Origin of the sequence: Streptomyces soli (genome assembly GCF_003999195.1) — a bacterium.
GTDB classification, from domain to species: domain Bacteria; phylum Actinomycetota; class Actinomycetes; order Streptomycetales; family Streptomycetaceae; genus Actinacidiphila; species Actinacidiphila soli.
In genome coordinates this window covers 1-55538 of sequence record NZ_RJVR01000216.1, presented here as the reverse complement: position 1 = coordinate 55538, position 55538 = coordinate 1, and the positions used below count along the sequence as shown (strand labels likewise).

Sequence of the window (55538 nt, the reverse complement as noted above, 5' to 3'; positions counted from 1 at the left end):
CGGCACCGCCAACGACCAGGGCAAGACCTCCGGCGTACTGGCCTCCGGCACCGTCGCCCACCTCCTCGGCGTCGACGTCTCCGCGCTCGGCACGACCACCTTCCGGCCGCCGTACACCCCCGTCAGCTTCGCGACCCTCGCCGGCCGCGACCGGGGCGCCCTCCACGACCCGATCCGCACCACCGCCATCCATCCCTGGCATGTCGCCCACGGCGCGCTCTTCGAGAACGTCGGCCAGTGGAAGCGACCCTGGTACTACCCGCAGCCCGGCGAGGACATGGAAACCGCCGTCCTGCGCGAATGCACCGCCGCCCGTGAGGGCGTGGCCTTCATGGACGCCTCGACCCTCGGCAAGATCGACGTCCAGGGCCCGGACGCGGGCGTCTTCCTCGACCGCCTCTACACGAACATGATGAGCACCCTCAAAGTCGGCATGATCCGCTACGGCGTCATGGCCCGCCTCGACGGCATGATCTTCGACGACGGCACCGTCATCCGCCTCGCCGACGACCGCTTCATCGTCACCACCACCACCGGCAATGCCGCCACCGTCCTGGACTGGATGGAGGAATGGCTGCAGACCGAGTGGCCCGACCTGAGGGTCCGGTTCACCTCCGTCACCGAGCAGTGGGCCACCATCGCACTCGTCGGCCCCCGCTCCCGCGAGGTGCTCCGCGACCTGGCCCCCGATCTGGCCGTGGACAACGCCGACTTCCCCTTCATGGCCTGGCGCGACACGACCGTCGCGGGCATCGCGGCCCGCGTCTGCCGGATCAGCTTCTCCGGCGAACTGGCCTACGAGATCAACGTCTCGCCCTGGGACGCCCTCGCGCTCTGGGAGTCCGTCTACGCGGCCGGAGTCACCCCGTACGGCACCGAGACCATGCACGTCCTGCGCGCCGAGAAGGGCTACCCGATCATCGGCCAGGACACGGACGGCACGGTGACCCCGCAGGACCTGGGCATGAGCTGGGTCGTGTCGAAGAAGAAGAAGAAGGACTTCGTCGGCAAGCGCTCGTACGCCCGTGCCGACGCCGTCCGCCCCGACCGCAAGCACCTCGTCGGCCTGCTCCCCGAGGACCCGGCCGACTTCCTCCCCGAGGGCACCCACCTGGTCGCCACCGGCACCCTCCCCGAGCCGCCCGTCCCGATGCTCGGCCACGTCACTTCCAGCTACTGCAGCGCCGCCCTCGGCCGGACCTTCGCCCTCGCGCTCGTCAAGGGCGGCCGGGACCGTATCGGCGAGCGGCTGTACGCGCCCGTCGGCGACCGGCTGGTCCCGGTGACAGTCGCCGGCCCAGTCCTCTACGACCCCGAGGGAGCCCGCCGCGATGGCTGAGACCGCGATGGCTGAAACCGCAATGCCTGAAACCGCAATGGTTGGCAGCACAACCACGACCCACCGCCCCCAGAGCCCCCTGTCCGGCGCCGCCGCCCGCTTCGCCGCCGCCACCCGCACCTCCGGCGGCGCCCTGCGGCTGGCCGAGGTCCCCTTCCTCGCCCAGATCAACGTCCGGCTCGACCCCAAGGGGCCGGCCGCCGAGGCCGTCGGGCTCGCCCTCGGCCTCCAGTTGCCCCCCGAACCCGACACCGCCGTACAGGCCGGGGAGCTGACCGCCCTGTCGCTCGGTCCCGACGAATGGCTCGTCGTCGGGCCGCCCAGCACGCAGGCGGACCTCGAGGCCCGGATCCGTACGGCGGTGGGCGAGGAGCCGGCAGCGGTCACCGATGTCTCCGCCCAGCGCACGACGGTGCTGGTCGCCGGCCCCCGCGCCCGTGACCTGCTCGCCCATGGCTGCTCCCTCGACCTGCACCCCCGCGCGTTCGGCCCGGGCCGCTGCGCCCAGACGACGCTGGCCCGTGCGCAGGTCGTGCTCATCGGCCGGGAGAGGGGCTTCTGCGTCCTGGTCCGCTCCTCCTTCGCGGGTTATCTCGCGGACTGGTTGCTCGATGCCGCCTCGGAGTACGTCTGAGGACAACTGAATACACTGGAGTGGTGGTGACCACGGACTGGAAGAGCGACCTCAGGCAGCGCGGGTACCGGCTCACCCCGCAGCGCCAGTTTGTCCTGGAGGCCGTCGACGCCCTGGAGCACGCCTCGCCGGACGAGATCCTCACCGAGGTCCGCAAGACCGCCTCCGGTGTCAACATCTCCACCGTCTACCGGACCCTGGAGCTGCTCGAGGAGCTCGGCCTGGTCAGCCATGCCCACCTCGGGCACGGCGCGCCCACCTACCACCTCGCGGACCGGCACCACCACATGCACCTGGTGTGCCGGGACTGCGGCACCGTCATCGAGGCCGACGTGTCCGTGGCGAGCGCGCTCACCGACCGGCTCAAGGTCGCGTACGGCTTCGAGACCGACATGAAGCACTTCGCGATCTTCGGACGATGCGCCGACTGTTCACCAAAGGCCAAGGATCCAACACCGAGCCGTAGTCTTGACTCATGAAGAGCCCTTTGCTGTCGCTTCCCGGCGCCGTCCCCGCAGAAGGCCCTGACGAAAGCGTTGCCGCTCACTACGGAGACCTCTTCCGTGAGCAGCGCGCTCTCGCGGACGGCACCGGCTTCGTCGACCTCTCCCACCGCGGCGTCGTCACCGTCTCCGGTCAGGACCGCCTCCCCTGGCTCCACCTCCTGCTCACCCAACACGTCAGCGAGCTGCCGCCCGGGCAGGCCACCGAGGCCCTGGTCCTCTCCGCCCACGGCCACCTCGAGCACGCGCTGTACCTCGTCGACGACGGCGCGACGACCTGGATCCACGTCGAGCCCGGCACCCAGGACGCCCTCATCGCCTACCTGGAGAGCATGAAGTTCTTCTACCAGGTGGAGATCGCCGACGCGACGGACCGGTACGCCGTCGTCCACCTCCCGGCGGGCAGTATCTCGCCCGTGCCGGAGGGCTGGACCGTGCGCGAGACCGCGTACGGCCGCGAGGTCTTCGTCCCGCGCGACGAGCTCGAGACGTACGCGAAGACCGTCGGCAACCCCATCGGCATCCTGGCGCTGGAAGCCCTGCGCATCGAGGCCCACCGCCCCCGCCTCGGCCTCGAGACCGACCACCGCACCATCCCGCACGAGCTCGGCTGGCTCACCACCGCCGTCCACCTCGAAAAGGGCTGCTACCGCGGCCAGGAGACGGTGGCCCGCGTCCACAACCTCGGCCGTCCCCCGCGCCGCCTCGTCTTCCTCCACCTCGACGGCAGCGAGGTCAAGCTCCCCGGCCCCGGCACCGTCCTCCGCCTCGCCGAAGACGGCCCCGACGGGCGCCCCATCGGCGCCATCACATCCTCCGCGCGCCACTGGGAGCTCGGGCCGATCGCCCTGGCCGTGGTGAAGCGCAACACCCCCACCGACGCCATGCTCTCCGCCGAGGGCACGCCGGCGGCCCAGGAAGTGATCGTCGAGCCGTAAGCGGCTAAGCGGCCGCTGCGCCGGTCAGATCTCCACCAGCAACGTGAACGGGCCGTCGTTCGTCAAGGACACCTTCATGTCCGCCCCGAACCGGCCCGTCTCCACGTGCGCGCCCAGCGCCCGCAGCTGCGCGACCACCTCATCGACCAGCGGCTCCGCGACATCCCCCGGCGCGGCCGCGTTCCAGGTGGGGCGCCGCCCCTTACGGGCGTCACCGTAAAGCGTGAACTGGCTGATCACGAGCAGCGGCCCGCCCACGTCCGAGCAGGACTTCTCGCCGGGCAGAATCCGCAGGCTCCACAGCTTGCGCGCCAGCAGCGCCGCCTTCTCCGCCGTGTCCCCGTGCGTCACCCCCACCAGCACGCACAGGCCCGGCCCGACGATCTCCCCGACCGTCTCGCCGTCGACCACCACACTCGCTTCACTCACCCGCTGGGCCACCGCACGCATGGCCCCATTCTCCCTGCCCCGAGGGGGCGCGCGGCGCCGGGGCCGTACGCCCGGCTGGTGGTGCGTGCACCAGTACGCAGGGGCCGTTCGGGTGCAGTGTCGCTGCGCGGCACCCTCGCACAGTGGCACGATCGAATCCTGCCGGACGAGGGGACGAAAGGCATGACCACCAGCGGTAGTACGGGTAGTACGAATCAGACAGGCAGCCAGCGCATGCTCAAGGCACCGGGCCCCCGCCCCTACGGCCCGCTCCCGGACCCCGGGCCCGGTCCGGAGCTGTCCGCCCTCACCCTGGACGGGCTGCGCATCCTGCGCCGCGACGCCCAGCAGGAAGAGGCCGACCTCTCCTACCTGCGCCGGCTGCTCCAGGGCCGCATCGACATCCTGCGGGCCGAGACCGGCCGTCGTACGGCACCCGACTCACCCGACGGCATCGCCAGCCCCGACGTCCTCGACCGCCTCCCGGAAATCCTCACCGACAGCCCGTCCCGCCACCGCTCCTCCGCCCGCCACGTCACCCTCGGCACCCCGGTCAGCGAACGTAACCGCCGCCTCGCCGAGCAGATGCTCTCCGAGGTCGAGCTGTCCGACCTCACCGCCCGCACCGACGACGAACTCCACGACGCCATGGGCCGCTTGGTCCGCCACGAACAGCAGGTCTCCCGGCGCCGCCAGACTCTGCAGCGTACGGTTGACGGATGCAGCAGGGAGATCGCCCGGCGCTACCGGGAGGGCGAAGCGCGGGTCGACGACCTGCTCACCGGGGACTGATCTTTTTTGAGGCGAGTTCGCCTGGAGGAGTGCCCCCGTTTCGACAGCGGCCGCTCCACCTCGGCTCACTCGCCGACCGTCGACCGTCGGTGCGCATGAGCCGTCAGCCGTCAGCCCACCCCGTCCTCGCCGAGGTCGTCCGCTCGGGCTTCGTGGAGGGCCGGCACCGCGGCTCGCTGGTCCTGCTGGGTCGGCGAGGTGGCCGCGTTCTGACGGGACGCTCCAAAACCATGTGCGAGCGCGCATCCGCCCGAATAGCGTGCTGGACATGAGCCTTGACGTCCGCACCCTCACCGCCTCCGACCTGCCGCAATGGCTGCGTGCCCTCAACCGGGGCTTCCTGCACGCCCCCACCGTGTCGGACGAGGAGGTCGAGGTCCGCCGGGACGGCATGGATCTTGACCGGACCCAGGGCGCGTACGACGACGGCCGCTGCGTGGCCACCTTCCGCAGCATGCCCCGCGAACTCACCGTCCCCGGCGGTGCGCTGCTCGACGCGAGCGCCATCACCAACGTCTCCGTGAACGCCAGCCACCGCCGCCGCGGCCTCGCCAGCCGCATGATGGCCAACGAGCTCACCGCCTCCTGCGAACGCGGCGACGCCCTCGCCATCCTTATCGCCGCCGAGCACCCCATCTACGGCCGCTTCGGCTTCGGTCCCGCCACCACCATCACCGAGTGGGAAGTCGACGTCCCCCGCACCCAGCTCGGCCCCTTCGCCCTCCCCGACGGCGGCCGCATCGACTTCGCCGACCCCGCCGAGGTCCTCAAGCTCGGCCCCGAACTCCACGAACGCTTCCGCCGCCTCACCCCCGGCGCCATCAACCGCACCGACCGCTGGTGGGAGCTCTCGACCGGCGCCGTCCGCATCCCCTCCGCCGACTGGACGGAACCGCTCTTCGTCGTCTACCGGGACACCGCCTCCGACCGCGTCGACGGCCTCGCCACGTACAAGGTCGAGGAGAAGTGGCACGGCATGTACCCCGACTGCCCCCTGACCGTCAGCCACCTCATCGCCACCACCCCCGACGCCGAACGCGCCCTATGGCGCTACCTCCTCTCCGTCGACTGGCTCACCAAGCTCCGCACCGGCAACCGGCCCCCCGACGACCTCCTCCCCGACCTCCTCGGCGACCCCCGCTCCGCCCGTGTCGACCACTCCTCCGACTTCATGTGGCTCCGCGTTCTCGACGCCCCCCGCGCCCTTGCCGCCCGCACCTACGCCGCCCCCGGCACCCTGGTCCTCGACGTGGTGGACCCCGGTGGCTTCGCCTCCGGCCGCTTCCGCCTCGACGTCGCCCCCGACTCCACCGCCAGTTGCGCCCCCACCACCGCCTCCCACGACCTCACCCTCCCCGTCTCCTCCCTGGGCGCCCTCTACCTCGGCGACGCCTCCGCCGTCCGCCTCTCCGCCCTCGGCCACCTCACCGAACACCGCCCCGGCTCGGCCGCCCTCGCGGACACCCTCTTCCGCACCCCGCGGCGCCCGTGGTGCCCGGACATCTTCTGAGGTCAGACCCACCAGACAGAACGAATCGCGATCAACACCAGTACGCCGCCCACACAGAAGATCTTCAGCGACCGGGACTTCCACCCCACCGCCACCACGAACAACCCGACCGCCATCAACGGCCCGTATGCCCGTTCCAGTAACTGGCCCAGCAGCGCCAGCACGACTTGGTTCCACAGCATGAGCCCACCCCTTCCAGGCGGCTGACGGCGAGGGATCCCGTCGCCGGAACGTCGTCGGGCCGGCTGGGAGGAGCGTGAAAGCCAGTGATCCAGTTGATCTAGTGGGCGAGCAGCAGAGCGATCACCACAAGCCCCACACAGGTGAACGTGGTGTTCCGGGCCTTATGGCCCACCGTGAACATCCCGAAGGCGACCGCACCAGCGGCGCCGTAGCGGTACTGCACAAGCTGTTCGAAGGCGAAGGCACACAGAGCGAGAGCGGGCATCTCGGGCCCCTTCCTTGTGGCGCGTTCGGCATCGTTGAACGATGCGGACAGATGTGACAATCGGCGCGCCTAGCCGTAAGCGCTGCCCCTACCGGCACGTCATCGGGCCGGCCGGGACCGCGAACCCCGTTGCATCAACATGCTCAACTCCGCATGAAGTTGAGCTAGTTGACTGATTAGCTCTGTAGTTGTTGTCCCCGTTGACTGTCGATCCATAAACTTGTAGCAACCAACACGCTTCGCATGACCAGAAGTTGTACGCTGGGCAGCATGACCGGCGATCGTCCAGCGAGCGAGGCCAAGCACACGTACAAGCGTGTCGCTGAATCTCTGCGTGCCGAGATCGACAGCGGCGACCTCCCCGCCGGATCTCAACTCCCCACCCACTTCGAGCTGGTCGAACGCTTCAGGGTCTCCCGCGCCACCATCCAGCGCGCCCTCAAGGACCTCCAGAAGGCCGGCTACGTCAACTCCGAGCAGGGCCGCGGCGTTTTCGTCGCCGGGAACCCCGGCTCCGCGGTCACTTCTTCGGCCAACGGTGTCTCGCACCGGCAAGATTCCGCCACTGCCCGTTCCGGCGAGACCGTCGACTTCGTCGCAGCGATCGAGGAGGCGTTCGAGTCCGACGTGGTCACCATCGACGCCTTCTGTCTGACAGCCGAATCGCTCAACGGTGCGTTGCTCATGCAAATGCAGCGCATCATGTCCGGCCAGCCGGCCCCCCGGAGCATCCGCGTCCGCTTGGTCCTCCCCAGTCCGGCCACATCCCTCGCCGTCCCCCAGCGCGTCGACGAGCCCAAGGACGAGCGTCCCCTCGACCGCCTGCGCCGGTTGACCAACATGCACACGTACGGCCTAGTCAACTCACTCAAGGATCTACGTGAGCGTAACTACGTCGCCAGCGTCGAGCTCGTGGTCCGGTCGGTCCGGATCACCCCCGTCCACAAGCTCTACGTGCTCAACGGCAGCCGGGGCGTCTTCGGCTACTACCGCTTCATGGAGCGGGAGCTGGGCGTCGGGGGCGGCGACACGATCCAGATCTACGACGTGCATGGAGTCGACGCGAAGTTGTTCAACCTGGAGGGTGAATTCCTCGAGGAGTCCGAGAGGTGGTTTCAATCCCTGTGGGAAACCATTGCGCAGGACGAAGAGCAGCCGCTCTTTGAGTGAATCATCTGCGTTAACCCTGCATGCTCGCATAGCGAGACTCGGTTGCAGACGGTAGTTTACCCACTAGGCTGGCGCCCCAATCCAGAACGGCGACCGAACCCGTGTGGATTGAGGGGGCTGCCTGTCTGCTGGGCCTGCGCCCAGTGACGCCGTGACAAGCCAGGAGCAGCCTTGTGGGTACTGCCGTCCCTCTCGACCACCGGTCGCCACAGCCTCCAAGCTGTGTTGCCGAAGCCGGCAAGGTCAGCGGGGACGCCTACGACCGGTTCGTCAGCCACGCCATGAAATACGGCGAGCTCGCCGGTGGCCACCACAACCACAACTTTCTCATGCCGCTGCTTCCCCACCTCGCGCAGCAACTCGGACAACAGGCCCAGAGCCTTGTCAAAGTCCGCGTGCCACGGCCGGACGCGCTGGCGGTAGTCCCCCGTACCTGGAAGAGCGAGTCGCGGATCCTGCTGAAGCTCCGGGGTAAGATCCCGAACCTCCCGTCGCCGCTGGACCCCCGTCGTAAGCCCTCCGTCCATCTCTGGGTGGAGGGCACCGCCCTATCGGAGCGCTGCCCGGCTGGCAAGGCTGTGGACGCCTACTACATCGACGCCTTGGCAGGACTCTTCGGCGTCATGACTCGTCTGAACCGCAACGATGTGCCCCTGCTGCCCCCGAGCTGGCCGCGCAACGGTGACAGCACTGGCTATCTGCGTCGGCTCGCCCGTATGACGGAGACGCGGATCCGCCGACCGAACTGGAACCGGTTCGGAGACCTCTTCGAAGCGCTGGGCGTCGGTCCGTCCGCCATGCGGGATTTCGCCAAGGTCATCCCATCCATGCAGCGCCGCCCCTTCGGCCTACTGCACACCGATTTGCACCGTGACAACCTTATCGTCACGGACGATCCGGATCGGCCCCTGTATTTTCTCGACTGGGAATTGGCGTCCTTTGGCGATCCCATGCACGACTTGGCCACCCATTTGGTCCGGATGCAATACCCCGACGACCAAAGGGACCAGGTAATCGAGGCGTGGCGCAATGCCGTCCCTGTCGAATCGGCTGCCGGACTCGAGACCGACCTGCCCCATTACCTGGCCTTCGAACATGCCCAGTCCGTCTACCCCGACGTCATGCGTGCGGCGCGCGATCTACTGAACGCCGACGGTCCGGACGGCATGGAGTCGGCAGTCAGGGTCGTGCGTGATGCGCTGCTGAAGGCCGCGAACCCTCTTCGTCTGCGCTCCATTGCGGACGAGGAGACGACCCGGGAGGCACTCACCGCCTGGCACCGCAGCCAGCTGCAGGGGCGGCCTAAGCGTGGCCTGTCCGTCGGCTGGCAGCGGCTACAGGAACGGCTACTGGGCGAGCAGCAAAGCCAAGGCGACGAGCCCGGCGCAGTGGCAAGTGGCGTTGCGGGTCTTTCGGCCCACAGCGACCAGGCCCAGGGCCAGGGCGCCGACCGCGCCGTACTTCATGGTCACTAGTTGGTCAGCTGCATAAGCCGCGATCCACTCGGTCAAGCTGATGAGGACCATCGCCGTACCTCCTTTGGCCGTCGAGCGGTGACTGAGGTTGGCCGACTGCTCGACCTTTCATCAAAGTAGGCGTGAGCCTTGCTGCCCACCATTGGCCCACTGCAGCGCACTTGACCTGGCTTGATGTCCCAACAACCTGGGTAAGTGCTCCGCCTGTCCATGCCGGTTGTGCTCTCCATAGCTCGGGCTGTTGCCAGCGTCAAACGCTCTCAGCCAAGTCCCGCATTTGTTCGGTCAACCCGTCGCACTTGACTGACAGTTGTACGGTCTTGTCATGAGTGCGCAAAGTCCCGCGCAGGACGGGATCCCGCCGTACCTCCGCATCGCCGCGGAGTTGCGCGAGCAGATCGATGAGGGCCTGTTGCCCATAGGGCATCAGATTCCGACGCAGGAGAGGTTGTGCCGGCGATTCGCCGTCTCCCGGGCGACCGTCCAGCGTGCGCTGGAGGAACTCCGGCGGGACGGTTACATCGACTCCCAGCAGGGCCGCGGCTCGTACGTCTTGGACCGGTCCGCGACGCTACCGGTCTCTGAACGTGCGATGCCCGGCCAGGCCGGAGTCGTCCTGGCAAACCACCTCAACAGTGCGTTTGAAGCGAGACATGTCACGTTGGACACGTTCACCCTGACCACTGAGTCACTCGGGGCCGCAATCCAGGCCCCTTTAGGCCGAATCCGGGCGGGGGAACTGCAGCCGGAGTCGATCAGGCTCAGAGTTCTCCTGCCCAGCCTCACGTCCCCCCTTGCGGTGCCACGGCGGGTCGTGAACGCCTCAGACAGTCGGCCGTTGAACCGCCTGCGGGGGCTGGCTCAGACTCACGCAGCCAGCCTGCTCAGCTCCATTGCTTCGCTGGCAGACCAGAGACTCGTCTCAGACGTGGCTGTCGAGATGCGAACGGTGGAGATCACTCCGCTCTTCAAGGTCTACCTTTTCAACGGCACGGAGGCCCTGTCGGGCTACTATCACGTGGTACAACGCTCGGTGCCCATCGCTGGAGAGGACATGGAGATATACGACTTCCTGGGCTTCGCGGCGATGCTCTTCCATCATTCGGCCAAGGGCCCTGACCCGGATCCCTACGACCAGGCAAGCGTGCGCGAGATGCAGGGGTGGTTCGACTCTCTCTGGTCAACGATCGCCGAGCCGTTGACACTCCTCGAGTGACGTTGCCCTCCTCTGCCCCTACCGAGATACCCGTGCTGCGTGAACTCGTGGCCTCTACGAAGTGCGTGCTGTTCGACTTCGACGGACCTGTGGCCAGACTCTTCGCCGGCTATCCGGCGGCGGATGTCGCCGGCGCACTCAAGAGACAGCGCGCTGTGCGTCTTGACTTGAACGCCAAGGAGCTTTGCCGCGTCACGCCCGGGGGGATGATCGGCATATCTATCAACAAGTTGGCGAAGTCTGGGTAGCTTGTGCTTGTGACCCCAAAGCCCGGATCGGATGGCGACGTAACCGCGCCCTACCGCCGCATCGCAGCTGAGCTGCGAGCGGAGATCGAAGACGGCCGTCCCCGGGTCGGGCGGCAGCGGGGCCGGGGCGCGTACGTCCTGGACCGGCCGGTGGCCCAGCGGGTGGGCGTAAAGCGATCACGGCACGGTCAGGCAGAGCCTGAGCTCGCCGCCCACGTAGCTGCCGCGTTTGAGGTCGAACGCGTGACTCTCGATGTGTTCTCACTCACCACTGAGACTCTCAACAAGGCTGTTCAGGTACCGCTGCAGCGGATCCGGTCAGGTGACATCCAGCCTGGCACCATCACAGTAAGGCTGTTGCTGCCAACGCTTGAAGGTCCCCTCGCCGTACCGCGGAGGGTCGACGACGCGAGTGACGAGCAGCCGTTGAAACGGCTGAGAAGACTCACGCGGAACCAAGCCGAGGTCTTCCAGAACTCCCTTCAGGACGTGGCCGACCGTCGCCTCGTCTCCGAGGTGTCTCTGCAGATCAAGACGGTTCCCTACACGCCTACGCACAAGCTGTATCTACTCAATGGCCGCGAGGCACTCTTCGCCTACTACGAAGTCGTCGACCGCACGGTCTCCATCAAGCGAGAGGACATGATGATCTACGATTTCCTGGGGCTGGATGCCCAACTCTTCCACTACTCCACTGGAGGGAACGACCCGGATCCTCATGATGTGGAGTTTGTGCGCCGTTCCCAGAGGTGGTTCGACTCCCTCTGGTCAACGATCGCCGAGCCGTTGACACTCTTCGAGTGACGTTGCCCTCCCCCGCCCCTACCGAGATACCCGTGCTGCGTGAACTCGTGGCCTCTGCGAAGTGCGTGCTGTTCGACTTCGACGGACCTGTGGCCAGACTCTTCGCCGGCTATCCGGCGGCGGATGTCGCCGGCGTACTCAAGAGACAGCTCATCGATTGGGGCCTGAAGGCCCCCGACGCCCCTGATGTTGATGACCCGCTGCGGGTCTTGCGTGACTCGATGGGTCTCGGCAGGGACCGTGAGCTCGAAGAGCTGTTGACCAAGCACGAGTTGAAGGCCGTCAAATCGGCGATACCCACGGCATACGCGGACAAGCTGGTCCGTTTGCTCTCCGCCAAGGGCAGCAGCGTGGCAGTCACCACCAACAACTCGCCGTTGGTTGCTGAGCGTTATCTTGACGGCCGGGGACTCAGGGAGTGCTTCGGGTCGCACATCCACGGCCGCACCGGTGACCCGGGTTTGATGAAGCCGGATCCGTCGTGTCTGATCAGGGCGCTGAGGTCGACGGAGACAACGCCCGCCGAGTGCCTGATGATCGGCGACAGCGCCGACGACTTCATCGCCGCACACAAGGTCGGCGTCACCTTTTTGGGATACGGGCGAGACGCGGAGAAGATGGCGAATTTGTACGACGCGGGGGCCTCTCACGTGGTCTCTTCGCTGGAGGATGTGTGCAGAGCTGTTTCGGATGGATGAATTCCGGTGAGTCTCGACCCGGCCGCGGGCTTAGATGTGTGGCGAGCCCCCCACGCCGCTTATGGGTTGCGGTCGGGGCGTAGAGACACTAGGGAAGATAGGACTCGCAGTCGATGGGTGCTTTGACCGCCGCCGCCGTTGAGGACGTCGCGGCTGCGCTGAGGCGGGATTCCGAGGTGGAGGGTCCTCTCAAGGGCCATCACCGCGAATCCTATGCCGTGCGGATTCACCCCACTGGTCCACGACTGAAGGTGTCTGAGCCCAGATCGGACGTTTTCTGGTACGACTACCGTGGCTCCGAGGAAGAACTCATCAGGGAGTTGCGGCCGTACGTGCGCAGGATCCCGAGGGTGCTGCGCGTCGATGGTCAGGTCTGCGTTTCGATCTTCATCGAGGGCAGGACGCTCGGGGAGACCAGTGCCGTGGACACGGCCATCGACCCGCACTACCTCCAGCAGATCGCGCAGCTCTTTCGCAACCTCGCCCGGTTCGACACGCGGATTCTCGAGCGGCAGGGGATCTGCACTCGCCCTGGCGCCGTGGACAAGCGGGACTCGACGGCGTTCCTCAGGCGGATGGTCGACCACACCCGCGAGCACGTCTACGAGCGGAATCGCACTGAATACGGCCGGCTCTTCGAAGCACTCGGTATCCCGGAGCACGCCCTGGACAGGTTCGTAGAACGCGTCGAGAAGCAAGGCGGCCTGATCCGGCGTCCTTACCGTCTTCTCCACGCGGATCTGCACCGGGAGAACTTCATCGTCGATCCCGACCGCCGACTGTGGACCATCGACTGGGAACTCGCCCAGGTCGGCGATCCGCTCTATGACCTGGTCACACACCTGCATTTGATGCGGTACCCCCAGGAGCAGGCGGACGAGATGTTCGAGCGATGGCAGCGAGCAGTCGGGGAGGAAGTGTCCCGGGGGGCCGATGTGGATCTTCCGCGTTACCTCGACTACAAGCGGATGCAGGACGTCTACACGGACGTCATCCGGGGCGCGGTCTCTTTGGGCGCGTCGCCCGACCAGAGTCGGCTTCAGCATGCGACCGCTGCCGTGCGGCGCGCGCTTGAGGCAGCGAAGCAACCGCTGGGGATCGAGAAGACACCGACCCCCTCCGAGATCGAACTGGCTCTGTCCGACTGGCATCGCGGTCATGGGCGCGACGAGTCCGTCACCGCGTAGCGGTCAGTTCACGGTCAGCGCCATCCACCGCTCCGGGTCCGCCAGCGGTTCGAAGCCGACCTTGGCGTAGACGCTGTGGGCGTCGTGGGTGGCCAGGAGGATGCGACGGAGGCCGAAGGGCTTGAGGTGGTCGCGGACGGCGGTGGTCAGGGCGGTGGCGAGGCCGCGGCCGCGGGCGGTGGGGGATACGTAGACGTCGCAGAGCCAGGCGAAGGTGGCGTGGTCGGTGATGACGCGGGCGTAGGCGAGTTGGGCGCCGGTGGTGGTGTCGTAGGCGCCGAAGTTGAGGGAGACGGAGATGGCGGCGTCCTGCTTGGCGCGGGGGCGGCCGAGGGCCCAGTAGGCGTCGGTGGAGAGCCAGTGGTGGATGAGGTCGCGGTCGAGGCGGGCGGGGTCGGTGGAGATCTCGTACGGCGTTTGCATCGGCGTCATACGCGCGGATCGTAGTGTTGCTTACTGGTTCCGTGCACAACAATTAAATGGACCTTGATGGTCGGGGTGGCGCAGGCTCGGCGTATGGATGTGCAGGGAATTCACGTACCGCTGATCACGCCGTTCGGTGAGGACGGGCGGGTCGACGGCGCCGCGTTGGAGCGGCTGGCGCAGGGGCTGGTGGACGAGGGGGCCGCCGGGTTGGTGGCGCTGGGGACCACGGCGGAGGCGGCGGCGCTTGATGAGGGCGAGAAGGCTGCGGTCAGCGAGGTTGTGGGCCGGGTGTGCCGCGAGCGCGGGGCGCATTTCACGGTCGGGGCCGGGTCCAATGACACGCGGCGGACGGAGGCGGAGGTCGCGGGGCTGGAGGCGGATGCGGCGCTCGTGACGGTGCCGTATTTCACGCGGCCGTCGGAGGCGGGGGTGGTGGCGCACTTCGAGCGGGTGGCGGCTGCTTCGAGAGTTCCGTTGATTGTCTACAATGTCCCGTATCGGACCGGGCAGACCCTCAGCCGGGCGACGGTACGGGCGCTCGCCGCGATCCCCGGCGTCATCGGCTTCAAGCACGCGGTCGGCGGCATCGACGCCGACACCGTGGCGCTCGTCGGCGAGGTCCCGCTCTATGCCGGGGACGACGTCTTCGCGCCGGCCCTGTTCGCGATGGGGGCGCCGGGCGGGATCCTGGCATCGGCGCACCTTGGGACCGGGCGGTGGGTGGAGCTCTTCCGGGCGTACGAGCCGGGGCTCGGGCGTGAGCTCTCGGCGATGGCGGCCACGCTGTTCGCGGAGCCGAACCCGACCGTGATCAAGGCGGTACTGCACGCCCAGGGGCGGATCCCGACCCCGGACGTACGGCTGCCGCTGCTGGCCGCCGGGGGCCCAGCGCGTGAGACGGCCGTCCGGGCACTTGCCGCAGCAGGGGATACTCGGGACCGTACGTACGCACTGATCGGAGAGACGGGACAGACGCGATGAGGATCGGAATCGTCGGAGCAACCGGCCAGGTCGGCGGGGTCATGCGGAAGGTGCTGGCCGAGCGCGACTTCCCGGTGGAGCAGCTGCGGCTGTTCGCGTCGGCCCGCTCGGCCGGGCGGACGCTGCCGTGGAAGGACGGCGAGGTGGTCGTCGAGGACGCTGCGACCGCCGACTACAGCGGTCTGGACATCGTCATCTTCTCGGCGGGCGGGGCGACCTCCAAGGCGCTGGCGCCCAAGGTCGCGGCGGCCGGCGCGGTCGTGATCGACAACTCCTCCGCCTGGCGGCTGGACCCCGACGTCCCGCTGGTCGTCTCCGAGGTCAACCCGCACGCGATCGCGGACCGCCCCAAGGGCATCATCGCCAACCCCAACTGCACCACCATGGCCGCCATGCCGGTCCTCAAGCCGCTGCACGAGGAGGCGGGGCTGGCCGCGCTGGTCGCGACCACCTACCAGGCGGTGTCCGGCTCGGGGCTCGCCGGCGTCGCCGAGCTGCACCAGCAGGCGCTCAAGGTCGTGGAGACCGCCGACCAACTGGCCTTCGACGGCGAGGCGGTCGAGTTTCCCGAGCCCGGGGTTTACGCCCGCCCGATCGCCTTCAACGTGCTGCCGCTGGCCGGCAAGATCGTCGATGACGGCAGCTTCGAGACCGACGAGGAGCAGAAGCTCCGCAACGAATCGCGGAAGATCCTCGAGATCCCCGCGCTCAAGGTCTCCGGCACCTGCGTCCGCGTCCCGGTCTTCTCCGGTCACTCGCTCCAGGTCAACGCCCGCTTCGAGCGTCCGATCAGCGTCGAGCGCGCTTACGAGTTGCTGGCGCAGGCCCCCGGCGTCGAGCTTTCCGAGATTCCGACCCCGCTGCAGGCCGCCGGCAAGGACCCGTCGTACGTCGGCCGCATCCGGGTCGACGAGACCGTCGAGCACGGCCTCGCGCTCTTCCTCTCCAACGACAACCTCCGCAAGGGCGCGGCACTCAACGCCGTCCAGATCGCGGAGCTGGTCGCCGCGGAGCTCTCCGCCCGCTGAGCAACGCGGTACGCGGCTGCCGCCCCCCCGTGCGGGCGGCAGCCGCGTCCTCACCCCTCCACCGTCTTCGGGTCCATCCACAGGACCTCCCAGATGTGCCCGTCCGGGTCCTGGAAGCTCCGCCCGTACATGAAGCCCTGGTCGTTCGTCTCGTTCGCGGCCTGGCCGCCCGACGCCAGCGCCTTGTCGGCCAGCTCGTCCACCCGCTCCCGGCTCTCCACGCCGAGGGCGACGATCGCCTCGGTGGTCGTCGTGGCGTCGGCGATCTCCTTCTTCGTGAACCGCCGGAAGAACGGCTCCACGAGCAGCATCGCGAAGATGTCGTCGCTGATGACCAGACAGGCGGCGTTCTCGTCGGTGAACTGCGGATTGAAGGAGTAACCCAGCCCCTTGAAGAAGGCGACCGACTTGGCGAGGTCCTTCACAGGCAGGTTGACGAAGATCTTCGTGGACATGGTGTGCCCTCGTCTCTGATGAGTTCCGGTGAGCTTTGGTGGCTTACGAAGGGGTAGACGGCCCCTCGATGCGAAACTCATCGGCGCGAAGCCCATCGGGCGGGCGGCGCGGTCAGCGACGCAGCCCGGTCATCACCGTCCGGGGTGCTCGTCTCCAACGCCGCCCTTCACGAAGAGGTCCTGCGGGTGCTGGATGCCTGATTCCGACCGGCTGATCGCCTTCGACCGCGGCGCCGACGAGGCCGCCCCGCCGCGCGACGCGCCGCTGCCGCTCGCTCTGTTCGCCCTCTGGTGCGGTGACCGGGTCCTGCTGGTCTTCGACCGCCACCGCAAGGCCTGGGAACTGCCCGACGGCATGATCGAACCCCCGGAGAGCCCGCGCGAGGCCGCGGTGCGCGAACTCCGGGAGGAGACCGGGCAGGTGCCCGACGGGCCTGTCACCTTCGTTGGTTACGCACGCTTCGCGCTGGGCCCCGAGCAACGTCCCGAGTACGGTGCGCTGTTCGCGGGGCGGTGTGTGACGCCCCGCGAGTTCCGGCCGAACGAGGAGATTGCCGCAGTGCGTTGGTGGGACCCGCAGAACCGCGCGCCGAGCCGGGTGGAGGCGATCGACCTGGGCCTCGCTCGGCTCAGCGGACCGGCCCGGTAGCCGTGCCGTACAGCTTTCAGGGTCAGTGCCTTCCCTCCTGGGAGAGGGACTCGGCGACGAGTTCGAATGCGGTCCTGCCGTCGAGGGACTCGCGGACGATGTCGGCGTGGCCGGCGTGGCGGGCGAACTCTTCGATGAGGTGGAGGAGGATCCAGCGGGCGGAGACCTTCATGCCGGGCGGGTACCAGGGGGCTTCGGGGAGGGCGACGGTGATTTCGAGGTCGGGGAGGCTGTTGACGGCCTCCCCGGTGGCGCGGGCGACGGCGTCGTAGCGGGCGAGGACGGAGGCGAGGGTCTCGCCCTGGTCGGGGAGGAGCTGGAAGCCGCTGACGTAGTCCGCCTCGTTGCCGGCGAATTCGGGGCGGCCCATCAGGGTGCCCTGGACCCAGACCTCCTCGGTGCGGGCGACATGCTTGATGAGCCCGGCGAGGGTGAGGGAGCTCGCGCCGGCCTGGGTCGTGGCCTGTTCGTCGGTGAGGCCGAGGACGGCGCGCCGGAGGCCGCCGCGCTGGGCGTCCAGGAACTTGAGCAGGCCGTCGCGCTCGTCCGTCTCCGCGGGTACCAAGGTCGGCATGGCGTACACCTCTTGCTTTCGTCGTGCGTCTTTCCTTCCTTCGAAGGTACGAGACCTTGCGGTCAGTTTCAGTCCGCAATGCTCCGGAAGGTGGCAGCGTGTTGGCTACGGCTGGCCCTCCGACACCGGACGCGCTCCCGGAGGACGGCGGGCGCGGAGCTGCTGCTGATTCCCTCGGCGTTCACCAGGCCTGGCCCCCTCACCCGCGTGACGCTGCCGGAGCCTCCGCAACTCGCCTACCCGGCGTGCGGCGTGGGGTCGTTGTGGGAGCCCCGGCCCGTCGGCAGGACCGACGCCATCGCCGCCGTACTCGGCCGCTCACGGACCCTGCTCCTGACCGAACTGGAGACTCCCGCCTCCACCACCGAGCTGGCCCACCGCACCGGCATCTGCCCGCCCGGTGTGTCCCAGCACCTCGCCGCCCTGCGCGACGTGGGCCTGGTCACCACCCACCGAGCCGGCCGCTCAGTGCTCTACGCCCGCACGTCGGTCGCCGATCCGTCCTCGCCGCTGTCTCGCCATAGGCCTCTGCCCGTATGCAAAGCTGCGTCCCAGGGATAACGGCCGGGCCGTCCGTCTTCCAGGTGCCGCAGTCCTCCCACTCGGTGGCGGGATCGGGGAGCACGGCCTCGGCTGCTTCGGAGTCGGCGGCGAGCCAGCATTACGCCGAGGCTGTGACCAGCGGTGGGTCTCGGCCGGCCGGTGGAGGCCCCGACCGTGTCGGGGTCTCCCACCTGGTGATTCCCTTCCTTACCAGGGGAGGGGGCCCTCGGCGTCGAAGTAGGCTCCGGTGGGGCCGTCGCGGCTCACCTGCGCCATGCGGACGATGATCTCGGCGCCCTCTTCGACGGTCTGCGTGCCGGTGTTGCCGTTCAGGTCCGTCGCGGTGTAGCCGGGCTCCACCGCGTTGATCCGCATGCCCGGGAAGGCCTTCGCGTACTGCACGGTGATCATGTTGACCGCGGTCTTCGACGCCGGGTAGGAGACCCCCGGGTACGCATACGTCGGTGTGCTCGGGTCGGTGACCCGGGCCATCGAGGCCAGGCCGCTGCTGACGTTGACCACGACGGGGGCGGCGGAGCGCTGCAGCAGCGGCAGGAACGCGTGGGTGACGCGAACGACGCCGAAGACGTTCGTCTCGAACAGCGTCCGCATCATGTCGGCCGTCACCTCCGCGGCGCCGACCACACCTCCGTCCGCCGTCCGCATCTCGATGCCCGCGTTGTTGACCAGCACGTCCAGTCCGCCGTCGGCCTCGATGGTCTTCGCTGCGGCCGCGACGGAGGCGTCGTCGGTGACGTCGAGGAGGACGGGCCGCGAGCCCAACTGCTCGGCGGCCCGGCGCCCGCGGTCGGCGTCCCGGCTGCCCACGTAGACAGTGTGACCTGCCGCGATGAGCCGGCGGGCGGTCTCGAAGCCCAGGCCCTTGTTCGCTCCGGTGATGAGTGTTGTTGTCATGCCTTCCATGGTTGCGGTGCGGCGGCATGGTCAGCCAGTCGTCCCGTCATCCTGGGATGGCTGGTACCAGGCAAGTCCCCCGGTGGACGGTGTTCACTGGTGGCATGTCGGCGACGGAATTCGGGCAGGCGGTGCGGCGCCGGCGCGACCGGGTCTCGCCCGAGACGGCCGGTCTGCCCGTCGGCGGACACCGGCGCGCGCGGCCGGGCTGCGCCGAGAGGAGCTGGCCCTGCTGGCCGGGATCTCCGTCGACTACGTCACCCGCCTCGAACAGAGCCGGGCGACCAACCCGTCGGCGCAGGTCGTCGAGGCTCTGGCCCGCGCCCTGCGGCTGTCGGGAGACGAGCGCGCACACCTGTTTTGTCCCGGTTCGGCGACGCCACCCGGCAGGCCGAGCGCTACCGGGTCGGCCGGGTGCTGCTGGCCGGCGACGCGGCGCACATCCACCCGCCGACCGGCGGGCAGGGGCTCAACCTCGGCGTGCAGGACGCGTTCAACCTCGGCTGGAAGCTGGCCGCCGCGATCAACGGCTGGGCACCGGAGGGGCTGCTGGACAGCTACCACGCCGAACGGCACCCGGTGGGCGCCCGCGTGCTGGACAACACCCGCACGCAGATCACGCTGCTGGGGACCGATCCGGGTGCGACCGCGCTGCGGGAGCTGTTCTCGAAGCTGATGGACTTCGAGGAGGTGAACCGGTAGGTGACCGGGATCATCACCGCGGTCGGGGTCCGCTACGACTTCGGCGAGGGGCATGAACTGCTCGGCCGGCGGATGCGGGACGTGGGGCTGAAGCGGGGGCGTCTCTACGAGCTGATGCACGGCGGCCGCGGGCTGCTGCTCGACCAGACCGGCCGGCTCTCGGTGGCGGGCTGGGCAGATCGGGTCGACCACGTCGTCGACGTCAGCGAGGAACTGGACGCGCCCGCGTCGCTGCTGCGGCCGGACGGCCACGTGGCGTGGGTCGGTGAAGATCAGCAGGATCTGCTCAGCCAGCTGCCCAAGGGGTTCGGCGCTGCCGTCGGCTGAGCGCGCAGTTGTGGCCCGAAAGGGTGGGCCGTTGTGATCGCGTGAGACAGGACACGACAGGTGTTTTGCAAATACGACACCTATCGTGCTCAGGCTCACAGGACGCCTCGTCGCCACGTAAGCCATTTGCAAGCGATCCGCTTGCAATAGTTAGCACTACGGGGCAGTATCGAAGCATGGCTTCACTGAACGTCGGCAACCTCGGCGAGTACCTGCGCGAGCAGCGCCGTAACGCGCAGCTGTCGCTGCGCCAACTCGCCGACGCCGCAGGGGTGTCGAACCCCTACCTCAGTCAGATCGAGCGAGGGCTGCGCAAGCCCAGCGCGGACATCCTGCAGCAGCTCGCGAAGGCGCTGCGGATCTCGGCCGAGACCCTGTACGTGCAGGCGGGGATCTTGGACGAGCGGGACCAGGAGGGGCTGGAGCTGCGGGCCGCGATTCTGGCGGACACGGCGATCAACGAGAAGCAGAAGCAGGTGCTGCTGCAGATCTACGAGTCGTTCCGCAAGGAGAACGGCGCCGTGGACGAGGATCAGCCGAAGGCGCCGGTGCCGCCGCGCAAGCGGGCGGCGAAGAAGACGGCGAAGAAGGCTGTGGCCGTGCTGAAGCCGAGGACGACCGGTGGCAGTGGCGATGACGCCGCGGCCGCTGGATAGCAGATCGATAGCAGACCGGACAACGCCGAAAACCCTCACCACGGGAGAAACCCTCATGGCGATCACCGAAGACATCGTGAAGACGTTCAAGGACCCGACGCCGCTCTACGCGCTGGCCGGCACCGCCGACCTCGCCGCGGAGAAGCTGAAGGAGGTCCCGCCGCTGTTCGAGAAGCTGAAGGCGGAGGCGCCGCAGCAGATCGACAAGGTGCGCGGCACCGACCCCAAGGCTGTGCAGGAGAAGGTCACCGCGCAGGCCAAGGAGGCGCAGACCAAGGCGCAGGCCAAGGTCAGCGAGCTGCTGGGGACGATCGACGGCGACGTGAAGAAGCTGCGCGAGGCCGCGCAGGACTTCGCGCTGCAGCAGGTCGGCCGGGCGGCGGAGTACGCGGTCAAGGCCCGGGAGACGTACGACGGGCTGGCCGAGCGCGGCAAGGGTGCCGTGGCGACCTGGCGCGGCGAGGCCGCCGACCAGGTGGAAGAGGTCGCCATCGCGATCGAGCCGGACCCGGTGCGGCCGCCCGCGCCCGCGCCCGCGGCGCCGGCTCCCGCTGAGCCGGCGAAGCAGCAGCAGCCCACCGCGGCGAAGAAGGTCACGCCGAAGAAGACCCCGCCCAAGCCCGGCCAGTAATGGGTCAGTGGTGACGGTTGCGAGACCGTGACAGCGGGCCGGGCACGCCACGCGTGCCCGGCCCGTTCAACGGGTACGGTGGAGCCGACGACGGAGGTGGACGGCATGCTGGTGCAAGGGTTCAACAACCTGTTGGGCTGGGCCTCGATTGCCCTGGTGCTGTTCACGGTGTTCGCGTTCGTCGATGCCGCGATCCGTCGGCAGGACGCCTACCGTGCGGCGGACAAGCAGAAGAAGAGTTTCTGGCTGATCATCCTCGGCCTGGCCGTGGCGGTCAGTGTGTACGGGATCCTCTTCCTGCAGATCTTCGGCCTGATCGCCACAATCGTGTACATGGTCGACGTGCGTCCCGCGGTCAAGGAGATCACCGGCCCCCGTCGGCGCCGTGGTGGCAGCAGCAGTGACGGCCCGTACGGGCCCTTCAACCGCTAGGGCCTGTCCGGCGCCGGGGCGGTCTGGCCCCGGTCGAGCAGGACGAGCGCCACGTCGTCCGTCAGCTCTCCGCCGTTGAGATCGCGTACCTCGGTGACCGCCGCGTCGAGCAGTTCCTCGCCACGCAGCCCTGCCGCCAGGTGGGCGGCCATGAGCCGGACCATGCCGTCCTGGCCGAGGCGTTGCGTGCCCTCGCCGATGTGGCCCTCGATGAGGCCGTCCGTGTAGAGCATCAGGCTCCACGCCTCGCCCAGCTCGATCCGCTCCCCGTCCCAGTCGGCGTCCGCCAGCAGTCCGAGGGCGGGGCCCCCGTGCTCGTACGGCAGCAGGCGCGGCAGCTCGCCGGGGTGGGAGAGGAGCGGGGAGGGGTGACCGGCGAGGTAGAGGTCGGCGGTGCGGCCGTCGGGCGCGATGTCGAGGGCGCAGAGGGTCGCGAAGATCTCGTCGTCGGCGCGCTCGTGCTCCAGGACCTGCTGGAGCGTGGACAGCAGCACGGTGCCGCTCAGCCCGGCGAGCGTCAGCGCGCGCCAGGCGATGCGCAGCTCGACGCCGAGCGCGGCCTCGTCGGGGCCGTGGCCGCAGACGTCGCCGATCATGGCGTGAACGGTGCCGTCGGGGGTCCGTACGGTGTCGTAGAAGTCGCCGCCGAGCAGGGCGCGGCTGCGGCCCGGGCGGTAGTGGGAGGCGAAGGTCAGCCAGTCCTCGGCGCCGGCGAGCAGCGGAACGGGGAGCAGGCCGCGCTCCAGGCGGGCGTTCTCCTGGGCGAGGAGCCGGGTCTCGGCCAGTTGGCGCTGAGCGAGGTCGGCCCGCTTGCGCTCGACCGCGTAGCGGATGGCGCGGGTGAGGTGGGAGGGGTCGAGCTCGTCGCGGGTGAGGTAGTCCTGCGCGCCGATCCGGACCGCCTCGGCGGCGCGCTCGGCGTCGGTCTCGCCGCTGCTGGTAAGGACCAGGACGGCGGTACGGGGCGCGAGGCGCAGGACGTGCCGCAGGCTGTCGAGGTCCAGGCCGGTTTCACCGGCGAGGTCGAGGTCCAGCAGGATGCAGTTGACGTCGTCCTTCAGCAGCCGCTCGGCCTCGGTGAGGTTGCGGGCCCGGCGGATACGGACGCGGGTGCCGGAGACGTCGAGCATGTCGGGGACGGTGAAGGCGCCGGTTGGGTAGTCACCGATCGCCAGCAGCGTGAGGGCAGGCGAGGTCCGGCCGTCGGCCAGGGATCCCTGGCGCGGCCCTGGCACGGAGGCCTGGGGGACCTCTGTTGCGGACATCGGATGTTCCTTCCCTCCCCCCGAGGGTGCTGCGCTGACTGGCGACCATAGCGGCAGCAGGTGGTGCGGCGGGAGAGCTGACGGTAAACCGCCTGTGTCATATGCGCCTCTCAGCAGGGGATTTCATCTCTCAGGGGACGAACTGGACATGACCAACGTCACGTTTGGGGACTGTCTGCGCATGGCGCGGGTCACACGGTCGAACCGGGTCGTACGACGCCCAGGATCGGCATCGATCCGACCCCTGCCACGGTGACGGTCCTCCCAGGACGAGGGGCCTGAATGATCGCGCCGTCGCCGACGTAGATCGCGACGTGGCTGGCGTCGTCGTAGTAGACGACGAGGTCGCCCGGCCGCATCCGGGCCAGGGGCACGTACGGGAGTTGCCGCCATTGCTGCTCCGCCGTGCGCGGGATGGTGGTGCCGGCCGCCTTCCAGGCCTGCTCCGTCAGGCCCGAGCAGTCGAAGCCGCGGGGACCCTCGGCGCCCCATTCGTACGGTTTGCCGAGCTGGGCGGTTACGTAGGCGACGGCCTGTCTGCCCTGGGCGGTGGCGGTGGTGGCCTGCTGCGTCAGCTGGGTAGCGGTGTCGGGTTTGAGCCAGGTGATCTGCGACTGGTAGGCCGCCTCGTCCTCGAGGCGGTTGAGCCGGGCCTTCTGCTGGGCCTGGAGGGTGGCCAGCAGGGCGTGCGCCTGGGCGAGCCGGGTGGTGATCTGCTTCTTCGCGTCGGCGCGTCCTGCTGGGCCTTGGTGAGGTTCGCCAGCTCGGCGGTGGCGGCGGTCGCGTAAGTGTCCAGCTCGGACTTGGTCGTCGTCAGCTCGCTGATCGTCGTGTTCGCGGCATGGGCCGCCTTCTCGGTGAGCGCGGCGCCGTCCAGGGCGGTGCCGGCGTCCGTGTCGCCGCCGAGGAGCAGTTGCAGGTTCCGAGTCGAGGGTGCCGGTGCCGCCGCTGCGGTATTGGGCGGCGGCGAGGGCGCCGGCCTGGGCGGTGAGCGTCTTGAGCTTGCTCTGCGCCTTGTCGATGGCCCTGGCGAGGGTGAGATGTCCTTCTGCTGCTGGGTCACTCTCTCGTGGGCCGCGTTGTACGCGTCCGTGGCGACCTCGGCCTTGCGGTACAGCTCGCTGACCTGCGTACGGACCTCGGTGAGGGTGCGCTGGGCGCGGTCGGCGTGGGCGCTGGTGGTCGTTGTCCCGGCGAGCAGTGTCGCGGCGCAGGCTGCCGCGAGCCATGTGGTGGTCGTACGTCGTCGTCGCATGCGGGCACCCGTTTCTGACGGATCGTCACATCCATGCGGATGGTGCCACGCCGAACCGCGATTTGGAATCAGCTGCGCGGTGCTCGGGGTGCCAACGCCTGCCAGAGCAGCGTCACTTCGCCCTGCCGCCAGCGCGACGGGCCGTCCACCACCGGCCAGTGGTCCGCCTCGGCCAGCGTCCGTACGGCCCGGATCCAGCGCTGCCGCGCCCCCAGCGATACGTACGGCGCCGCCGCCGCCCACGCGCGGTCGAAGTCGCTGAGGAAGGCGTGCACCGGCTCGCCCGGCACATTGCGGTGGATCAACGCCTTCGGAAGGCGTTCCGCCAGGTCGGAGGGGCGGGCGAGCGAGCCGAGGCGGGTCGCGAAGGTCACCGTTCGGGGTCCTTCCGGTCCGAGCGCCACCCAGACATGGCGGCGGCCGATCTCGTCGCAGGTGCCCTCGACGATCACCCCGCCGGGTGCCAGGCGCGCCCTGAGCCGCGCCCATACGGCGGCCACCTCGTCCTCGTCGTACTGGCGGAGCACATTGGCCGCGCGGATGAGTGCGGGGCGCTCCCCGCCGGGCAGCGGGACCTCGAAGCCGCCGTGCGCGAAGGTCAGCCCGTCCCGTATGTACGGCTGGGCCGCCTCCACCCGCGCCGGGTCGATCTCGATGCCGACCACCCGGGCGTCCGGGCGTACGCCCGCGCGCAGCCGCGTCAGCAGCTCCACCGCCGTCCAGGGCGCTGCCCCGTAGCCGAGGTCCACCGCCACCGGATCCGTGGCCCGGCGCAGTGCGGTGCCGTAGGTCGCCGCGATCCACCGGTCCATCCGGCGCAGCCGGTTCGGGTTCGTGGTGCCGCGGGTGACGGCGCCGACAGGGCGGGCGGGGCGCATGGAGGGAGCGTATGCGAGCCGTCGCGGGGTGCCGGCACCCGGCCGGACGGGGCCGGCTGTCCGTGGCGTACCCGACAATGGGGTGGACGTAGCGGGGACACCGGAGGACGGTCGGCGATGGCGGTATGGGACGACCTGGTCGGGCAGGACCGGGTGACGGCGCAGCTGTCCGCCGCCGCGCGGGACGCGGACGCCTTTGTCACGGCCGTGGCGGCGGGGGAGTCGCACCCGGCGGCGTCGAAGATGACGCACGCCTGGCTGTTCACCGGCCCGCCCGGCTCCGGGCGCTCGACCGCGGCCCGGGCCTTCGCGGCGGCGCTGCAGTGCGTGAGCCCGGACCGGGCGCTGGGCGGGGCGCCGGGGTGCGGATTCTGTGACGGATGCCATACGACGCTGATCGGGACGCACGCCGATGTCGAGGTGGTCCGGACCGAGGGGCTCTCCATCGGCGTGAAGGACACCCGCGACCTGGTGCGCCGCGCCTCCCTCTCCCCGGCCGGCGGCCGCTGGCAGGTCATCGTCCTGGAGGACGCCGACCGCCTCACCGAGGGCGCCGGCAATGTGCTGCTCAAGGCCGTCGAGGAGCCCGCCCCGCGCACCGTGTGGCTGCTCTGCGCGCCCTCCGTCGAAGACGCGCTGCCGACCATCCGCTCCCGCTGCCGGCACCTCAGCCTGCGTACGCCGCCGGTGGAAGCGGTCGCCGAGGTGCTCGTACGGAGGGACGGGATCGAGCCCGCCGTCGCGGAGGCCGCCGCCCGCGCCACCCAGGGCCACATCGGGCGGGCGCGGCGGCTGGCGACCGATGCGCGGGCGCGGGAACGGCGGGCGGCGGTGCTCAGGCTGCCGCTGCGGGTGGCCGACGTCGGCGGCTGCCTCAAGGCGGCCCAGGAGTTGGTGGACGCGGCATCGGAGGACGCCAAGCAGGTCGCCGAAGCCGTCGACGGCAAGGAGACGGAGGAGCTGCGCGCCGCGATGGGCGCCTCGGCCGGCGCCGGGAGCCGGATGCCGCGCGGCACGGCCGGGGTGATGAAGGACCTCGCGGACCGCCAGAAGCGCCGCTCCACCCGGACCCAGCGCGACACCCTCGACCTGGCCCTCATCGACCTCGCCGGCTTCTACCGCGATGTGCTCGCCGTCCAGCTCGGCACCGGCGTCGCCATCGCCAACGTCGAGTCGCGCGAGGCCATCGACCGCATCGCCTCCGGCTCCCGCCCGGAGCACACGCTGCGGCGCATCGAGGCGGTCCTGGCCTGCCGGGAGGCCCTGGAGCGCAATGTGGCGCCGCTCCTGGCGGTCGAGGCGATGGCGCTGGCGCTGCGGGCGGGGTGAGGCCGCTTACGGCTCCGGGCGCGACTGGAGTCCCTCGTTCGGGTGATCATCGCACCGCCGACGGGCCCCACCCGCCGCGTCGGCGCCGGGCGGGCGGCGGGGTGTGACGCAGGCTGCTGACCAGCGCCCCCGTCCCCGAGGTGGTACGTCAACGTGGTCGAGCTCCTCCCGCTGCTCGCCGCTGTGCTCGGCGCCGTCGCCACTGCCGCCCTCGCCCGCTCGGCGCTGCGGCACTGGTGGGCGGAGCGGGCCGGCAGGCCGTACGAGCTTCCGGTGGCGTACGCCGGCACTGTGGTGCGCGCGGCTGGGGCGGCGGTGGCGGCGGCCGTGGTGGCGGTGGCGATCTGCTGGGGGTCGGGCTTGGGGGGCGGACCGGGGGGCGCACACCCGGCGCACATTGCTGCCGAGCCCGCTCCCGCGCGAGCCCCCACACCTCCCGTGCGCCCCAGGCGGAACCCCGCACCCGCCCCTGCCCGCGACCCCGGCCCGCCCCGCACCGTCGCGTACCCCGCCGGCGGCACCCTCCAGCGGTACGCCGACGGCACCCGGGTCTGGCTGCCGCCGCAGTACGGCTACCCCAGCGCCGCCGGCCTCGACTTCCCGTACGTCGTGGCGTACATGGCGCAGGACGACGATGCCCCCGCCCTGCTCGGCGCCTTCGACACCCACGTCCGCAGCGGTCTGGCCGACCCGTTCGTCGTCGTCCTGCCCGCCCGCTGCGGCGCCGAAGTCCCGGAGGCCGTCACCGACCGCTACCGCCTCGCCCCGGTCCGCAGCGCCCGCGCCCTGCTCGGCCTCGGCGACCAGGCGCCCTGCGCCGTACGCGAAGCCCTCGCGCACCCCGAGCACTACCAGGCGGCCGCCGGGATTTCGGGGACGTACGACGACATGGCGCTGCCCCGCCGCAGCACCACCGACTTCCTCCTCGCCACGCCGTCCGGCGAGGAGGAACACGCGGCCTCCGCCCTGCGCCTGCGCGACGAGATGCAGGATCTGACCGAGGTGCGCATCCTTGACGGCATCACCCCGCGTCGCCGCCTGCTCGGCCTCGTCGCGGGCTATTTCACCGAGAAGCTCGACGGACCTGAATCACCCATAAGAGCGTGGCGGAGGACGGTTCCGCCCCATCAGGGCGGATACGCTCCCAATCACCCGACGGGAGGAACCGAGGCACCTTGATGGACACCCCGCGCCTGCTCCGCACCTCCGGCACCGTCATCGCGGTTGCCGGGCTGCTGCTCACCGCCTGCACCACAGGGAGCGTGGGCCACAGCGCCGCCGCCTCCTCGCCCTCATCGCTGAGCGCGCTGCCCTCGTCCGACGGGTCGGACTCCGTCGCGCTCAAGCCCTACTACGAGCAAAAGCTGAAGTGGCGCGCCTGCGGCACGGCCGCCTTCCAGTGCTCGACCATGAAGGTCCCGCTGGACTACGCCGCTCCCTCCGCCGCCACCGACCTCAAGCTCTCCGTCGTCCGCAAAAAGGCCACCGGCCCCGGCTCCCGCCTCGGCTCCCTCCTGGTCAACCCCGGCGGCCCCGGCGGCTCCGCCATCGACTACCTGCAGTACGCGGCCCTCGGCTACCCGGCGCCCGTCACCTCCCGTTACGACATGACCGCCGTCGACCCGCGCGGCGTTGCCCGCAGCGCGCCCGTGAAGTGCCTGTCCGACAAGGAGATGGACGCCTTCACGGCGACCGACGTCACCCCGGACACCACCGCCGAGCAGAACGCCCTCGTCCAGGCCGACAAGCAGTTCGCCGCCGGCTGCCAGCAGCGCGCCGGCCAGCTCCTCAAGCACGTCAGCACCGTCGAGTCCGCCCGTGACATGGACATCCTCCGCGCCCTGCTCGGCGACAAGAAGCTCACGTACATCGGCAAGTCCTACGGCACCTTCCTCGGCGCCACCTACGCGGGCCTCTTCCCGTCCCGCGTCGGCCGCCTCGTCCTCGACGGCGCCGTCGACCCCTCCGTCTCCGCCCTGGAGAGCAGCCGCGTCCAGGCCGGCGGCTTCGAGACCGCCTTCACCGCCTTCGCCAAGGACTGCGTACGCAGGGTCGCCTGCCCCCTCGGCACCACCAGCGCCGACGACGCCGGCAAGCGCCTCGACGCCTTCTTCAAGGACCTCGACGCCAAGCCCCTCCCCACCGGCAGCAGCCGCAAGCTCACCGAGGCTCTCGGCAGCACCGGCGTCATCTCCGCCATGTACGACCAGGCCATGTGGCCCACCCTGCGCGACGCCCTCACCAAGGCCGAGAAGAAGGGTGACGGTAGCGGCCTCCTCGCCCTTTCCGACTCCTACTACGAGCGCACGTCCAACGGCAGCTACTCGAACCTCATGTACGCCAACGCCGCCGTGAACTGCCTCGACCTTCCCCCCGCCCTCTCCGGTCCCAGCGACGTGAAACGCGCCCTCGCCTCCTTCACCCGCAGCTCCCCGACCTTCGGCACCAACCTCGCCTGGTCCAGCCTCACCTGCGGCTACTGGCCAGTCGCTCCCAGCGGCACCGCACACCGCATCACCGCCGGCGGCGCCGCCCCCATCCTCGTCGTCGGCACGACCCGCGACCCGGCCACGCCCTACGCCTGGGCCCAGTCCCTCGCCAACCAGCTCGACTCCGGCACGCTCCTCACGTACGACGGCGACGGCCACACCGCGTACGCGCGCGGCAGCGACTGCATCGACACTGCCGTCAACCGCTACTTGCTGGAGGGCATCGTGCCGGCCGACGGCAAGAGGTGCTGACCGGCTTCCTCGACTGACGCCGGCGTCATGACTTCTTCCTGCGGCCGCCGGACGACCAGGTAGGCGGCCCCGCTCCCCAGCACCACCCCGGTGCCGAGGAGCGGGGCCCACACCTGGTACCAGGGCGCGCCGGGCGGCGCGACCAGGACGCGCGGCCAGCAGACGTTGACCAGCTCGAAGCCCGCCCACAGCACCGCCAGCACATTGAGGGCGGTGCCCTTGCGGCCGTTACGTCCCTGCTACTTGCCTCGCAGCCGGGCGATCAGCGCGGCCAGCGGCGTAAGGAAGAACGGCAGGAAGGTCGCCGCCGTACCGAAGGCGATGACCGCGCCGATCGCCGTCGCGTTCATCCCGAGCAGCAGCGCGCTCGCGCTCAGCAGCGTCGACGCGACCGGCCCGCCGATCGGCGCTTGCCTCCCGTTGACCTTCCTGACCTGCCGAGAGAAGGGGAACGCGCCGTCCCGGGCCAGCGAGTACAGTCCCCGGGCGGCGCCGCCCTGCGAGGCCATCGCGCAGGCCAGGAAGCCGACCAGCACCACGCACACGAACGGCTTTTCCGACCACGACCCGAGGCCGTCGTCACCGGATCGACGTCCTTGTCGGCCCCCACGTCCGCCGGGTGCGGAGGCGCCAGCGCCACCGCCATCGCGTTCAGGATCACCACGACCCCCACGCTCAGCAGCGCCCACCACATCGCCCTCGGCACCTGCCGCCCCGCGTCCTTCATCTCCTCCGCCGTTGACACGTACGCGTCGAACCCGATGAACGCCCACCCCGCCACGGTCACTCCTCCTCGACGCCCTCACCAGCCACCTCCCCGCCGCCCCGCCACCCCACTCCCCCTGGTCAGAGGCACCCTCCGGGACTGTGTAGACTTGGCCGCGCTGCTGACGCCACTCTGGCTGCGCAGCTTGCCGCCTTAGCTCAGTTGGCCAGAGCAACGCACTCGTAATGCGTAGGTCTCGGGTTCGAATCCCGAAGGCGGCTCCATGGTGAACCCCAGGTCGGGCCTGTGACCTGGGGTTTTTCCTTTTTATTGACCTTGGGAAGTGTGCGTGTAAGTGCTTTTCGACCTACGCATTCCGATGCGTAGGTTGATAGTTCACTCTATGGATTTGCTTGTGGCGCCGCTGGGCGTAAGTGCCCCTTGAGCTGGACTTTCTTCATGGCGGCTCGGCTGCCGGGGTGCGGCGGGTGGGCTGTCGGCAGGCCAGGGGAGCGCGAGGGGAGCGCATTGGTATTGACGCGCCATCAGTTATCGGTCTGGTGGTGCCCGGTAGTGGGTGGTTTTGGCTGCGTCGGCTGCAGTCTGCGTGGCGCGAACCAGCCCGGTACGTGCCAGTACAACGAGGGTGGTCGGTGTGTATTTGGGTTCGCCGTGCGTGCCCGGCTCAGTTGTCGACCTCAGCCAAGAGCCGTGATCCGTGCTGGCCCGTCACCGCTGCCAGGTACGGTCAGCTCTTGCCGGTGCTGTACAGGCAGTCCGGGGCATGGGACTGGACGAAGGCGTCGCTGAACGAGGCGGCGGGCGGCACGCTCGTCTTCGTCGAGGCGGGCCCGCGGCGACTAGGTCATCGGTCACCGCGTACTCTGCCCCGCCGATTCCAGGCACTCCGGGCACGTGGCACGGCGTCTGCCACGCAAGCTGGGCCTCATCGGCAGTCATCTCCTGGACCGGCCGCGGAGCGATGCCCTGGGCCTCGTTCCCGAGGACACCGCGGCGGAAGGCGGGGCAGTCGGGGCTGGCGTGATAGCGGTCGCTTGTGGCGGTGGTGACGTACGGGCTCATGGGCTCGATTCTTCTGCAGGATGGGGCTGTCGTGCCGGCCTTAGTGGGCGGGCAACTGGAATACGCCGGAAACGTGCCGTAGCCCTCTCACCGTCGATTCAACTCAGGAGGTGATCGAGGACGGTGAGACCAGCGGCGGCCGCGCGGTGATGGTAGGCGCGCTGACCGGGGGCGCCCGGGGGTGCGGGTTCGCGGGCGTTGCGGTGCCAGTGGCCGGTGAGTGCGGCGAGGAACGCCGCGGCGGTCTAGGGGTCCAGCCCAGGTGAGGCCGAAAGGCAGCCGCAGTACCCCCCGCGCTCATCGTAGGACGGGGCGAGGGGAACACCGCCGTCACCGTGCCCCGCCCCCGACAGGCCGCGGACGACGCGGCACGGATCACGCGATCCGCACCGTGAGAGTCAGAGGCGTGGGCTGCGATACGGGGCGGTCATCAGGGCCGTGGGCCCGGCCGCCGCAGCGGCGGGTACCTCACATATCTGTTCCTGAATTCTGGCCATCGTGAATTGCGGAAGGTGCGAACTCGCGACGTTGCGGTTCCGACTTCGGGCTGAGCCCGGAGGTTCCACGATTCAGGCAGGGTACGGCGCGGTGAACCGTTCGGCGGTCTCCCAGAGCTCGCCTTCGCGCTGCGGGTCGTAGGACTCCTCGGACGACCGGTCCACGCGCTTGCGGTCGACGTAGGCCCCGGTCGGCGCCTGGGTCGTGCCGAGGACGACGTCGGCGAGGTAGCGCCCGGCGGTGCTGCGGCTGGTTGCGAACGGGGTGAGGGTCATGACTGGCAGGATGCGGCGCATCGCGAACCGGGCGGCGGGGCTCGCGTTGCGGGCGAGGCCGGTTCCGGGGACGAAGCCCGGGTTGTAGGCGACGGCGTCGATCCCGGCCGGCAGCCGGCGCGCGTACTCGTGCACGAGGTAGATCGCGGCCAGCTTGCTCGTCGAGTACGCGGTGCGCCCGCCGGTGGTGGTGTCCGGCTTGGGGAAGGCACCTGTGCGGGCGAGGACGTCCGGGGACTTCCAGGCCGGGCCGGGCACCATGCCCATGTTGTGCTTGAAGTCGCCGAAGTGGGTGTCGCTGGCGGTGATCACGATCCGGGCGGGAGCGGTGAAGCGGTCCTGGAGCAGGCGGACGAACAGGTGGTTGGCGAGCACGTTGATGGCGAAGGTGGACTCGAACCCGTCGGGCCCCTCGGTCAGCGCGTTCGTGTACTGGATGCCCGCGTTGCCCACGAAGCCGCGCAGCGGCGGCAGATCACCGCGCTGCAGCCGGTCGCGGATCTCGGCGGCGGCCGAGCGGACGCTGTCCAGCGAGCCGAGGTCCGCCGAGAGGTGCGAGACCGTGTGCCCGCCCGTGGCGAGTTCCGCGGCCAGGCGTGCGCCGGAGGATCCGCGGGCGACGACGAGGAGGTGCACGTCGGGAGACTGGCGCAGGATGTGCTCCGCGGCGACGCGGCCGATCCCGCGGCTCGCGCCGGTCATGACGATGGTGTGCCGCATGGGAGGCTCCTTGACTGGTCAGCCGGTGTGCGCCCGGCTGGGCGCATCACCAACGTTCGTCGCTTGCGCCACCGTCAACCAGTGCCGTCCCCGTCACTAGGACCGGCAGTACCCAGGCTCGCCGGGCGCCGAGCGGTGAGAATGGAGCCATGGCCGCCTCCCGCTCCACCTTCGGTGTACTCCTGCGCGCCTGGCGCGACCGCCTCTCCCCGGCCGACGCCGGCCTCACCGCGACGGCCGGCCGTCGCGCCCCGGGCCTGCGCCGCGAGGAGCTCGCGCAGTTGGCCGGGCTCTCGGTCGACTACGTCCTGCGCCTGGAGCAGTCACGCGCGAAGAAACCCTCGGCCCAGGTCGTCGGCGCCCTCGCCCGAGCCCTTCAGCTCTCCCGGGCCGAGCGCGACCAGCTGTACCGCAGCGCCGGGCTCCTTCCGCCGCAGGACGGCACCGTCAGCACCCATGTGCCCCCGGGCATCCAGCGGCTCGCCGCGCGCCTGGGCGACGTCCCGATCGGGGTGTTCACCGCCGACTGGACCCTGGTGTGGTGGAACACCATGTGGAGCGCCCTGCACGGCGACCCCACCGTCCTCCCGACCGCCGAACGGAACCTCGCGCGCGCCCTTTTCGGCAACGGCGCCGCTCATGCCTCAATGCTTCCCGTCCAGTCCGAGCGCGGACAGGACACCTTCGAGGCGTCGATCGTCGCCGACCTCAAGGACGGCGCCTCCCGCTACCCCGCCGACGCCCAGCTCGATCGTCTCGTGCACGACCTCCGGGAAGAATCCGACGCCTTCGCTCATCACTGGGCCACGCAGACAGCAGCTGCCCAGCACACCACCGACCGCAAGACGATCCGGCATCCCGAGATCGGCGACATCCTGCTCGACTGCGACGTCCTGATCGTTCCGGGCGCGGACCTGCGCATGGTCACCTACACGGCAGCGGCCGGAAGCAGCGACGCGGGAAAGCTCGACCTTCTTCGCGTCACAGGCGGCCGTACCGCCACCGCACGCCCCTGACACCGGCCCCGGCTCCATCGTTGGCGGGACGCCGTACGTCATCGCCTGCGGTGCCCCGATCCGGGGGCTCCTCGCTGTCCTGTGACAACGAATCACAGAGGGCCCTCAGGGCGTCGCTTCGGGGCGTGGAAGGCTGGCAGCGCGGTCGCCAGGACAGGTGCCGGTAGCGTCTGCCCATGGACGCGAGCGCATGGCACGAGATAATCGCTATCCCGCCGGGGCAGGTAACGCTGTCGGACCGGCGGACCCAGCGCAGTTGGTCGGTCGAGCTCGTGCCCTACCAGCTCGCGGCGTTCCCGGTCACCCAGTCGCTGTACGCGCAGATCACCGACCAGCGGCCAAGCACCACCCGTGGGGACCAGTTGCCCGTCGAGGGCGTTTCCTGGTGGGACGCGGTCCGGTTCTGCAACGCCCTGTCCCAGCGCGACGGGTTCGCGCCCGCCTACCACTTCCATGCCAACGGCGAAGGCATCGAGTGGGACCCATCCGCCGACGGGTACCGGCTGCCGACCGAAGCCGAGTGGGAGCACGCCTGCCGCGCCGGTACGACCGGACCCCGTTACGGACCGCTAGAAGAGATCGCTTGGCACCGCGGCAACTCGCACGAGCGAATCCACGACGTGGGCGGCAAGCGGCCCAACCCGTGGGGCCTTTACGACATGCTCGGCAACGTCTGGGAGTGGTGCTGGGACATCTACGACGCCAAGGTCTACGGCACCTACCGGGTGCTACGCGGCGGTGGCTGGTTCGACGAGCACTGGAGCTGCCGGGCCCCCGTGCGGCGCCGCAGCCACCCGACCTTCCAGGTCGACGACGTGGGATTCCGCATCGCGCGTTCCAACGTGCGCTGATCCGCATGGTGCACGACCGCTTCTGTGCCGGGACCCGGCAGTTGTCACCGAGCAACGCCCGCGGCCTGGGCCTCAACGGCGCGCAGGACGCGCTTGTTGTCACCGCCGGGACAGGATTCTTGTCACCACCGGCGTCGTGGACAGGGCATCTGTCATCGGGCCCGTGACGCCGACCTGCGCCGATGGTCCGGCCGTACGTACGCCGCCGGTCGCGGTGACAGAAACCGTGTCCAGGTGACCTCTATCGTGTCCCGGCACAGCTTCCCACGCTTACGGGACATATCTGATCTGCGCGGTCAAACTTCGCTGTCACGAGACGGCCGGACGTCAAACTTCGGTGGCAATCGACCAAGATTCGTTGTCACATGACCTGTCGCAACGAAGTTAGGCGGCCGGATCGCGTTGGCCTGCGTGGACTGGATTGAGTGAGACGGCTGCAGGCCGCCGAGGTCGTGGTGAATACGGTGTCGGCTTCATGCTCATGGTCTCGCTGGCAGAATGGTCGTGTGGTCGTCTTTCACTGCGTGAACTGTCAGCAGCCTCTGACCGGCAAGGTTAAGCCGGGGGAACCGCTGAGAGGCCCCGAACGCCCGCCTGGCAACGAGATCGCTTCACCACGGATGGCTCAGGGAACCTTCAAGGTCAACTTCGACGGCAGCCTTCTGATCCTTCACCCCGACGACGTTCCGGGGACGGCACTCCACTCCGATGCTCGCCGCGTCAATGGTTGTTGCGGCCTCGCGGGCCAGGACGGCCCCAACCTCGTCTGTTCCGGCTGCGGTGTCGAAGTCGCGACGAAAGAGAGCGATTGCTGGACCGAGAATCTGGTGGCCTTGGTCGCCGCCGCGGTGAGTGAAGACCCCCAATCCAAGTAGGCCATCGCGCTGTTCCAAATGACGACCACCGGCCTGGTCAGCTGCCTGGGGCCGGCTCTGCTGCGTCGAGTTGATACCAGTCCTGTGTGACCATCCAGGACTGGTAGTCCAGGAAGATCCTTGCGAGGCCGTCCGGTCGCTCCCGGATCGTGAAGAAGTCGCGGAGGAGTCGGTGGAGCGTGATCACAGCTGCGGCGTCGGCCTGTTTGGTGAGCGGGTGAGTCCAACCCCCTGGAGCGAGGTGGCGGACGAGGAGGGGCCAGGTCAGATCGTGGCCTCGACCGAGACGGACCACGAGCCATTCCTGGAACCCGGTGAGCATGCTCCAGGAGCTTCCGGCATCCAGGCCGAGAAGAAAGGCGGTCATCGCGGAGAAGGAGCCGTCGAGGCCGTGCCGGGCGGGCTCGCGACGAACCGCGGTCAGTAGCGCCTGGTAGTGCTTGAGGACGTTCGTGTGGAAGGTCTGCTGGGTGGCGGCGAGGTAGTTTCCCGCACTTCGTTCGGGGCGCCTGGTCAATGTGTCCGGGTTCCTCAGCGGGTGGTTGGACATGTAGCGGTGAACGGTGCCGTAGGACACGCTGGCGTCGTGTTCGTCCAGCAACTTCTCCCAGACCAGCCCGATCGTGGGAAGTTGGCCGGCATGGGCGGCGGCGTGTTCGTCGAGGATGACGTCGATGACTGGTCCAACGCGCCTTTTGGCTCGGCCTTCGATGGCCGGGCTCTTCTTGCGTGGTGGAGGAGTCGGTGAGGCGAGTGCTTGGCGGACCATGTTCGGGCCGACGTGATGCCTGGCCGCCAGCTGACGGACGGACTTCTCTCCTTCCTGGGCGTCCCGACGGATCGCCGCGAAGAGCGCGGGTTTGTCCGCGCTGGTGGTGACACGTCGCTTGGGCTTGTCCGGGGCCGGCCTCGCACGCTTGTATCGCACCAGATCGGGCAGCACCCGTTCCAGGACGGCTTGCTGACGGCCGGTGACTGCGGCGAGTCGGTCAGCGCGTGGTCGTTTCCCGCGCCCGTAGTCGGGCGGTCCGACGAGGCATCCGCGCAGGTAGCTGGGCTTGAGGTGGTTGGCCTGGGCCAGTCGGCGGATGAATGAGTCGGTGCCCTCGCCGAGTCGCAGTGAGACGTGGACGGGGAGTCGGGCCAGTTGTTCGGGCAATGCCTCGGTCACCGGGTGGCCGCCTTCTTCGCCGGCTTCCTCAGCGTCTCCGCGGCGTGGTCCAGGGGGATCTCGTCGAGCCCTTCTTTGGTCACGCGCTCGGTCCCGCCCAGGATCGCGTCGATCGCGGCGCCCCGGATCGCGTGGGACAACGCTCCGATCATGCCGTCGGCCCGGTTGTGGAGGTAACGGTCCAGCTTGACCAGGCTGCCCAGCGGGTGATCGTGCAGGAGCAAGGTCTCCTCCATGGTCGCGACCAGGCCCTTCCACTCGTCGCCGTAGGGGAACGGGCGGGTGGGGACGAGGGTGAAGCGGCCCGCGATCTGGGCGCCCCTGGTGCCGGCCAGCAACTCGCTGGTCTCCAGGCCGATGCCCGCATAGACGAACGTCGCGGGGATGCGCTCGGAGAAGTACTTCAGGGTGTCGGAGACCTCGCCACCGGCCCGCGTGACCTGCGAGACGTTGTGGATTTCGTCCACGAGCACCAGCCCCGTGTAGGTGTCCGTGCAGACGCCGACCACGGCCTCGATGATATCCGTCATGTTCGACCGGGGACGGACAGGCAGCCCCAGGAAGCGGGCGAACTCGGCCGCGACCATGCGGGCGGTCGCGGCCGGCGGGACGGTGATGTAGACCACCGGGATGCGGTCGGCGACGTTCGGGTGGCGTGCCCGATCGAGGAGCTCGTGGGCGAGGCCGAGCTGGGTGATGGCACTGGTCTTGCCCGTGCCCGGCAGGCCGGAGACCATCAGGCCGCGGCGAGCGCTGATCGCGTGCCGGTTCAGCAGGACCAGTCGACGGCCGCAGACCACCGTCTTCTCGACGAACGAGGTGGCGACCACGAGCATCCGGGCGTGATGGTCGAGCCGGTCCTCGTCGTAGAGAGCCCGCTCTGCCGAGGACAGCCCTCGCAACGCGTCGGGAGAGAACAGGACCGGGGGCTCGGGCGGCCCGGCGGCAAAGGCCCGCCATCCGTCCAGGGTGGTGAGCTGCCGGTTGGCCGCGGCGTCGACCTCGTGCAGGGCGGAGTGCCGGCCTGCCGGTTCGGGGATGGTCACGGACGTCTCCATGGGTTGGCGAGCGGGTCGAACAGACCGAGCGGGATGACCTTGGCCAGCCCGGTGTCCGCCTCTTCCTCCGGCGCGGCCTCGGCAACAGGCGGGTCCGGGATCGGCCGGTCGGGGGTGGTGGCCCGGGTCCGGGCGGCGACTCGGCGGGAACGCTTGGCCGCAGGGCCCTTCTCCGTGGCGGGGCCGTCGTGGGCCCGCCGCAGCAGGGCCGCGGCAGCATCCGCGATCTGTTCCTCGGTGCCGCCGGGAACCTGCTCGCATGCGTGGTCCCAGGCCAGCTCTCCGAACGGGACGCCGACGCGACGCAGGTGCTTCCAGAACACGGTGATCCACCGATCGCCCCGGCGGTCGCGCACCCAGATCCGGGAGATGTCGTAGGGGTCGTAGTGGATCTCCCACAGACCCTTCTTCGCCGCCACCCCGGAATGCTGACGGCGCAGTGGGCCCAACTCGCCGTCGTCGTAGGTTCGGTGCTGGATCCTGATGCCGTAGGCGTTGATCGCCTGCCAGCGCTCGGGCAGAAGCTCGATGTAGTCCTCGCCGTTCAGCGGGACCGGAACGTAACCGCAGGACTCCACCAGCGTGGCGTACTTCTCGTTCGGCGAGAACGCCCGCTTCGGCGCCTCCGGGTCACGCAACCCGTCATGCGGCCTGGTCTGCCAGCGGTCTTTACCGACCGCGGGAGCTCGTGTTCTGGCTCTGACCTGCGGTGATTCATAGACTACATGTCCGTGAAGATGAGTTGGGGCCGTTGCTGTAGCTCGTCCGGGTGGTCTCGTGGGACGGCCCGTCCACCGGGACGGTGGACGGGCCGTGAGGTGGTCAGCGAGGCAGGACCACGTCGCTGATCCCGGTTCGGACGCGGGCTTCGAGGTCGGCAACGCGCCGGTCCTGGAAGCGGAGGTTGGAGCGGGCGGCTTTTGGCCTTGGTCGCCCTCGCCGAAATGCCGGGCTATTTGATGCGGTCGAGGAAGTCCAGCACTCGATGAGAGACCTGTGCGGCGGCCTGCTCGTCGTATGACGGCAGGCTGCTGTCGGTGAACAAGTGCCTGTCGCCGGGATAGAGGAACAGCTCGGCATCCGCAGCTGTCTCGACGAGCGCGCGGGCCGCGTCCACATCGCCCTCCCTGGCGAAGAACGGATCCGCGTCCATGCCGTGGACCTGGACCGGGACCTCGTGGGGCCAGGCGCCGCCGAACTCCGCGACCGGGACGCAAGCCTCCAGCAGCAACGCGCCCTTCGCGCCGGGGCGGGTCTGGGCCAGCTTCTGCGCCGGCAGGACGCCGAGCGAGAACCCGGCGTAGACGAGTTCCGCAGGCAGCCCCTCGGCGGCGGCGGTTCCGCGGGCGATGACCGTGCCGAACCCGGCGTCCTCGGCGTAACCCATGCCCTCCTCGAGGCTGTCGAATACCTGCCCCTCATACAGGTCCGGGACGTGGACGGTGTGTCCGGCCCGTCGCAGCTGCTCGGCGAACTCACGGACGCCGACGGTCAGCCCGTGCCCGTGGTGGAAAACCAGCACCTCAGCCATGTCGCTCCCCTCGTGCTGCGGTGCCCGGGCGGCGCCGCAGCACGAGTATGGCCCGCGCCACTGACATCCGCGGGTCGTAGCCGAACGGGATCAGATCGTTGAAGCCGGGTCGGTGAGGCGGGCTTCGAGGTCGGCAACGCGCCGGTCTTGGAAGCGGAGGTTGGAGCGGGCGGCCTTGAGCCGCTCGTCGAGGGCGCGGTTGTCGGCGGTGAGCTGGCGGACCCGCTGCTTGAGTGTGGTGTTCTCGGTGGTGATCCGCTGGATAGCTTCTTCTGTCCACTCAGCCTGCAAGTCCCGGATCTGGCCGAGGAGTTCACCAGTGCGGGCCCGCTGGGCGATGATCTCGCCGTGAGCCGCTTTGAGGGCATCTTCGGCGTTCAGGGCACGTTCGCGCCAGGTCGCCTCGTGCTCATCGTCCTGGTCGGCGAGCAACTGAGTCCGGCGGTCTCCGGTCTCGGCCATCGCGGTGGCGATGGCGGCTCGGGCCTCGGAGTTGTCATAGAGGAAGGTGCGCGAGACGTCCGCGCGACGGGCAACAGCGGCGACGCTGACCTGGGCCTTCTCGCGCCGGAGTCGGGTGATGGCTTCGCGGACCCGTTGGAGGGCGGTCTCGGTCTTGTGGCGGCGGGCGGCCAGGGCAGCGGCGGTGCGGGGGGCTGGAACGGCAGCGGTCTTCATGCGATGTCCTGTTCGGGGTCGTCGCCGTCGGCTGTGCACGTATCGCTGTACTTGCTCTGCTCGTCGTCGCCCGCGTCGGCGAGGTCAGCGGCGCGGAAGGCGGTGGACCACACGCGGTGGAAGTAGTCCTGGGGTTTGCGCAGGTCCAGGGCGAGGGCGTCGTCGAGGAGGCCGAGGCCGGCCAGGGCCTTCTCCAGGCCGTCGATGGCGCGGGCGGTGGGCTCGAAGTAGCGGTGAAGGTAGTCGGCGGTGGCGTCGTCCGGGGCGCCCTCGGCCAACAGCCGCCACTGTTCGCGCTTGCGCCGCCAGTAGAGGAGGTCGGCGCCGGACAGGACGAACTTGTCGCAGTTGTGGCAGTCGAGGTTCCAGGGGCATGCGCCGCCGTCGACGACGGGCTGGAAGGTGCAGAAGCCGCCTTCGGCGGGGGTGCTCCGGCGGGATAGATCGATGGCGAGGGCCTGGGCCTGCTCGCGGGTGAGCGGGGTGGTCGGCTCGGTGAGGACTTCACCGGGTCTGGGGCTGCCAGGGCCGGCGACCCAGACGTGCTGGAGGACGTCCTCCAGATCGGACTGGGTCAGGTGGATGTAGTGCTCGGCCATCCGCTCGGAGACGTGGCCGAGGTAGCGGCGGACGTGCGTCAAGCTTGCCCCGGCCCGCAGCAGGCTGGTCGCCAGACTGTGGCGAGCCTGATGAGGAACCCAGCGGCCGATGTCGAGATCGTCGATCCAGAGCTTGAAGCCCTTGTGGAACCACTTGTAGCTCAGCGGCCGATGGCCGTCGCGGTTGCGGATGTTGGTGGGGAACAACGCCATCTGGGCGCGTTCCTCGGCGGTGGGCGGCCGGTTGTTCCGGGTCTCGAACAGGGCCAGGGTCTTGCGCTGGCGGGCTTGAAGGAGTTGGTGGACTCGCTCAGGGATGCGCAGGGCCTGGTCGTAGTTGCCGACTTTGGTCTGGTCGTGCCAGAGCATGGGGAGTCCGCCGTAGCGGCCGAGGCAGTCCAGGCGGAGCTGGAGGACTTCTCCGCAGCGGCGGCCGGTGACGATGATCGTCTCCCAGGCGTCCCGCAGGCCGCGGTCGAACGGGTCGTAGGTTTCGGAGAGTCCGCGCAGGTTGGTCTCGTCGGCGAGCGCGCGGGCGACCCCGTCGGCGAACGGCGGCCGCGAACGGCGGACTGTCCGTCCTGGGGCAGGCATGGCGCCGATGAACGCGCGGTCCAGGCCGAGGCGTTCGGCCTCTCCCGATTCCATTGCCCCGCGCAGGAGGCGCCGGGTGCGGTGGAACACGCGCTGGCGGGTGTTGTCGGTCACGATCGACTGCTTGCCCGGGCGCCCTCTGGCCGCGAGCGAGACGAGCCCGTCCCTCTCGCGTTGCCGCTGGTCGGCGACGAACTGGTGCATATGGTCTGCCGTCAAGGCTCGCGGGTCGTGGCCGCCGGACGGCGCGTGGAGTTCCAGGAAGGTACTCAGCTCCAGACCGGCTCGGCGCATGTCGTCGAAAGTGCTTCCGCTGCGCGGGCAGCCGGGAGAACGCAGGATTGCGACGAGGTGGTCCCAGATGAGGTCGCGGAGCCATCGCTGGGAGACGCCCGTGAGGTCCATGTGGACCGAGCGGCCGGTGAGCTTCCGCCCGAAGTGCTCGGTGAGGATGTATCCGAGCTCGCGCGTCTCGGCCGGCGTCACGTAGAGAGGCTGCAGCCAGCCGGCCACGGCCCGGACGATGTGGACCGCCTCGCGGCTGGCCGCCTTCTGCAGCAGCCGTTCCTCCTCGGGGCCCGCATCCGTCAGCGACCGCAGACCGTGCTCGCGGGCGAAGTTCGCCAAGCCCTGCCAGGTGACCAGTTCCCATCGGCCGTGTGCCTTCTGGGTATAGGTGAACATGCCCCACTTGATCTCGGCCCGCAGCAGCGGATGCAGCCCCCGGAGATTGACCTGCGCAGGCCGGAGCACGGCCCCGGCGCTCCCGCACCAGCGCCGGAAGGCGAGCTCGTCCTCGTAGCTGACCGGCGTGACCAATCCCCGGCGCCCGAAGCGGGTGCCCCACTGCGACGGCAGCGTCGCTCCTCCCGGCCTGCCTTGCCTGCGGTAGCGGCGCTCGTGGCGGAAACACAGCCCGAGCGGGGAGTCTGCGAGTTCCGGGCAGACCTGGACCTGGCAATTGCCGAAGCCGGGATGCGATTGCTGATCGACGAGCCAGGCATCGAAGTCGAGGTCACCGCCGCGGCGGCCGCGCTGGTTATACCAACGAAACTCGTGGTAGTGGCAGAGCGCCAGCGTGTGGTGCCGAGCGGGCCGCCCGGGACAGATCCGGCAGGATCGCTGCTCGATCCCCTCCCCGGGGCCGACGGGCGGCGCGGTGCGGAGGAACTCGGCTCGTTCTCCACCCAGGTCGCGGTGCTCGCGCCAGAGCATCTCGTGAGAAGAGCACAGGTCGCCATGTCCCATCGTGGACCGCTCGCAGTCAGCGCAGAGGCAATTCCACCGGTAGACAGCATGGTTCGGCGGGATCTTGACGACATCGGGACGGAACAGCGGGTCGAACGACGGGGCGCTGATCAGCACGGTGAGGATTTCCAGCCGGTCCCGGCCAGCGCGGGGGTCCTGCTGCGGCAGCAGGGGCGTCGTCATGCTCACTTCGGCTCACCCCAGACCGTGCGCAGGGCGGCGTCGAAAGTGGGGTCGTGGACGTCGACATGTCCGTAGACCTCGTCGACCGTAGCCGTCGAGGCCCAGCCGCCGGCGTCTCGGGCGATCAGCAGGTTGCCGTCGGCAGCATCAAGAACCGCGGAGGTGAACGTGTGCCTGAAAGCATGGGGTTTCACAAGCCCCAGGCCAGCGCGTTTCCCGGCCCGGCCGAGCATCCGACGGGCGCCGACCGGAGCCCAGGGCTGCCCGGTGCCGGCGCCGTGGAGCTGAACCAGGAGCATGCCGTGTCCGGCCCCGCGCGGGTACTCGGTCGTCATGTACTCGAAGTAGGCGTGCACCATCGCCGGGCTGACGCGCTTGATCAACCCGCCTGTCACCGTGCCGTGTTCAACCTGCCAGGAGTGCTTGGTCTTGGCCTCGGCCCGGTTCGGATTGTTCGGACGATGGCAGACATGCAGGTGAGGGCTGCGGCACTCGTTGCAGGCCGCGTTCTCACGCAGATGCAGGTCAACCAGGTGCAGCCCACAGAGCTCACCGACCCGAAGGCCGCCGTCGGCGAGCCAGGTCACCACCAGCCGGTCCCGGGCCGAGTTCACTCTCTCCAGCAGCCTGTCCCTCGCCCCGTCCGGGAGCATCTTCGGATGCCGGCGGTGTGGGCCCTTCGGCGCGAGCGGGTTCGCGGGCATCGCGGACTTCACATGTCCGAGGAACGAGCGACGACGATCCACCCGCGACGGGAGCCGGGTGCCATCCAGCTTCTCGCCGAGGTCGACGTTGATGCCGAGGGAGGCTTGGTGCAGGTAAAAGCCCTTCAAACAGGACGCCGCGATCGACAGTGCGGACCGGTCATAGGGGCGCTTGCCGACCCGCCAGGGCTCGCCGAGCGGCATACGGACCTCGGCGCCGACGATGCCCATGTACCGTTCGAGGTCGCGTACTTGGACTGTGTCGAAGGCCAGGCATTCACGCTCCAGCCACCGCAGATGATCCACCAGGTAGTACGCGTACGTCTTCTGGGTGCCAGTGCCGTCATGGACGCGCAGGAACCGGTCTGCCTCCGTATGGATGGTGCCCTCGGGCCAGACGATCGTCCACGATCGCCGTCCGCCCTTCCGCTGGACCCTCAAGTCCCCGACCACGATGTGCCGTACCACTCGTCCTCCGTACCGACTCCGGAACATGGCAGACGTTCCGGTCCCGGTCGGTAAACGAGCCCATGACGTCCATGTCACAGGCCCAGGCGGACATCACGGGCAGCACAACTCACGGTCGGTAAAGACCGCGACGACCCACTCGTCGAGAAGGCTCTGCAACTCGGGCAACGACCACAGCGGCCCGTCCTCCAGCTTCCGGCCACGGCGGTCCGTGGTCGAGCCGGTATAGCCCGCGACGAACTGAGCGAACAGCGTGGCCACTGAGCCCAGAGTCTTCTCGATCGTGCCCTTGTCCGTCGGCGTCGCCTTGTGGGCAGGTTGCAGGTTGATGCCCAAATAGCGGCAGGACGCCCGGAAGTTGTTCGAGATGAACACCTTGCCGTGGTCGCAGACGATCGTCTCCGGAACGATCACCGGTCGTGCCGCCGCGTGCTCCAGGCGCTCGTCCAAGGTCAGCAGCCGTCGGTGCGGCAGCACCGAACGCGACATCAGCAGGGCCTGTGACCAGCCCGGCCGCATCGCCTCCGGGGTGACACTGCGGGCCAGCAGTGCGGAGGCGTCGGCCGCCTTCGTCGTCGGCCGCAGCACCGCCGCAGTGATCGACCGGGTCGCGATGTCGACCATCGCGGTCAGCTCGACCTTCTCCGCGATGCCGTCGTCCAGCCGCACCAGCACGTCCAGCGGGGTCGAGTCGATCTGCATGAGCTCGCCCGGCGCACTGGCCGGCACCTCTCCGAAGGGGCCGGGCGGCCGTGCGTTGACCGACCGGCGCGTGCGGGCCGAGCCCGTCGCATGCGTGCCGGCCGCCAGCTTGCCGTAGAGCCGGTAGAGGGTGGCCCGCGAAGGAACCTCGACGTCGGCGGCGTCCTCACGGCCAGCCAGGATTTCCTTGGCCCGCCAGGCGATGAACCCGATCGTCTTCGACGAGTCCTCGGCCGTCTCGCCGATCGCCTGCCGCATCGCCTCCACCACCGTCGCATCGACGTTGCCGAAGGCAGGCATCTGCTTGGCCGACCGGCCGTCGGCCAGCCCGACCAGTCCGTCACGCTGATAGCGCTGGCGCCGCTGCTTGATCCCGCTGGCTGTCACCTTGTGTCCAGCCGCCGTCAGTTCGGCTGCTTTCGCTCGCTCGCGCTCAGCCAGCGAGTGCCGTCTCGGATCGAACTCCGGCCGCGGGACCGCCCCCTCGGAAGCAGACGGCGGTAAGCCGTGCAGCACTTCGAGAATGTGTCTCTCCCACCAATGGGCCTGTTCAGCCGCCGTCTCGGGAAACTCCGCGATCCTGGCCGTGGGCGGAACCTTCCGCCCGCTCCCGCTCATTGGGCACCCTCGCCGTTCAGGCTCACGACCGTGCGCGGACCCATCAGCTCGACCGATGGATCCTTGAAGGTCAGCGCTTGGAGCCAGAGCAGATGAAACAGGGTGGGCAGGGTCGCGAGCCGGTCACCAGCAGCGTCGGCTCCAAGCAACAGCGGACCAGGCTCCGCGAAGACCTGCAGCAACCGGTCCGCGACCGGTCGCAGTAGGCACCGTGGGTGCCGGTAGCGTGAAAGCCACCGGACATTCGCCAGCAGCACCGCCCCCGGCGTCCCGACCCGCTCAAAGCCCCACCCCGCCTGAGCACAGGCCAACCGCGTCACCTCGAACGCCTGCGCGTCCTTCGGCTCGATCCGCTCATCCGCGCGGACGTCGACGACCACCGCCGAGCCATCCGCGCGGCGGACGAAGTAGTCCGGAGCGTGCCGACGCTCCCGTTCGCCGTCGTGCCAGTGCAGCCAGAACGGCTGCGAGGCGACCCCTGTCACCTGCGGGTCGAAGTCCATGAGCAGGAGCCGGTCCCGCTCCAACCAGGACTCGAAGCCGACGTGCTGCCCGGTCACCGCCACCCAATACCAGCCCGCGAAGTGACGCTCACCGCGAGCCCACCGAAAGGGCCGCACCGGCACCACGTCCTCGAAGCGGCCCGTCACGCAGTCCAGCAGCGGCCGCCGTTGTCGCTCGCGTACGGCGTCCACATACGACAACTCGATGTACGGCCCCGCAAGATCCACCCCAGTCGGTACAGCCACCCAGCACCCCCAGTGCGATCAGCCACACGACTAGGTTCACTGAGACGGAAGGCGAAACGACTGGGTTCGCTGAGTAAACGCCTCGATTGGATGAGAGCGGTCATCACAGGACACCTCGTGACAGCGTGACACCCTGTCCCGTCTCAGATGATCTGGTCCCTGGTGATGCCTGTGACCTGCAGCGACCAGAAGAACTGAGACGCTGTGACGCTGGAAATCTCAGTGGACCTGGTCCCGGACGTACGGTTGCCCGGTGCCGTCTCAGTTGATCTGGGAGGACACGTTCGCGGCCCCTCAGTCGATACAGAACTCGTTGCCCTCGATGTCCTGCATCGGGATGCACGAATCATTGCCGTCATACAGCGTTCGCACGTGTACCGCGCCGAGCGGGACCAGTCGTGCGCACTCGGCCTCAAGTGCGGCGAGGCGCTCTTCACCCACGAGTCCGGTGCCAACCCGCACGTCAAGATGCAGCCGGTTCTTGGCAGCCTTCCCTTCGGGGACGCGCTGGAAGTACAGTCGCGGGCCCACGCCTGAGGGATCACTGCAGGCAAACCATGCGTCCTGCTGCTCAGGTGGCAGCGAGCGCTTGAAATCGTCCCAAGTGGCAAACCCCTCCGGTGGCGGCGGTACGACGTACCCCAACACCTCGCACCAGAAACGAGCGAGGCGCTCAGGTTCTGCGCAGTCGAAGGTGACTTGGAACTTCTTGATCGACATCATCGGGCCACCGTATTGGCGCGTGCTGCTCAGCGAAACCCCCCAGGGTGTCATCGCCGCGCCCCTCCCTGCCAGGCCAAGGGCATCGAGCACGGCAATCCGATCTGCCAGCGCGTCCACGGCGTCGGTGTCGACGCCGCCGTCGGACAACTGCTGGTCAACGCCCTCACCCCGCTCGCACTGGAGGCAGCCCTCGCGGTCGCCGAGGAACTCGCCACCCGCGCGGATGAAGCCGACCAACTGCGAGCCGCCGCCGTCGAACGCGCCCGCTACCAAACCGACCTCGCCCGGCGCCGCTACCTCGCCGTGGACCCCGACAACCGCCTGGTCGCCACCAGCCTGGAAGCCGACTGGAACGCCGCCTTGCGCGAACTCGTCGAGGCCACCGACACCTACGAGAAGACGAAAGCCACCGGAACCGGCACCCTGGATGCTGCCCAACGCGCCCGGATCACCGCCCTGGCCAGCGACTTCCCGAGATTGTGGACCGACCCGGCCACCCCGGTGCGGGAACGAAAACGGCTGGCCCGCCTGCTGGTCACCGACGTCACCCTGGTCCGCGCCGAGCAGATCACCGCCCACGTCCGCCTGCGCGGCGGCCAGGAGCACACCCTGGTCATGCCCGTCCCACTCGCGTCCTGGCAGATCCGCCAGACCCCCGCGCACATCGTCGCCGCCATCGACGGCCTTCTTGATGACCACACCGACGGCCAGATCGCCGAGGTCCTCACCGCGCAAGGCCAGGTCAGCGGGATGAACCAGCCTATTCATGTCGGGATCGTCAAACACATCCGCCGGGCTTACCGCCTTCGCAGCCATCCCCAACGCCTCGCCGACCTCGGCATGGTCAGCCTCAACGAGATCGCCCGCCGCCTGGCACTCCACCCCAACACCGTCAAGAAGTGGCGCGACGCCGGACTGCTGACCGGCCGCCTGGCCAACGACAAGGGCGAGTACCCGTCCACGTACGACAACTCGACGTACGCCTCCGCAAGATCCACCCCAGCCGGTACGGCCACTCGGCATCCTCAGTCCCTCGCCCCGTACGACTAGGTTCACTGGCAAGGAAGCCGAAACGACTGGGTTCGCTGTCAAACGCCTCTTTTGGATGACAGAGGACAACATGTCTCACTGTCCCGTGCCATCGATCCTTGGCCGATTGCCACCGAAGACTGACCGACGACGGTTTGTGCCATCGAAGATGGGTGCAGATCCTTTGAGGGTGTCTTGCACGAGCGTGACCTGCGGGTTCGTGATCCAGCACGGCTACGCCGTGTCAGTTACGCCCGGCCGTAGGGCGCCGACGCGGAGCAACGGGTGCCGTGAGAGACGGACGGGGCAGGTCGGCCGTGATGGGCTCCGTGGCGACGATGGACTCGATCCGTACAAAACCGCAGGTGGGCCAGACCCTCAAAAGATCTGCACCCATCGAAGATTGACTGCGCAGGTTGGGAGGCCGCGGCCAGTCTGCTTCGATGACGTCCAGTGCGACTACGCCCGGCTGTCCCCTTGGACGCCGTTTTGCCGGACCGGCAACAGGAGTGGCCTGACCGGGACACGATCGGCGACGGTGGGCCCGTGACCGACAACATCGCAGCAGGATCGCCCACGTCCGACGCCCCCTTGCCTGCCGACGGATACGTCGGAGACCCCGCGGTGCGGGCGGAGTGGGACAACCGCTACACCGACCGACAACAGCTGTGGAGCGGCCAGCCCAACGGTGCGCTGGTGGCCGAGGTCGCTGGGCTCACACCCGGGCGGGTGCTCGACGTCGGCTGTGGCGAGGGCGCGGACGCCGTCTGGCTCGCGCGCGGCGGCTGGGACGTGACCGCGCTCGAGGTCTCGGGCGTGGCGCTGGAGCGGGCGGCCGGGCACGCGCGGGACGCTGGCCTCGCCGTTCGCTGGGTACACGCCGCACTGACGGAGGCGGGGCTCCCACCGGCTTACTTCGACCTGGTCTCCGCGCAGTACCCAGCCCTGCTGCGCACCCCCGACGCCGCAGCCGAGCGAGCGTTGCTCGCGGCCGTCGCGCCCGGAGGCGTGCTGCTCCTCGTACACCACGCGGGGATGGACACCCAGCAGGCGCACGAGAGCGGCTTCGACCCGGCTGACTACGTCTGGCCCTCGATGGTCGCCGCTCTGCTCGACGACGACTGGGAGGTGGAGGTGGACGAGCAGCGGCCACGCGTGGCACCCGACGGCGGCGCCGGCGCGCACCATACCGACGACCTGGTGCTGCGCGTGCGCCGGCTGCGCTGAGACCCCTCCGCTCGCAGCAGGCCCGGCAGCTGGGCAGACCCGATGACCGAGCCATAGATCAAGGGTGTTCTCGTTACTCCGAAACCGCACAGCCGTTCCGGCTCGCGTGTCGATGAGTTCGCCTCGGCGTCCTGCCCGGCTCCGAAGCCACCGACAATCGGGACGGTATCCAGCACGTTGACCTCGGTGGTCAATCTTCGATGGCACGAACTGAGCAGTGGTTAACCTTCCATGGCAAATGGTCAGGGTTCGCTGTCACAGGTCACTCGCCTGGGCCTCGGACCGGGCCCTCAAGTGTCGGTAAACGATCGTTTGCCGACACTGCTGTCAGGCTCGGGGCCTCGCAGCGACTGCTCGGCCCGACGCGGTGCCGTTATCGGATGCTGAAGCGGTGGGGTACGCCTGCGTGGCGGTCGGAGAAGCGAGGGAGCCGAGCGCACGGGCCGTCGCTGAGCCGGGCTCGGCGTGGTAGATCGCCAGCATCTGTCCGTCGGTGTCGCCGAGCGGCAGTTTTTCCCGGCGCAGTTCGAGCAGGCCGACCTGCGGGTGGTGCAGCCGCATCGAGCCTCCGGCCAGCGCGGTGACGTCATGCCGAGCCCACAGTCGCCGGAACGGCTCGCTGGCCAGCGACAGCTCGCCGACCAGCTGAGCGATCCGCGGATCCTCGACGTCGCCGCCCACAGATGCGCGGAACCCGGCGACCATGCCCCGGGCTGTCTGCTCCCAGTCCTGCCACAGGTCCCGCTCGGCGGGGTCGAGGAAGATCGCACGCAATCGGTTGACGCCCGGCCGGATGCTGGGTGACACGGCGGTGGCCAGGCGGTTCGCCGCGAGCACGTCGAACATCCGGCTCTCCACGAACGCCGGCAGGTTGATCGCGTCGAGCAGTTGTCGGACCCCGGCCGACACCACCTCGCGGCGTGGTCTCCGGCGGGCGGCCGGGCGGACAGCCACCAGGCTCAACAGGTGGTGTGTGGCGCTCGCGTCCAGCCGGAACACCCGCGCCAGGGCCTCCAGCACCTGCGGGGACGGGTTGCGGTCGCGCCCCTGCTCCAGGCGCAGGTAGTAGTCGGCGCTGATCCCGGCCAGGGTGGCGACCTCTTCCCGCCGCAGCCCAGGGGTACGGCGGACGCCCACGACCGGCAGCCCCGCGTCTGTTGGGTCGGTCAGCTCACGGCGTGCCCGCAGGTACTCCCCGAGCGCATTCGGCCTGCTCATGTCTTCGATGCTACGAGCTCGTCGGCCGCCGTGCCTGGCCCTGATACCCCCAGGATGACCAGGGCACAGGCTATGTCCACGAGGGCTTTGTAGCGTGGATCTGGCTCCCGGAGATGCCGGGGAGCAGGAAAGGAAACCATGACCGGCAACGAGCTTCCCGGCGGCACCTACCGCCTGGGTGACCTCACCCTCACCCGGTTCGGCTACGGCGCTATGCAGCTGGCCGGGCCGGGCGTCTTCGGCCCGCCCGAGGACCGAGACGCTGCGATCGCCGTGTTGCGCACAGCCGTCGAACTGGGCATCACGCACATCGACACGGCCGACTTCTACGGCCCGCACGTCACCAACGAGATCATCCGCGAGGCCCTCGCGCCGTACCCGGAGGGCCTGCACATCGTCACCAAGGTCGGCGCTCGCCGCGATGAGCAGGGCGGATGGCCGCACGCCCGTACCCCCGCCGAACTGGTACAGCAGGTCCACGACAACCTCCGACGCCTCCGCCTCGGTGTGCTCGACGTGGTCAATCTGCGGGTCGGCGGCTTCGACTCGCCTGAACCGGGCTCGATCGCCGAGCAGTTCGGCGCGCTCGCCGAACTCCGCGAGCAGGGGCTGATCCGACATCTCGGCTTGAGCACGGTCGACGCGGACCAACTCGCTGAGGCACAGTCGATCGCACCGGTGGCCTGTGTGCAGAACTTTTACAACATCGCCAACCGCCAAGACGACGAACTGGTCGAGAGCACGGCGCGGCAGGGCATCGCCTACGTGCCGTACTGGCCACTGGGCGGCATGTCGCCGCTGCAGTCGGACGCCCTGCACCGGGTCGCCAAGCAGCTGGAGACCACGCCGATGTCGGTGGCACTCGCCTGGCTGCTGCAGCGCTCACCGAACCTGCTGCTCATTCCAGGGACGTCCTCAGCAGAGCACCTGCGCGAGAACATCGCAGGCGCCGCCCTCGAACTGCCCGCCGACGCACTCGCCGAGCTGGATGCCATCGGCGGCGGAGAGTAGTCGGCGGTCCGCCGAGTGGTGGCTGACCGGGGCAGGGGTCGGGTTGCCCACCACGGGGCGGCGAGATGGTTGGTTCAAGGACCCTCCACGGGGGCGGCCAGCGTGGACGTTCCAACCGACTGAATGAGGGGGCCCTTCGGCACGCCCCGCCCGCTCCTGGTCCCGGCGCCAGCGTGGACGAGTTGCTCAGCGAGTCCGTCACTCCCGCAGCGCTGCGTACCCCGCCGCGCGCTGCCGAGGCATGGCTCCGCCGCCCTGCCAGGGGGCGGAGTACGGTCGGCAGCCTGCCGCATCCGGTGCCGGGCGATCCGGCAAGGTGGCCGCCATGCCCACGACGCCGGAGCATACCCAGCTGTTACTCGCCCAGCGGCTGGCCTGACACGTCCGCACCGCCTGGCCGCAACTGACGAACCTGCACATCCGTCACCGCGGGGCATTCGCCTACGTGGAAGGCGAACTGGCCGACGGCGAGGCCGTCAAGCTGATGCGCCTGCGCTACGGGGGTATCTCGAGCCGATGGGCTTCGCCCTCTACTACGCCGGCAGCGACCGCTACGAGGATTCCCTGCTACCCCCCGGCGCCTTCACCGGCACCCCGAAGACGCCCTCGACTGCGCCTGCCGGCTCCACCTCGCCGCCGCAGACCTCCTGCGGGCCGCGGTGAACGCGATGCTGGCGCGCGTGGACCTGCCGGAGGTGTTCTCCTGGACCGGGGTGCCGTCCACCGCAGTTGCGTCCCGTATTGCGGTGAGCGGCAATCGATCGGGCCGCATGAGGCCGTACGGGAACGCGGCGCATGGTGGTCTGAGAGCGGATCGCCGGCTGACGCGGGTTTCGGTCACCCGACGGTTGTGGCCGCCACCGAGTGGGCGACGTCGCGATGAGCCTCGTGCGCGGCGAGCCGGCCGGTGAGGGCAGCGCGGACGTCTTCGTAGGTGTCGGGGCCGAGCGGGATGCGGAGAGGAGTCGCGCCGGAGTCAACGAGGTCGATCATCGCGTCCGCGATCTTCTCCGCGCTGTTGGGCACCGGGAAGTGCCCGCCCAGGAACGCCTGCCGGGTCTGGGCCGCGGGGGTGTTCTCGTACTCGAGCAGGGGCGGTGTGGTGTCGAGCGAGCTGCCGAAGTTGGTGGGGGTCGCGCCCGGCTCGATGATGGTCAGGGCTATGCCGAACGGCGCGATCTCCCGGGCGACGGTCTCGCAGAACCCCTCGATGCCCCACTTGGAGGCGTGGTAGTAGCTGAGGCTCGGATAGGTCGTCTGACCGCCCGCGGTGGACACCTGCAGGATGCGGCCTCGGCCCTGGGCGCGCAGGTGCGGGAGGGCGGCGCGGATGACATGGATCGAGCCGAGCAGGTTGGTGTCGATGACGCGCCGGATCTGCTCGTCGGATGCCTCCTCGACGGAGGCGAGGAGGCCATAGCCGGCGTTGTTTACGACGACGTCGATCGTGCCGAGGGCCTCGAACGCCTCGTTGACGACATGACGCACTCGCTCGGTGTCGGTGACATCAAGCTGGGCGGTCCAGAGCCGGTCGCCGTGCTCGGCGTGGAGGTCGTCGAGAGCCTCGGGCCGACGGAGCGTGGCGGCGACACGGTCGCCACGGGCCAGGAGGTGTTCGGTGAGCAGGCGCCCGAAGCCTGAGGAGGTGCCGGTGATGAACCAGGTGGTGGTCATGGTGTTTCCTTCGCTGTGTCGTGCGCGTGGCTACGATTTCGAGTCGGCTTGAAGCCACGCGCGCAGTCCGAGCGGCTGGCCTTGGTATCGCTGATGCCGGCAGGGGGTCGTCGATGCGACGGCCTGGGCCTGGTCATGAGTCGGCCGAGCTGCTCGCGCTGCCGTGAGGCAACTCGGCCGGACTGTGAAGCGTGTCGTCGTTAGCGGGTGCCCGCCTCGGCGCGCGCGAAGAACGCGGCGAGCTCGTGGGGGTTCTTGGTGTAGACGTCGATCTTGCGCACCGTGCCGTCCTCGACCTGGTGGATCTCGACCATGGTCAGCGGGAACTCCTCACCGGTGGTGTGGGCCGTGAGCGTTCCGGTGAGCGTTCCGATGACGCCGGCCGGGCCCTCGAACACCTCGGCATCGGTGATAGCGACGTCGGCGTAGCCCATCATCGCGCCCAGGATCGACTGCACGAACACCTCGCGGCCCTGGTGCACGCCACCGTAGGGGAGCTGGTTCGGCTCGTCGACGATCACCTCGGGGGCGAGCTTGGCCAGGACACCCGGCACGTCGCCCTTGCTCAGCGCGTCGTACAGCCCTCGCACGACATCCGAGGGGCTCTGCGTCACCGTCTCGATCTGGTTGCTCATCTTGTGTGCCCCTTCAGTCTTGTTCAGGTACGCAAGCCCTCATGGGGAACTCGGTACTGGAAAGGTCGGCCGGCCGGGGCTCGTATGTCCTCGCACCGGTCGGGGCCCCGGGGGGATCGGGGCACGCACCATGCAACGGGAGACGGCCGTGACGGGGGAGTCTTTGCTGTGAGGGGTACTGGCAGGGCCCCCCGCCCATCGCGCGGCGTGCCTACCCTGTCCTCATGGACAACCGGGACGCAGTCAGCGCATTCCTCCGCTCCCGACGCGACAAGATCACCCCCGAGCAGGCGGGTCTGCCGGCGTACGGTCAGCGGCGGGTGCCCGGACTGCGCAGGGGTGAGGTCGCCACGCTCGCCGGGGTGAGCGTCGAGTACTACACGCGCCTGGAGCGCGGCAACCTCAGAGGTGTCTCCGACAGCGTGCTGGACGCCCTCGCCCAGGCCCTGCGGCTCGACGACACCGAGCGCATGTACCTGTACGACCTCGCCCGCGTCGCCGGCGTCGGCGAGGCGCGGGCCCGGCAGCGGGCGGTTCGGCCGACGGTGCGGCCGAGCGTGGCGCGGATCGTCGAGGGGATGCCGGAGCTGCCGGCGTACGTGATGAACAACCGCCTCGACACGCTGGCCGCCAATGCGCTGGGCCGGGCGCTGTACTCGCAGATGTATGCCGACCCGACCTGCGGGGCGAACGTCGCCCGGTTCGCGTTCTTCAACCCCGCGGCCAGGCGGTTCTACGCCGACTGGGAGCGTATGGCCCGCTTCGCCGTGGGCGCGCTGCGCATCGAGGCGGGGAAAAACCCCTACGACCGGGAACTGACGAACCTGATCGGTGAACTGTCCACCCGCAGCGACGCCTTCCGCGTGCTGTGGGGATCCCACGACGTGCATGTCTTCCGCGAGAGCACCAAACGCCTCAACCATCCGCTCGTCGGCGACCTGGAACTTGATCAGGAGACCATGAGCCTGCCGGACGAAAGCGGCCTGAGCGTGGTCGTCTACAGCGCGCCACCCGAAACCGCAGCCGAGGACGGCCTGAAGCTGCTCGCCAGCTGGTCCGCCACGACCGGACAGGAGCAGGACACGGAATCCACGAGCAAACCGTCGACCCGGCAGCCCTGACGGGCGACACCGGCCCACCGAAGGTGCTGACCACCGAGGCGGTACAGGCGTCCGACGTGGTGATCACGATGGGCTGCGGAGATGCCTGCCCCGTCTTCCCCGGCGAGCAGTATCGGGACTGGAAGCTGGATGACCCGGCTGGGCAGGGGGTGGACGTGGTCCGCCTGATCCGGGACCGGCTGCGCCTGCGCGCGCAGGTCGTCCTGCACGCGGCACGGGGGCGCTCCAACGCGCGTATCGCCCGCGAGACGGGCCTGCACCTGGACACGGTTCGTGAGTGGCGGGGCCGGTTCGCCGTCGGGGGCTGATGGCCCTGGCCGACCGCAAGTGCTCAGGGCGCCCGGCCCGGGCGTCCCCTGAAGGAGTTGCTCCGCCATCCCGGCGCTCTCCTAGGGCGCCCCTCGACCATGTGACCCGTCACTTGCCGGTCGGCACAAAGCGGGCCGACCGGCAGGGCGGTCGCCACCGGTCACGTGGATCGCAGCCTCGGCCTCAGCGTCTGGCGCGACCAGGAACTGAAGTGGCTCACCCTCGCGGGTAGCCGAGGTCGCGACAACCCGCTGGCGCTGCAGACCGGTGAGCACCCTCGGAGCTATCACCCGGCCACGGCAAGCGACACGCCGCCAGCGGCCTCGATCAGGTGATCAGTCGTTGTACTCATCAGGTGACTCCCACGGGGGAATACGCGCTCACGACACTCCGCTTCTGCGGTCATTTGGTACGGGGAGGGGGCCTCGGTGACCCTCGGAGGGGTCACAGACGTCGGGTCGTGGCCGTTAACACCACGCGCGCTGCCGTCTGTGGGATCCGCACATGATGTTTTTGCCGACGCGGGGATTGGACTCCTGCTGCCAGAAGGGCCGGTCGCCTGCGCGCGTGCCTTCAGGTGTCAACGGCCATGAACCGTCCGCGAATCTCGTAGAAGCCATCCGAGCGTCGTGTCGTGAGGGCGTACCGGTGCCCTCGGGGAGCGCAAGGGGAGCGCGGACGCCTTTGGATCAGCCAGCATGAGGTGATACGTGCTGGACCGGTGTGCGCACTCTGATCAGGGGAAACGGCATAGGCCATCACGGGCGGGCAGCATCCGGCATGATCGCTTTCGTACTCGTAATGCGTAGGTCTCGGGTTCGAATCCCGAAGGCGGCTCCATGGTGAACCCCAGGTCAGGCCTCTGACCTGGGGTTTCTTGCTTTGGATGACCTTGGAATCTCGGCAAATCGGGCACCGACGATCTGTGCATCGTAATGCGTAGGTCCGAGGTCGGCACTGAGTGGCTGATCTCGCGCCCCATGCCTCTTGTCGACGATCTTTGAACGGTGACCCTCTTTCGGTCGATGAAAAGTGACCCCTTCCGTGATCGAGTGATCAGTCTGGCTCCATGGGAGTCAGGTGGAA

General features: G+C 69.2%; 57 protein-coding genes, 1 tRNA gene and 4 pseudogenes (1 of these 62 running past the window's edge). 35 read left to right on the top strand and 27 right to left on the bottom strand.

Annotated elements, in window-relative coordinates; translation table 11 throughout:
* The 4 genes in view from EFK10_RS52185 to ygfZ are tightly spaced (at most 37 nt apart) and all read left to right on the top strand, a layout consistent with a single transcriptional unit that may run on beyond the window.
* On the top strand, window positions 1-1339 hold the final stretch of the coding sequence (locus EFK10_RS52185; RefSeq protein ID WP_127357167.1) for a sarcosine oxidase subunit delta. Its footprint begins 1754 nt before the window's first position; only the last 1339 of its 3093 coding nucleotides appear in the window; the start codon falls outside the window, past its left edge; the stop codon is at window positions 1337-1339.
* Between the two features lie 37 nt (window positions 1340-1376).
* Window positions 1377-1973 (top strand): sarcosine oxidase subunit gamma, encoded by a 597-nt coding sequence (locus tag EFK10_RS20795; RefSeq protein ID WP_240677358.1) that lies wholly within the window; start codon window positions 1377-1379, stop codon window positions 1971-1973.
* A 23-nt stretch (window positions 1974-1996) separates the two neighbouring features.
* Window positions 1997-2452: a Fur family transcriptional regulator gene (locus EFK10_RS20790; RefSeq protein WP_127357166.1), complete on the top strand. Its 456-nt coding sequence runs from the start codon at window positions 1997-1999 to the stop codon at window positions 2450-2452.
* Entirely contained in the window at window positions 2449-3414 is a 966-nt protein-coding gene (gene ygfZ, locus EFK10_RS20785; RefSeq protein ID WP_127357165.1) for a CAF17-like 4Fe-4S cluster assembly/insertion protein YgfZ, read from the top strand. Before EFK10_RS20790 ends, ygfZ begins: the two co-directional genes overlap by 4 nt.
* 24 nt (window positions 3415-3438) lie before the next feature.
* On the opposite strand, the gene dtd is transcribed toward ygfZ, so the two are convergent.
* A complete protein-coding gene (dtd, locus tag EFK10_RS20780; protein WP_127357164.1) occupies window positions 3439-3864 on the bottom strand; it encodes a D-aminoacyl-tRNA deacylase in 426 nt (141 codons plus the stop codon).
* Window positions 3865-4077: 213 nt separating this feature from the next.
* On the opposite strand from dtd, the gene EFK10_RS20775 reads away from it, so the two are divergent.
* Entirely contained in the window at window positions 4078-4635 is a 558-nt protein-coding gene (locus EFK10_RS20775) for an RsiG family protein (RefSeq protein ID WP_206305526.1), read from the top strand.
* Window positions 4636-4903: 268 nt separating this feature from the next.
* Window positions 4904-6145, top strand: coding sequence for a GNAT family N-acetyltransferase (locus tag EFK10_RS20770; RefSeq protein WP_127357162.1), 1242 nt, complete (start codon window positions 4904-4906; stop codon window positions 6143-6145).
* A gap of 2 nt (window positions 6146-6147) precedes the next feature.
* On the opposite strand, the gene EFK10_RS20765 is transcribed toward EFK10_RS20770, so the two are convergent.
* On the bottom strand, window positions 6148-6327 hold the full coding sequence (locus EFK10_RS20765; protein WP_127357161.1) for a hypothetical protein: 180 nt from the start codon (window positions 6325-6327) through the stop codon (window positions 6148-6150).
* Window positions 6328-6425: 98 nt separating this feature from the next.
* A complete protein-coding gene (locus EFK10_RS47615) occupies window positions 6426-6593 on the bottom strand; it encodes a hypothetical protein (RefSeq protein ID WP_164836085.1) in 168 nt (55 codons plus the stop codon).
* A gap of 270 nt (window positions 6594-6863) precedes the next feature.
* On the opposite strand from EFK10_RS47615, the gene EFK10_RS20760 reads away from it, so the two are divergent.
* The 7 genes from EFK10_RS20760 (at window position 6864) to EFK10_RS20725 (ending at window position 13391) form a co-directional block, all read left to right on the top strand.
* Window positions 6864-7763 (top strand): GntR family transcriptional regulator, encoded by a 900-nt coding sequence (locus tag EFK10_RS20760; RefSeq protein ID WP_164836084.1) that lies wholly within the window; start codon window positions 6864-6866, stop codon window positions 7761-7763.
* Between the two features lie 173 nt (window positions 7764-7936).
* The gene (locus tag EFK10_RS20755; protein WP_127357159.1) at window positions 7937-9238 is read left to right on the top strand and encodes a phosphotransferase family protein; all 1302 of its coding nucleotides are present in this window, start codon (window positions 7937-7939) and stop codon (window positions 9236-9238) included.
* Between the two features lie 325 nt (window positions 9239-9563).
* Entirely contained in the window at window positions 9564-10454 is an 891-nt protein-coding gene (locus EFK10_RS20745; protein WP_127357157.1) for a GntR family transcriptional regulator, read from the top strand.
* 32 nt (window positions 10455-10486) lie between these two features.
* A complete protein-coding gene (locus EFK10_RS53350; protein ID WP_127357156.1) occupies window positions 10487-10702 on the top strand; it encodes a hypothetical protein in 216 nt (71 codons plus the stop codon).
* 9 nt (window positions 10703-10711) lie between these two features.
* Complete coding sequence (locus tag EFK10_RS20735) at window positions 10712-11506, top strand: hypothetical protein (protein ID WP_127357155.1); 795 nt, start codon at window positions 10712-10714, stop codon at window positions 11504-11506.
* A gap of 32 nt (window positions 11507-11538) precedes the next feature.
* Entirely contained in the window at window positions 11539-12204 is a 666-nt protein-coding gene (locus tag EFK10_RS20730) for an HAD family hydrolase (RefSeq protein ID WP_240677357.1), read from the top strand.
* A gap of 113 nt (window positions 12205-12317) precedes the next feature.
* Window positions 12318-13391 carry a phosphotransferase gene (locus tag EFK10_RS20725; RefSeq protein ID WP_127357153.1) on the top strand — a complete coding sequence of 358 codons (1074 nt, stop codon included), beginning with the start codon at window positions 12318-12320 and terminating at the stop codon, window positions 13389-13391.
* A gap of 3 nt (window positions 13392-13394) precedes the next feature.
* Here the strand turns inward: EFK10_RS20725 and EFK10_RS20720 are convergent, their stop codons facing one another.
* Window positions 13395-13823, bottom strand: a complete 429-nt coding sequence (locus EFK10_RS20720) for a GNAT family N-acetyltransferase (protein ID WP_127357152.1) — start codon at window positions 13821-13823, stop codon at window positions 13395-13397.
* Between the two features lie 84 nt (window positions 13824-13907).
* On the opposite strand from EFK10_RS20720, the gene EFK10_RS20715 reads away from it, so the two are divergent.
* Together EFK10_RS20715 and EFK10_RS20710 are read left to right on the top strand one after the other, a co-directional pair.
* The gene (locus EFK10_RS20715; RefSeq protein ID WP_127357151.1) at window positions 13908-14798 is read left to right on the top strand and encodes a dihydrodipicolinate synthase family protein; all 891 of its coding nucleotides are present in this window, start codon (window positions 13908-13910) and stop codon (window positions 14796-14798) included.
* Complete coding sequence (locus EFK10_RS20710) at window positions 14795-15826, top strand: aspartate-semialdehyde dehydrogenase (protein WP_127357150.1); 1032 nt, start codon at window positions 14795-14797, stop codon at window positions 15824-15826. Before EFK10_RS20715 ends, EFK10_RS20710 begins: the two co-directional genes overlap by 4 nt.
* A 50-nt stretch (window positions 15827-15876) precedes the next feature.
* Here the strand turns inward: EFK10_RS20710 and EFK10_RS20705 are convergent, their stop codons facing one another.
* The gene (locus EFK10_RS20705; protein ID WP_127357149.1) at window positions 15877-16281 is read right to left on the bottom strand and encodes a VOC family protein; all 405 of its coding nucleotides are present in this window, start codon (window positions 16279-16281) and stop codon (window positions 15877-15879) included.
* Window positions 16282-16474: 193 nt separating this feature from the next.
* On the opposite strand from EFK10_RS20705, the gene EFK10_RS20700 reads away from it, so the two are divergent.
* Window positions 16475-16930 carry an NUDIX hydrolase gene (locus EFK10_RS20700; protein ID WP_127357148.1) on the top strand — a complete coding sequence of 152 codons (456 nt, stop codon included), beginning with the start codon at window positions 16475-16477 and terminating at the stop codon, window positions 16928-16930.
* 22 nt (window positions 16931-16952) lie between these two features.
* On the opposite strand, the gene EFK10_RS20695 is transcribed toward EFK10_RS20700, so the two are convergent.
* Window positions 16953-17504: a DinB family protein gene (locus EFK10_RS20695; RefSeq protein ID WP_127357147.1), complete on the bottom strand. Its 552-nt coding sequence runs from the start codon at window positions 17502-17504 to the stop codon at window positions 16953-16955.
* 207 nt (window positions 17505-17711) lie between these two features.
* Here EFK10_RS20695 and EFK10_RS20690 point away from each other — a divergent pair, with 207 nt between their 5' ends.
* Complete coding sequence (locus EFK10_RS20690) at window positions 17712-18065, top strand: ArsR/SmtB family transcription factor (protein WP_322973365.1); 354 nt, start codon at window positions 17712-17714, stop codon at window positions 18063-18065.
* Between the two features lie 189 nt (window positions 18066-18254).
* On the opposite strand, the gene EFK10_RS20685 is transcribed toward EFK10_RS20690, so the two are convergent.
* A complete protein-coding gene (locus EFK10_RS20685; protein WP_127357145.1) occupies window positions 18255-18962 on the bottom strand; it encodes an SDR family NAD(P)-dependent oxidoreductase in 708 nt (235 codons plus the stop codon).
* 104 nt (window positions 18963-19066) lie between these two features.
* Between EFK10_RS20685 and EFK10_RS20680 the strand changes: the two are divergent.
* From EFK10_RS20680 to EFK10_RS20660, 5 genes and pseudogenes are all read left to right on the top strand, one after another.
* Window positions 19067-19350: pseudogene (locus EFK10_RS20680) on the top strand (helix-turn-helix domain-containing protein); the annotation flags it as partial.
* A pseudogene (locus EFK10_RS52705) lies at window positions 19323-19991 on the top strand (FAD-dependent monooxygenase); the annotation flags it as partial. The pseudogenes EFK10_RS20680 and EFK10_RS52705, both read left to right, overlap by 28 nt.
* Before the next feature lie 176 nt (window positions 19992-20167).
* Window positions 20168-20647, top strand: coding sequence for a helix-turn-helix domain-containing protein (locus EFK10_RS20670; RefSeq protein WP_127357144.1), 480 nt, complete (start codon window positions 20168-20170; stop codon window positions 20645-20647).
* Between the two features lie 55 nt (window positions 20648-20702).
* Window positions 20703-21278, top strand: coding sequence for a hypothetical protein (locus tag EFK10_RS20665; protein WP_127357143.1), 576 nt, complete (start codon window positions 20703-20705; stop codon window positions 21276-21278).
* A gap of 105 nt (window positions 21279-21383) precedes the next feature.
* Entirely contained in the window at window positions 21384-21710 is a 327-nt protein-coding gene (locus EFK10_RS20660) for a DUF2516 family protein (RefSeq protein ID WP_127357142.1), read from the top strand.
* Here EFK10_RS20660 and EFK10_RS20655 read toward each other — a convergent pair.
* The 3 genes from EFK10_RS20655 to EFK10_RS20645 form a co-directional block, all read right to left on the bottom strand.
* Window positions 21707-22975, bottom strand: coding sequence for a PP2C family protein-serine/threonine phosphatase (locus EFK10_RS20655; protein WP_127357141.1), 1269 nt, complete (start codon window positions 22973-22975; stop codon window positions 21707-21709). The two genes, EFK10_RS20660 and EFK10_RS20655, sit on opposite strands and share 4 nt — an antisense overlap.
* A 191-nt stretch (window positions 22976-23166) precedes the next feature.
* Window positions 23167-24204, bottom strand: coding sequence for a C40 family peptidase (locus tag EFK10_RS20650; protein ID WP_127357140.1), 1038 nt, complete (start codon window positions 24202-24204; stop codon window positions 23167-23169).
* Between the two features lie 94 nt (window positions 24205-24298).
* The gene (locus EFK10_RS20645; RefSeq protein ID WP_127357139.1) at window positions 24299-25108 is read right to left on the bottom strand and encodes a class I SAM-dependent methyltransferase; all 810 of its coding nucleotides are present in this window, start codon (window positions 25106-25108) and stop codon (window positions 24299-24301) included.
* A gap of 117 nt (window positions 25109-25225) precedes the next feature.
* Between EFK10_RS20645 and EFK10_RS20640 the strand changes: the two genes are divergently transcribed.
* The 3 genes from EFK10_RS20640 (at window position 25226) to EFK10_RS20630 (ending at window position 29178) form a co-directional block, all read left to right on the top strand.
* Window positions 25226-26437: a DNA polymerase III subunit delta' gene (locus EFK10_RS20640; RefSeq protein ID WP_127357138.1), complete on the top strand. Its 1212-nt coding sequence runs from the start codon at window positions 25226-25228 to the stop codon at window positions 26435-26437.
* Between the two features lie 153 nt (window positions 26438-26590).
* Entirely contained in the window at window positions 26591-27616 is a 1026-nt protein-coding gene (locus EFK10_RS20635) for a hypothetical protein (protein WP_127357137.1), read from the top strand.
* Complete coding sequence (locus EFK10_RS20630; protein WP_127357136.1) at window positions 27616-29178, top strand: alpha/beta hydrolase; 1563 nt, start codon at window positions 27616-27618, stop codon at window positions 29176-29178. The genes EFK10_RS20635 and EFK10_RS20630 overlap by 1 nt, the downstream gene beginning before the upstream one ends.
* Here the strand turns inward: EFK10_RS20630 and EFK10_RS50565 are convergent.
* The 3 genes and pseudogenes from EFK10_RS50565 to EFK10_RS52175 all read right to left on the bottom strand — a co-directional run.
* Entirely contained in the window at window positions 29133-29381 is a 249-nt protein-coding gene (locus EFK10_RS50565; protein WP_240677355.1) for a hypothetical protein, read from the bottom strand. The two genes, EFK10_RS20630 and EFK10_RS50565, sit on opposite strands and share 46 nt — an antisense overlap.
* Window positions 29382-29417: 36 nt before the next feature.
* Entirely contained in the window at window positions 29418-29723 is a 306-nt protein-coding gene (locus tag EFK10_RS52180; RefSeq protein ID WP_265737537.1) for an amino acid permease, read from the bottom strand.
* A gap of 140 nt (window positions 29724-29863) precedes the next feature.
* Window positions 29864-29923 (bottom strand): annotated as a pseudogene (locus tag EFK10_RS52175) (hypothetical protein); the annotation flags it as partial.
* A gap of 168 nt (window positions 29924-30091) precedes the next feature.
* On the opposite strand from EFK10_RS52175, the gene EFK10_RS20620 reads away from it, so the two are divergent.
* Window positions 30092-30168: transfer RNA gene (locus EFK10_RS20620), tRNA-Thr, on the top strand.
* A gap of 1368 nt (window positions 30169-31536) precedes the next feature.
* On the opposite strand, the gene EFK10_RS20610 is transcribed toward EFK10_RS20620, so the two are convergent.
* Complete coding sequence (locus tag EFK10_RS20610) at window positions 31537-32460, bottom strand: SDR family NAD(P)-dependent oxidoreductase (protein WP_127357135.1); 924 nt, start codon at window positions 32458-32460, stop codon at window positions 31537-31539.
* Window positions 32461-32609: 149 nt separating this feature from the next.
* On the opposite strand from EFK10_RS20610, the gene EFK10_RS20605 reads away from it, so the two are divergent.
* From EFK10_RS20605 to EFK10_RS20595, 3 genes are all read left to right on the top strand, one after another.
* Complete coding sequence (locus tag EFK10_RS20605; protein ID WP_127357134.1) at window positions 32610-33476, top strand: helix-turn-helix transcriptional regulator; 867 nt, start codon at window positions 32610-32612, stop codon at window positions 33474-33476.
* A gap of 176 nt (window positions 33477-33652) precedes the next feature.
* Window positions 33653-34327 carry a formylglycine-generating enzyme family protein gene (locus tag EFK10_RS20600; protein ID WP_127357133.1) on the top strand — a complete coding sequence of 225 codons (675 nt, stop codon included), beginning with the start codon at window positions 33653-33655 and terminating at the stop codon, window positions 34325-34327.
* A gap of 425 nt (window positions 34328-34752) precedes the next feature.
* Window positions 34753-35202, top strand: a complete 450-nt coding sequence (locus EFK10_RS20595) for a hypothetical protein (protein WP_127357132.1) — start codon at window positions 34753-34755, stop codon at window positions 35200-35202.
* A 37-nt stretch (window positions 35203-35239) separates the two neighbouring features.
* On the opposite strand, the gene EFK10_RS20590 is transcribed toward EFK10_RS20595, so the two are convergent.
* The 10 genes and pseudogenes from EFK10_RS20590 to EFK10_RS20545 form a co-directional block, all read right to left on the bottom strand.
* Window positions 35240-36373, bottom strand: a complete 1134-nt coding sequence (locus EFK10_RS20590) for a hypothetical protein (protein WP_127357131.1) — start codon at window positions 36371-36373, stop codon at window positions 35240-35242.
* On the bottom strand, window positions 36370-37419 hold the full coding sequence (locus EFK10_RS20585; RefSeq protein ID WP_240677354.1) for an ATP-binding protein: 1050 nt from the start codon (window positions 37417-37419) through the stop codon (window positions 36370-36372). The genes EFK10_RS20590 and EFK10_RS20585 overlap by 4 nt, the downstream gene beginning before the upstream one ends.
* Window positions 37416-38069, bottom strand: coding sequence for a Mu transposase C-terminal domain-containing protein (locus EFK10_RS20580; protein WP_407647110.1), 654 nt, complete (start codon window positions 38067-38069; stop codon window positions 37416-37418). The genes EFK10_RS20585 and EFK10_RS20580 overlap by 4 nt, the downstream gene beginning before the upstream one ends.
* 314 nt (window positions 38070-38383) lie before the next feature.
* On the bottom strand, window positions 38384-38962 hold the full coding sequence (locus EFK10_RS20575; RefSeq protein WP_127357129.1) for a dienelactone hydrolase family protein: 579 nt from the start codon (window positions 38960-38962) through the stop codon (window positions 38384-38386).
* Between the two features lie 90 nt (window positions 38963-39052).
* Entirely contained in the window at window positions 39053-39640 is a 588-nt protein-coding gene (locus EFK10_RS20570; protein WP_127357128.1) for a DUF6262 family protein, read from the bottom strand.
* Window positions 39637-42264, bottom strand: coding sequence for a tyrosine-type recombinase/integrase (locus EFK10_RS20565; RefSeq protein WP_127357208.1), 2628 nt, complete (start codon window positions 42262-42264; stop codon window positions 39637-39639). The genes EFK10_RS20570 and EFK10_RS20565 overlap by 4 nt, the downstream gene beginning before the upstream one ends.
* A gap of 2 nt (window positions 42265-42266) precedes the next feature.
* Entirely contained in the window at window positions 42267-43409 is a 1143-nt protein-coding gene (locus tag EFK10_RS20560) for a tyrosine-type recombinase/integrase (protein WP_240677353.1), read from the bottom strand.
* A 138-nt stretch (window positions 43410-43547) separates the two neighbouring features.
* Window positions 43548-44756 (bottom strand): annotated as a pseudogene (locus EFK10_RS20555) (integrase); the annotation flags it as partial.
* On the bottom strand, window positions 44753-45505 hold the full coding sequence (locus tag EFK10_RS20550; RefSeq protein ID WP_127357126.1) for a TnsA-like heteromeric transposase endonuclease subunit: 753 nt from the start codon (window positions 45503-45505) through the stop codon (window positions 44753-44755). The pseudogene EFK10_RS20555 and the gene EFK10_RS20550, both read right to left, overlap by 4 nt.
* Before the next feature lie 294 nt (window positions 45506-45799).
* The gene (locus EFK10_RS20545) at window positions 45800-46228 is read right to left on the bottom strand and encodes a VOC family protein (protein WP_127357125.1); all 429 of its coding nucleotides are present in this window, start codon (window positions 46226-46228) and stop codon (window positions 45800-45802) included.
* Between the two features lie 12 nt (window positions 46229-46240).
* On the opposite strand from EFK10_RS20545, the gene EFK10_RS20540 reads away from it, so the two are divergent.
* Window positions 46241-47278: a hypothetical protein gene (locus EFK10_RS20540; protein WP_127357124.1), complete on the top strand. Its 1038-nt coding sequence runs from the start codon at window positions 46241-46243 to the stop codon at window positions 47276-47278.
* A 525-nt stretch (window positions 47279-47803) separates the two neighbouring features.
* Complete coding sequence (locus EFK10_RS20535; RefSeq protein ID WP_127357123.1) at window positions 47804-48484, top strand: class I SAM-dependent methyltransferase; 681 nt, start codon at window positions 47804-47806, stop codon at window positions 48482-48484.
* Window positions 48485-48811: 327 nt separating this feature from the next.
* Here EFK10_RS20535 and EFK10_RS20530 read toward each other — a convergent pair whose 3' ends face one another.
* Window positions 48812-49702 (bottom strand): helix-turn-helix domain-containing protein, encoded by an 891-nt coding sequence (locus EFK10_RS20530; protein WP_206305524.1) that lies wholly within the window; start codon window positions 49700-49702, stop codon window positions 48812-48814.
* Between the two features lie 138 nt (window positions 49703-49840).
* Between EFK10_RS20530 and EFK10_RS20525 the strand changes: the two genes are divergently transcribed.
* On the top strand, window positions 49841-50713 hold the full coding sequence (locus EFK10_RS20525; RefSeq protein WP_127357122.1) for an oxidoreductase: 873 nt from the start codon (window positions 49841-49843) through the stop codon (window positions 50711-50713).
* A 516-nt stretch (window positions 50714-51229) separates the two neighbouring features.
* Window positions 51230-51376 (top strand): hypothetical protein, encoded by a 147-nt coding sequence (locus EFK10_RS48780; protein ID WP_206305523.1) that lies wholly within the window; start codon window positions 51230-51232, stop codon window positions 51374-51376.
* A gap of 174 nt (window positions 51377-51550) precedes the next feature.
* On the opposite strand, the gene EFK10_RS20515 is transcribed toward EFK10_RS48780, so the two are convergent.
* Both EFK10_RS20515 and EFK10_RS20510 read right to left on the bottom strand, forming a co-directional pair.
* The gene (locus tag EFK10_RS20515) at window positions 51551-52387 is read right to left on the bottom strand and encodes an SDR family oxidoreductase (RefSeq protein ID WP_127357121.1); all 837 of its coding nucleotides are present in this window, start codon (window positions 52385-52387) and stop codon (window positions 51551-51553) included.
* Between the two features lie 200 nt (window positions 52388-52587).
* Window positions 52588-53022, bottom strand: a complete 435-nt coding sequence (locus tag EFK10_RS20510; protein ID WP_127357120.1) for a nuclear transport factor 2 family protein — start codon at window positions 53020-53022, stop codon at window positions 52588-52590.
* Window positions 53023-53246: 224 nt separating this feature from the next.
* On the opposite strand from EFK10_RS20510, the gene EFK10_RS20505 reads away from it, so the two are divergent.
* Together EFK10_RS20505 and EFK10_RS52170 are read left to right on the top strand one after the other, a co-directional pair.
* A complete protein-coding gene (locus tag EFK10_RS20505) occupies window positions 53247-54143 on the top strand; it encodes a helix-turn-helix transcriptional regulator (protein WP_127357119.1) in 897 nt (298 codons plus the stop codon).
* Complete coding sequence (locus EFK10_RS52170; protein WP_127357118.1) at window positions 54074-54451, top strand: helix-turn-helix domain-containing protein; 378 nt, start codon at window positions 54074-54076, stop codon at window positions 54449-54451. The genes EFK10_RS20505 and EFK10_RS52170 overlap by 70 nt, the downstream gene beginning before the upstream one ends.
* Window positions 54452-55538 lie beyond the last annotated feature (1087 nt).

Bases quoted from the DNA above. Each gene is read 5' to 3' on its own strand.
- EFK10_RS20795 (WP_240677358.1), top strand. From the start codon at position 1,377: ATGGTTGGCAGCACAACCACGACCCACCGCCCCCAGAGCCCCCTGTCC.
- ygfZ (WP_127357165.1), top strand. From the start codon at position 2,449: ATGAAGAGCCCTTTGCTGTCGCTTCCCGGCGCCGTCCCCGCAGAAGGC.
- dtd (WP_127357164.1), bottom strand. From the start codon at position 3,864: ATGCGTGCGGTGGCCCAGCGGGTGAGTGAAGCGAGTGTGGTGGTCGAC.
- EFK10_RS20775 (WP_206305526.1), top strand. From the start codon at position 4,078: ATGCTCAAGGCACCGGGCCCCCGCCCCTACGGCCCGCTCCCGGACCCC.
- EFK10_RS20770 (WP_127357162.1), top strand. From the start codon at position 4,904: ATGAGCCTTGACGTCCGCACCCTCACCGCCTCCGACCTGCCGCAATGG.
- EFK10_RS20765 (WP_127357161.1), bottom strand. From the start codon at position 6,327: ATGCTGTGGAACCAAGTCGTGCTGGCGCTGCTGGGCCAGTTACTGGAA.
- EFK10_RS47615 (WP_164836085.1), bottom strand. From the start codon at position 6,593: ATGCCCGCTCTCGCTCTGTGTGCCTTCGCCTTCGAACAGCTTGTGCAG.
- EFK10_RS20760 (WP_164836084.1), top strand. From the start codon at position 6,864: ATGACCGGCGATCGTCCAGCGAGCGAGGCCAAGCACACGTACAAGCGT.
- EFK10_RS20745 (WP_127357157.1), top strand. From the start codon at position 9,564: ATGAGTGCGCAAAGTCCCGCGCAGGACGGGATCCCGCCGTACCTCCGC.
- EFK10_RS20725 (WP_127357153.1), top strand. From the start codon at position 12,318: ATGGGTGCTTTGACCGCCGCCGCCGTTGAGGACGTCGCGGCTGCGCTG.
- EFK10_RS20720 (WP_127357152.1), bottom strand. From the start codon at position 13,823: ATGACGCCGATGCAAACGCCGTACGAGATCTCCACCGACCCCGCCCGC.
- EFK10_RS20715 (WP_127357151.1), top strand. From the start codon at position 13,908: ATGGATGTGCAGGGAATTCACGTACCGCTGATCACGCCGTTCGGTGAG.
- EFK10_RS20710 (WP_127357150.1), top strand. From the start codon at position 14,795: ATGAGGATCGGAATCGTCGGAGCAACCGGCCAGGTCGGCGGGGTCATG.
- EFK10_RS20705 (WP_127357149.1), bottom strand. From the start codon at position 16,281: ATGTCCACGAAGATCTTCGTCAACCTGCCTGTGAAGGACCTCGCCAAG.
- EFK10_RS20700 (WP_127357148.1), top strand. From the start codon at position 16,475: ATGCCTGATTCCGACCGGCTGATCGCCTTCGACCGCGGCGCCGACGAG.
- EFK10_RS20695 (WP_127357147.1), bottom strand. From the start codon at position 17,504: ATGCCGACCTTGGTACCCGCGGAGACGGACGAGCGCGACGGCCTGCTC.
- EFK10_RS20685 (WP_127357145.1), bottom strand. From the start codon at position 18,962: ATGACAACAACACTCATCACCGGAGCGAACAAGGGCCTGGGCTTCGAG.
- EFK10_RS20670 (WP_127357144.1), top strand. From the start codon at position 20,168: ATGGCTTCACTGAACGTCGGCAACCTCGGCGAGTACCTGCGCGAGCAG.
- EFK10_RS20665 (WP_127357143.1), top strand. From the start codon at position 20,703: ATGGCGATCACCGAAGACATCGTGAAGACGTTCAAGGACCCGACGCCG.
- EFK10_RS20660 (WP_127357142.1), top strand. From the start codon at position 21,384: ATGCTGGTGCAAGGGTTCAACAACCTGTTGGGCTGGGCCTCGATTGCC.
- EFK10_RS20655 (WP_127357141.1), bottom strand. From the start codon at position 22,975: ATGTCCGCAACAGAGGTCCCCCAGGCCTCCGTGCCAGGGCCGCGCCAG.
- EFK10_RS20650 (WP_127357140.1), bottom strand. From the start codon at position 24,204: ATGGCTCGCGGCAGCCTGCGCCGCGACACTGCTCGCCGGGACAACGAC.
- EFK10_RS20645 (WP_127357139.1), bottom strand. From the start codon at position 25,108: ATGCGCCCCGCCCGCCCTGTCGGCGCCGTCACCCGCGGCACCACGAAC.
- EFK10_RS20640 (WP_127357138.1), top strand. From the start codon at position 25,226: ATGGCGGTATGGGACGACCTGGTCGGGCAGGACCGGGTGACGGCGCAG.
- EFK10_RS20630 (WP_127357136.1), top strand. From the start codon at position 27,616: ATGGACACCCCGCGCCTGCTCCGCACCTCCGGCACCGTCATCGCGGTT.
- EFK10_RS20610 (WP_127357135.1), bottom strand. From the start codon at position 32,460: ATGCGGCACACCATCGTCATGACCGGCGCGAGCCGCGGGATCGGCCGC.
- EFK10_RS20605 (WP_127357134.1), top strand. From the start codon at position 32,610: ATGGCCGCCTCCCGCTCCACCTTCGGTGTACTCCTGCGCGCCTGGCGC.
- EFK10_RS20600 (WP_127357133.1), top strand. From the start codon at position 33,653: ATGGACGCGAGCGCATGGCACGAGATAATCGCTATCCCGCCGGGGCAG.
- EFK10_RS20575 (WP_127357129.1), bottom strand. From the start codon at position 38,962: ATGGCTGAGGTGCTGGTTTTCCACCACGGGCACGGGCTGACCGTCGGC.
- EFK10_RS20570 (WP_127357128.1), bottom strand. From the start codon at position 39,640: ATGAAGACCGCTGCCGTTCCAGCCCCCCGCACCGCCGCTGCCCTGGCC.
- EFK10_RS20565 (WP_127357208.1), bottom strand. From the start codon at position 42,264: ATGACGACGCCCCTGCTGCCGCAGCAGGACCCCCGCGCTGGCCGGGAC.
- EFK10_RS20545 (WP_127357125.1), bottom strand. From the start codon at position 46,228: ATGATGTCGATCAAGAAGTTCCAAGTCACCTTCGACTGCGCAGAACCT.
- EFK10_RS20530 (WP_206305524.1), bottom strand. From the start codon at position 49,702: ATGAGCAGGCCGAATGCGCTCGGGGAGTACCTGCGGGCACGCCGTGAG.
- EFK10_RS20525 (WP_127357122.1), top strand. From the start codon at position 49,841: ATGACCGGCAACGAGCTTCCCGGCGGCACCTACCGCCTGGGTGACCTC.
- EFK10_RS48780 (WP_206305523.1), top strand. From the start codon at position 51,230: ATGGGCTTCGCCCTCTACTACGCCGGCAGCGACCGCTACGAGGATTCC.
- EFK10_RS20515 (WP_127357121.1), bottom strand. From the start codon at position 52,387: ATGACCACCACCTGGTTCATCACCGGCACCTCCTCAGGCTTCGGGCGC.
- EFK10_RS20510 (WP_127357120.1), bottom strand. From the start codon at position 53,022: ATGAGCAACCAGATCGAGACGGTGACGCAGAGCCCCTCGGATGTCGTG.
- EFK10_RS20505 (WP_127357119.1), top strand. From the start codon at position 53,247: ATGGACAACCGGGACGCAGTCAGCGCATTCCTCCGCTCCCGACGCGAC.